Here is a 57671-nt window from a genome sequence, read left to right as displayed (position 1 = left end):
GCCGGACTGTCGCTGACCAAGCTGTTCGTCGGCAGCGAGGGCACGCTCGGCGTGATCACGGAACTGACCCTGCGACTGCTGCCCGCGCAACCGCCGCAGAGCACGGTCGTCGCGAGCTTCCCCACGCTCACCGCCGCCACCGAGGCGATCCTGACAATCACCGGCGAACTGCGGCCCTCGATGCTCGAGTTCATGGACTCGGTGTCGATCAACGCCGTGGAGGACGAGCTGCGGATGGGATTGGACCGGCAGGCGGCCGCGCTACTGGTCGCGCGCTCCGACGCACCCGGCGAATTCGCCCGGCGCGAGGCCGAGATCATGGCGGCGGCCTGCGAGAAAGCAGGCGCCACCGAGGTTTTCCACACCGAGGACCCCGCCGAGGGCGAGGCGTTCGCGGCCGCCCGGCGTCTGGCGATTCCCGCCGTGGAGAAGCTCGGCCCGCTGCTGCTCGAGGATGTCGGCGTGCCGCTGCCCCGGCTCGGCGACCTGGTGAGCGGCGTCGCCGAGATCGCCGAACGCAACGCGGTGACGGTGTCGGTGATCGCGCACGCGGGCGACGGCAACACCCACCCGTTGATCGTGCACGACCCCTCCGACGCGGATCTCACCGCGCGGGCGCATCGCGCCTTCGGCGAGATCATGGACCTGGCCATCGCCCTCGGCGGCACCATCACCGGTGAACACGGCGTCGGCCGATTGAAGAAGGCATGGCTGCCCGATCAGCTCGGCCCCGACGTGATGGCCCTGACCCGGCGCATCAAGGACGCCCTCGACCCGGACGGCATCCTCAATCCCGGCGCGATCCTGTGACCGCCGCGGCGGAACATTCCCAGCCGACAAGGAGTTCTACACCGACATGACGACCAGGCTCGAACACAACGTCGCCGATACCCGTTTCGAGATCTACATCGACGACACCCTCGCCGGGTACGCCGACTACGCCGAACGCGAAGACCCCAAGGTCCGCGACTTCCACCACACCATGACCTTCCCGGAGTTCCGGGGCCGCGGAGTAGCCGCCCAGGTCGTCGAATACGCCCTCGACGACTCCCGCAAGTCCGGATTCTCGGTCATCCCCACCTGCTGGTACGTGGAGAAGTACATCGCCGAACACCGCGAATACGCCGACTTGGTGAACTAACCACCCCCACGACGCACGCCCGGGAGTGGCGCACCAGCGAGAGGTCTACTCGCGTTTCGCCGCAGTCATGTGCCACTCGCGGAGCTACCGGGTGGGGCGCCAGCTTTGCCAGCGGGGCAGCGTCATCCACGACCGTGCAACACCTCTCGCCTGTGCACCGTGGATCCCACCACGAAAGCTCGACGTGCTCGGAGCGGGCACTCCGTGGCGGGCTCCTCAGCGCTCAAGAACGCTGGAACTTCCGCGCCGCTACTTCAGCGGTGAAGGCGTCCCACTCGCCGGGCGTGAACACCAGTGCCGGGCCGGACGGATTCTTCGAGTCTCGCACGCCGATGTGACCTCCCGCGAGGAAAGCGACCTCAACGCATGCCTTGTCTCCCCCGCTACGGCTGCTCTTGAACCACTTCGCCCCCGAAAGGTCGGTTTTCACGGTGCATACTCCCTTGCCATCTGCCGGAGCAGGTTTTTGCTCTGATCCGGGTCCAGCGCCGCGCGCTCGAACCGCTGGTAGGCATCGACATACCGGTTCACAGCGCTGAACTTCTCCAGGTACAAATCGCCCGTGAAGCTCTCGACGTAGACAACTGTAGGCTCCTTCGGCTGTCGCTTGCCGTCGCCCCCGGACTTCAAGATCACGAACGGACCGACAGCGACGCCCATCGGGAAGCCGGCCGAGAAGGGGAGCACCCGGATCGTGACGTTGGGCAAACCCATGAGATCTACCAGATGCCGGAGTTGGGCGGACATGACGCGATCGTCGCCAACGATCCCTCGTAGCGCCGACTCTCGAAGGATGGCGTTCACGGTTACGGGCTTCGTCTTACGTGTGATCAACGCTTGACGCTTGCGCCGGAGGTGTACCCGACGCTCATGTTCCAGGGGTGTGTCGTGCGGATATACGGCGCGAATCAGTCCACTCGCGTATGCGGGGGTCTGGAAGATACCTGGGATTAGTCCCGGTTCATACCAGGTCAGCGACCGTGCGGTGGCTTCCAGGTCCACGAAGACGTCGAAATTCTCCGGGATCAGGTCGCCGAACTCATGCCACCAGGACTTCACGCTGGCCTGCTTCGCCAGCCCGACCAAAGCGTTCGTGTACTCCTCGGTGAAGTCATAGATCTTGCACAGCGCCTCGACGTCGACTGTGCGGATCCGCTCGGTCTTGCCGACCTCCATCCGCTGAACGGTGCTGACGCTCCACTGCATCCGTTCGCCCACATCGGCCAGAGTTAATCCCGCCGCTTCGCGTCCGTTCCGCAGGTGCCTACCGAGCTGACGGCGAGGGAGGGTCGAGCCACCACTTTCGGCCATGCCGCGTTCCTGTCTACTCAGGCGGCCCAGGCTTCTCATCTCCGGGCCAATTCTCAATGCAGGATGAAAAACATGCTGGTGGAGCTGATGAGATTTCATCTTTACGTATTCCATCAGGCTAGTCCAGTGGTTCTCTGAGGCAGCGCCTGAGGGGGGCTGCGAAAACGTAGACCTCACAACCCCGTTCGCCGCCCTTCGTGGTTTCGTTCAAGAGCTGTTGGAGTTCGGGCGCGCCCATGAACCCTTCGATGAAGCAGAGGTCTCGTTGCGCCACATAGCGTTTGGAGACACGCCGTTGTCTCGCTGCCACTACTACCGACAGGTGTGCGGCCTCCCCGCGACGGTCGACCCTCCCCAGATCGGCCGGATCATCGTCCGAACCGGAATGGTCTGGGCCATAACCATGCCCGCCGTGCTGGGACAGCACGTTAAGGCGCGGATGCAGTATCACGGCCACGAGCTGGGACCGATCCTGTCGCATCCACGATCGAATCGGTGGACGTTCATCATCCGGCCGGACCTGCCGGACGACGTGCCGCTGTTCGCCGAGATGTTCCGCTTGAACGTGTCCATCATCCGCTACGGCGGGACGATCGCCTTGCCGAGCCCCACCGATCGAGGCACCCAGTTCCGCGCGTGGATAACGCGGCCCGACACGGCATTTCGCCCCTCCGGCCGGGTAGTCGTCGCGGCGATCCGTGGCTGCGTGGCCGACAAGCTCGCGCGACGCCGGCGATGGGCGGCATATGTCTGATCGCGCGGCATCATCCCCCATCCCCTCCGAGCCGGATGTTCACCTGTCGGTGTTCTGGCACGGCGTCCGCCTGGACTTCGTCGCCTGCGTCACGGCCGCGTGCCTGTTCGTTCAGGAGTGGCGCGCCCGCCACTGGCACGACGCAGTCGAAGTATCCACAGACGACACCGACGGCTACCCGAGACTGCCGTGCGAACGGCTGTATTTGCACCCCTGACACCCCCGACATCACCGCCCGCGAGACGTCGCGCGGGTCGGCAGCCCGACACGAGGAGTTGAAACGGAATGATCCGTTCTGTAAAGTTCAAACAGAACGAAGCATTCCATTCCAAAGGAGATCGCTATGAGCGCCATCAAGCCCTTCCAGGTCGACATTCCGCAGACCAAGCTCGATGATCTGGCCGAGCGTCTGCGCCGCTCCCTGTGGCCGAGCGAACTGCCCGGCGTGGGGGATTCCTATGGAGTCCCCCAGGATCGGGTGCGCGGCCTGGCTCAGTACTGGCTGGAGACCTTCGACTGGCGGGCGCTGGAGGCGAAGCTGAACGCCTACCCGCAGTTCACCAGTGAGATCGATGGCGAGAACATCTACTTCCTGCACATCCGGTCATCGCGCGCGGACGCGCTGCCAGTGGTCCTGACCCACGGCTGGCCCGGCTCGGTGCTCGAGTTCCTCGACGTCATCGAGTCGCTGACCGCGCCGGAGTCCGCTGAGCATCCCGCCTTCCACCTCGTGATTCCGGCGCTGCCCGGCATGGGCTTCTCCGGCCCGACGCACAGCACCGGCTGGACCATGCGGCGCGTCGCCAAGGCCTGGATCGAGCTGATGGATCGGCTCGGCTACCAGCGCTTCGGTGCGATCGGCAACGACGGCGGCTCGATGGTCTCCCCGGAGATCGGTCGCCTGGCGCCGGAGCGGGTAGTGGGTGTCCATGTGACACAGCTGTTTTCGTTCCCGTCCGGCGATCCGGCCGAGTTCGTCGGCCTCTCGCCGGAGGATCTGGCGGCACTCGAACACCTGAAGTGGTTCCAGGACAACAAGATGGCCTTCAACATCCTGTGCAGCCAGCAGCCGCAGACGCTGGCCTACGCGCTCTGCGATTCGCCGATCGGCCTGCTGGGTTGGAACGCACAGCTTTTCGGTGAGAGTCTGGACGCCGATTTCGTCATCGGCAACGTCGCCCTCTACTGGCTGACCGGCACCGCGGGCTCCTCGATCCGGTACTACTACGAGGAGGCGCACAGCACCGACCGCCCGACCGGCTCGACCACGACCCCCATCGCCCTCGCCATGTTCAAGGGCGATTTCCAGTCGATCCGCCGGTTCGCCGAGCGTGACCACAGCAATATCGTCAGCTGGAACTCCTACGACGCGGGCTCGGTGATCGGCGGTCCGAACGATGCCGCGGGCCACTTCGCCGCGCATGAGGCACCCGAACTGCTCGTCGGCGACATCCGGCGGTTCTTCGCCGAAGTCGGCTGAAGTCCGGCCACGCGAAACAGTCTCTCGGCAGCAGCATCACTGTCACTCGTTTCGACGACGAGGCAGCACGCGTGGAGACCGGTTGGTGTTCCGACCTGGCCGTGGACTATGCGAGTAGTGATCGAGGGTCCCGGCTCGACGCAGGCACGCACCCGTTTGGCGCCGTCGAGCCGCACACGGGCGGGGCGGGCGATCGGCGGATATTCGGGCGGCCTGGGCACCGACGGCCTGACGAGGGCCTGAGGTGCGTTCCAGGACCGCCCGAACGTCACGTGATCTACGGAAACATCACTTCAGCAGCGCGCGCGACATCACCAGGCGCTGGATCTGGTTGGTGCCCTCGTAGATCTGGGTGATCTTCGCGTCACGCATCATGCGCTCCACCGGGAAGTCTGTGGTGTAGCCCGCGCCGCCGAAGAGCTGGACGGCGTTCGTGGTGACCTCCATGGCGACGTCGGAGGCGAAGCACTTGGCGGCGGCGGAGATGAAGCCGAGGTTCTGCTCGCCGCGCTCGGCACGTGCGGCCGAGGTGTAGACCATGAGGCGGGCGGCCTCGATCTTCATCGCCATGTCGGCGAGCATGAACTGGGTGTTCTGGAAGTCGGCGATCGACTTGCCGAACTGCTTGCGGTCCTTGGTGTAGGCGATGGCCGCGTCCAGCGCGCCCTGGGCCAGGCCGACGGCCTGCGCGCCGATGGTGGGGCGGGTGTGGTCGAGGGTCTGCAGCGCGGTCTTGAAGCCGGTGCCCGGCTCGCCGACGATGCGGTCACCCGGCACCCGGCAGTTCTCGAAGTACAGCTCGGCGGTGGGCGAGCCCTTGATGCCCAGCTTGTGCTCCAGCGGGCCGACCACGAAGCCCTCGTCGTCCTTGTGCACCAGGAAGGCCGAGATGCCGTTGGCGCCCTTCTCCGCGTCGGTCACCGCCATCACGGTGTACCAGGAGGACTTGCCGCCGTTGGTGATCCAGCACTTGGAGCCGTTGATGATCCAGTCGTCACCCTCCCGCTTGGCCCGGGTGCGCATGCCTGCCGCGTCGGAGCCCGCCTCGCGCTCGGACAGCGCGTAGGAGGCCATCTCGCCGTTGACGATGTCCGGCAGCACCTTGTGCTTCAGCTCCTCGGAGCCGTTCAGGATCAGGCCCATGGTGCCGAGTTTGTTGACCGCGGGGATCAACGAGGACGAACCGCAGACGCGCGCGACCTCCTCGATCACGATGCAGGTGGCCACCGAGTCGGCCCCCTGGCCGCCGTAGGCCTCCGGCACGTGCACGGCGTTGAAGCCGGAGGCGTTCAGCGCGGTCAGCGCCTCCTCCGGGAAGCGGGAGTTGCCGTCGACGTCCTTGGCGTGCGGAGCGATCTCCTTCTCGGCGAGAGCGCGGATCGCGGCGCGCAGCTCATCGTGGAAGTCCTCGAGCTTGAACAGGTCGAAATCGGGGTTTCCCGCCATCGGGCTTCACTCCTGGTCGTCGGTGGTGATCGCCGCTTTCCGCCGAGAAAGCAACGCGTCGGCACTCAGTGCCATATATGAGTCGAGTATACCCACATGGACGCGTGTCACATGGGAAGATAACGTGGCACTCGGTGTCAGATTGGTCGCACTCATGGCCACGTCACAGGGTGCCGAGCTTGCGGACCAGCAGCTCCGCAATCTGCCTGGGCACGCCGTCGCGCGGGAACACGGCGACGACCAACTCGTCGGGGTTCACGGCACGCCCCGCGCCACGCGGGATCGCGGCCAGCTCCAACCGCAGGTCGGCGGCGCCCGCGTCCGACTCGCCGCGCACCATCCGCCGCAGCAGGTAGTTGTGCGTCGCCGTCACGGCGGCGGCGAACTGCACCCGCGCCAGATCGGGGACATCGGGCAGCCGCTCGCGCAGGTAGTCGGTGAACAACCGTTCGTAACGGAACACCGTGACGATCTCGCGCTCCCGCAGCGCGGGCACCCGGCGCACCACCTGATACCGCCGCGCCGCGATCTCCCGCCACTGCGTGAAGCGCTCGAACACCTGCACCACCGCCACGCACACCGCCTCCCACGGGTCCTCGCGCGACGCGGATAGGAACTGCTCGGCCTGCGCCAGCTGAGACTCGTGATCGGCGAAGATCACGTCCTCCTTGGACCGGAACTGCCGGAAGAACGTGCGCCGCGAGATCCCCGCCGCCTCGGCGATCTCATCGACCGTCGTCGCCTCGTACCCCTTCTCGGCGAACAACCGCAGCGCCTGATCCACCACCGTGAGCCGAAAATGCGCGGTGTCGTCGCCTCCCCGCATCCGAGCGATATCCCCTGTAGTCACGACCTCACACCGTAGTCAGCAACCGAAACCCCCAGTTCTCCGCGCCGGAGATTCCGCCATTTGCCGCTGCGCCCTCGCCCGTCGACTCACCACGCGACAGGCGGCAGACATGGCGAACGTGTCGCGGCCTGGCGCCCTCTGTCGTCCCGCCCGGTGACCGAGGCGCTCAACCCAAGAGCTTCGTGCGCAGTGCGTCGTCCTTTTCCAGCACCATCTGCTCGAGTCCGGCCTGGAACTGCTCCATCCGGGTGCGCAGGGCCGGGTCGTGGGCGGCGAGGATGCGGGCGGCGAGCAGGCCGGCGTTGCGGGCGCCACCGATGGAGACGGTGGCGACGGGCACGCCCGCGGGCATCTGCACGATGGACAGCAGCGAGTCCATGCCGTCGAGGTACTTCAGCGGGACCGGCACGCCGATCACCGGCAGCGGCGTGGCGGAGGCGACCATGCCGGGCAGGTGGGCCGCGCCGCCCGCACCGGCGATGATGACCTTCAACCCTCGACCGGCGGCGTCACGCGCGTAGTCGAGCATGCGCTGCGGAGTGCGGTGCGCCGAGACGACGCCCACCTCGAAGCGGATCCCGAATTCCGCCAACGCCTCCGCGGCGGCCTCCATCGTCGGCCAGTCGGAGTCGCTGCCCATGATCAGGCCGACAGCCGGGCCGATGGCCACTTCTTCACTCATGCGGATCCCATCCGTCGGTCCAGATCGCGTGCGACATCCAGTGCGCCGCCCGCTCGGCCTTCTCCCGAACCTCGGCCACGTCGTCGCCGAGGATGTTGACGTGCCCGATCTTGCGGTCGGGACGCTCGCCCTTCCCGTAAAGGTGCACCTTCGCCTCCGGGAGCCGGGCGAACAGGTGGTGCAGCCGCTCGTCCATCGACATCTCCGGGGCCTGCGGCGCGCCGAGGATGTTGGCCATCACGGTCACCGGCGCCAGCGGCGCGGTGTCGCCGAGCGGGTAGTCGAGCACAGCGCGCAGATGCTGTTCGAACTGCCCGGTGCGGGCGCCGTCCATCCCCCAGTGCCCGGAGTTGTGCGGACGCATGGCCAGCTCGTTCACCAGCAGGTCGCCGTCGGTGGTCTCGAACAGCTCCACCGCCATGACGCCGACGACGCCGAGTTCCTTCGCGAGGTTCAACGCCATCGTCTCCGCCGCGGCGGCCGTGTCCTCCGGCAGGTCGGGCGCGGGCGCGATGACGACCGCGCACTGACCCTTGCGCTGCACGGTCTCCACCACCGGCCAGGTCGCCGCCTGCCCGAACGGCGAACGGGCCACCATCGCCGACAGCTCGCGCTTCAGGTCGATCCTCGCCTCCGCCAGCAGTTGGGCGCCGTACGCGAGCTGGTCGGTGACGATCGCCGCGGCCTCGTCTGCGGACTCGGGCATCCACACGCCGCGTCCGTCGTAACCGCCGCGCACCGCCTTCAGCACGATCCGCCAGCCGTGCTCGTCGCCGAAGCGCACCGCGTCGGAGACCGAGGTCACCGGCGTGAACGCGGGCACGGGCAGCCCGAGCCCACTCAGCTTGGTGCGCATCGCCAGCTTGTCCTGCGCGTAGACCAGCGCCTGCGGCGGCGGCTGCACGTTGACGCCCTCGGCGACCAGCGCCTCCAGGTGCTCGGTCGGCACGTGCTCGTGGTCGAAGGTCAGCGCGTGCGACCCGACCGCCGCCTTGCGCAGTGCGCCCAGGTCGGTGTGGCTGCCGAGCACCACCTCGGGACTCACCTGGGCAGCCGGGTCCTCGGGGTTCTCGGCGAGTACGCGAAGCCGCTGGCCCAGCGCGATCGCCGCCTGATGCGTCATGCGCGCCAGCTGTCCGCCACCGATCATGGTGACGGTGGGCATTGCCGATGGATCGAAGGAACGTGCGCTCACGTCGGACAATATTGTCATGGCCGGCTCGAATGGTCGGTACCGGTACACTCCGGTCTTGTGTCATTCGTCGAAGACGTGGTCAGCGTCCTTCCCAAGCCGCTGCAAGATATCGCGTACCGGCATCGGGAGTTGATCAAATTCGCGATCGTCGGGGCGACCACGTTCGTGATCGACAGCGGCATCTTCTACGGACTCAAGTGGACGGTACTCGCGGAGAAACCGGTCACGGCCAAGATCATTTCCGGCGTCATCGCCGTGATCGCGTCCTACATCCTGAACCGGGAATGGTCGTTCAAGAATCGCGGCGGGCGCGAACGCCATCACGAGGCGCTGCTGTTCTTCGCCGTCAGCGGCGTCGGCGTGGTCCTGGCCTTCACCCCGCTGTGGATCTCGAGCTACGTCTTCGATCTGCGCCAGCCCAACGTGAGCTTCACGGTCGAGAACATCGCCGACTTCATCAGCGCCTTCATCATCGGCAATCTGCTGCAGATGGCCTTCCGCTTCTGGTCGATGCGCCGCTGGGTCTTCCCGGACGAGATGCAAGAGCTCGAAGCGGAGTTCGTCGACCTCGTGGAAGAGGAACTCGGCCGCGGCTGAGTCAGCGCGGCTCGGCCACCACCGCGTTCGCCGGACGGGCCTTCGAGGCCCCGAGGAACACCGCGAACAGCGCGGGCCTGCGCCGTTGCAATTCCAGGCGTCCGCCGTCCGCCTCGACCAACGCCCGCGCCAGCGCGAGGCCGACTCCGGTGGAACCGCCCGCGGAGAAGCCCCGGTCGAAGATGTGCGGCGCCAACTCGTCGCGAACGCCGTGCCCCTCGTCGGCGACCTCGACGCACACCAGCGGCTCACGGCCGACCCCCGGCCGCACCGAGCGCACCGACACCGTGCAGGTCCCACCGCCGTGCATGAGCGCGTTGTCCACCAGCACCGCGACCGCCTCGCGCAGCCGCGAACCCGTGATCGGGGCGCGCAGCGACTCGTCGCCGGTGAGCGTCAGCGTCCGGCCCGTCTCGGTGAACGGGTGGGTCCATTCGGCGACCACACCGCGCAACTCGTCCATCACCGGCACCGGATCGCGATCGGCCGCGTCCTCGTCCCTGGAGGCGCGGACCAGATCGTCGATCGCGTCGGTGAGGCGGTCGACCTGCGCCATCGCCTCCTCGGCCTCGTGCACCACTTCCGGATCGGGATGGGCGGACAGCTCGTCGAGGCGCAGCCGCACCGCGGTCAGCCTGCTGCGCAGCTGATGTGAGACATCCGCCACCAGGGCGTGTTCGCGCTGGAGCCGTCCGGCGATCTCCACCGTCGCCGAGTCGAGCACGTCGGAGACGCGGTCCAGTTCCGCGATGCCGTGCCTGCGCGGATCGGGGCGGAAATCGCCCATCGCCAGCCGCGCCGCGCGCGCCGCGACGTCCCGCAGCGGATCGGCGACCCGCCGCGCGGTGACCACCGCGACCGAGACCGCCGCGCCGAGCGAGGCGAGCACCGCCAGCGCGACCACCGCGACCGCCTGGCGCTGCATGGCGTGCATCGGCGCCGAGGGCACCTCCAGGCGCAGCGACGCGGACTTGCCCATGGACAGCGACTCGACCAGCGGGTCGGGCACCTGGGCCACCCCGATGTCGCGCCGCGAGGCGTTGTCCTGCTGCGACGGATAGACGATGGTGAGCTTCCCGTTCTCCGGCACCAGCGGCGCCACCGACCGGACGTCCAGCTCGCCGGGCACGGTGCCGTCGCGCTCCTGCGCGATGATCTCCGCGGCGATCCGGTCCAGCCGGTTCTGCAGGTCGTTGCGCGTGATGTCCTCCACCCACAACCACGCCGTGTAGATCAGCGGCACGCCGAGCACCACCGTGGTGAGGGTCAGCACGGTGAGCATGGAACGCAGGATCCGGCGGCGCACGTCAGTCGGTGTTCAGCCGGAAGCCGACCCCGCGCACGGTGACGATGCGCCGTTCGGCCATGGGGCCCTCGTCGCCGATCTTGCGGCGCAACCAGGACATGTGCATGTCCAACGTCTTGGAACCGCGCAGCTCCGCGTCGCCCCACACCTCGCGCAGGATGGTCTCGCGCGCCACCACCTGACCCGCCCGGTCGATCAGCACCTTGAGCAACTCGTATTCCTTGTTGGCCAAACCGATTTCCACTCCGTTGACCAGCACTCGCCGCGCCGCCGGCTCCAGGCGGATCCCCCCGACCTCGACCGTGTCGTCGCCGATTCCGCTGCGCCGCAACAACGCTCGCACCCGGGCCAGCAGCTCGGCGAGGCGGAACGGCTTGCCGACGTAGTCGTCGGCGCCCGCGTCCAGCCCCACCACGAAATCCACCTCGTCGGTGCGCGCGGTGAGCATCAGCACGGCCAGATCCGCGCCGCGAGCGCGCACCTGACGGCATACCTCCAACCCGTCCATACCCGGCAGGCCGAGATCGAGGATGAGCAGGTCATGGCCGCCTTCCAGGGCTCGTTGCAGCACGGCCGGGCCGAAACTCTCGACGGTCACCGAGTAGCCCTCGCGGCCGAGCGCGCGTGACAGCGGGGCCGCGATGGCGTCGTCGTCCTCGGCCAGCAGTACAGCGGTCATACGCCCAGGTTACGGGCTCACCGGTAGCTGCGACGGTCGTCGCGGCGCTCGTCGCGGCCGTCGCGATGGCGTTCGACCTCGAACACCTGGTGGTACAGCAGCGCGTGCACCTGCTGGACCGACGGGATGTCGTCGTATTCCAGCGGCTCCGAGGAAGACGACTCGATGATCAGCGTCCCGGTGCCGAGAAGCCGATCGAAGAGTCCGTGCCGGAATTGCACGCTGGAGATCCGGCTCATCGGGATGTCGATGCCGCTGTGGGTGAGCACGCCCTGCCGCACCAGCACCCGCCGGTCGGTGATGATGAAATGCGTCGACTTCCATCGGATAACCGGTGCGGCACAACGCCATAGCAGGATCGCCAGATACACCACGAGCACCGTGACGAGCAGGACCGAGGCGGTGGTGCCCGTGGCCTTCTGCGAGACGAGTCCCCCTGCGAAACCGGCGAGCGCGGTGGCCACGATGAGCGTCACGATCGGCCAGAAGAGCATTTTCCAATGCGGGTGGCGATGCAGCAGCAGCTGTTCCTCGGGCGCCAGCACATCCTCCGGATAACCCATGTCAGGAACACTACCGCCTGAAGATGCCGGAACGGCTGACACCGCAGCGCGTCATGCTGCACAATCGGCACCCTGCGTGTGACTATTCCGCGCAGTGGCTCTCTGTATCGCGCAACGCCCGGCTCACCATCATCGTCGATTCAGACCGTGGAGGAACGCGTGACCAAAGACCTGACCCCGCTGCAAATCCTGGCCGAACTCGAGCCCGTCGCCGAAGAGAATGTCAATCGGCACCTGTCCATGGCGAAAGACTGGAACCCCCACGATTACGTGCCGTGGAGCCAGGGCCGTAATTTCGCCGCACTGGGCGGCGTCGACTGGGAACCGGAGCAATCGCACCTCAGCGAGGTCGCCCGGGTCGCCATGATCACCAATCTGCTCACCGAGGACAATTTGCCCTCCTATCACCGGGAGATCGCGCAGAACTTCTCCGAGGACGGTCCGTGGGGAACCTGGGTCGACCGGTGGACCGCCGAGGAGAATCGCCATGGCATCGCCATGCGGGACTACTTGGTCGTCACCCGCGCGGTCGATCCGGTCGCCCTGGAAGAGTCCCGGATGATCCATATGAGCAACGGCGTCCAGTCACCAGAAGGGTGGGGCGGATTCCTGGCGAGCGTCGCGTACGTCACCTTCCAGGAACTGGCCACCCGTGTGTCCCACCGCAATACGGGCAAGGCGTGCAACGACGCCGTGGCCGACCGCCTGCTCCAGCGCATCTCCGCCGACGAGAACCTGCACATGATCTTCTACCGCTCGCTGTGCGGCGCGGCGCTGGACCTGGTCCCCGACCAAGCGCTGCCCGCGATCACCAGGATCGTGCGGAATTTCCTGATGCCCGGCGCCGGGATGCCCAACTTCCGCCGCTACGGCGTGCTGATGGCCAAGCACGGCATCTACGATCTGCGCCAGCATCTGGAGGAGGTGCTCCAGCCGGTGCTCAAGCAGTGGAACGTCTTCGAGCGCTCCGATTACGGGCCGCGCGGCGAGCAGGCCCGGGACGAACTCGGCACGTTCCTGGAGAAGCTGAGCAAGGACGTGATCAAGTTCGAGGAGCAGCGCGATCGCGCCCTCGCCCGGGATGCCTCGCGCGGCGTCGCCCAGCGCGTCTGAGGGCACGCCGCCGCGCGTTGCCGGCGGCGCGGGGGCCGCCGCGCCGCCGGGCGGTCCGGCGCTCAGTACTGGGCGCGCAGATGCGTGACGTCGCCGGCGGATACCGCTTGCCCGCCGATGAGCAGGCGGCCGTACTCGTCGACGCCCTCGGCGACGCCGGTCAGCGTCCGGTCCCCGGGCAGCTCGGCACGGACCTCGGCGCCGATCGTGGCGCACCGCTCGCGATAGGCGGCGGCCAGTTCGTCGATCGCCCAGTCCGCGTCGCGCCACGCGGTGAAGCGGCGGGCGAACTCGGTCAGCAGGGATCGCACGAGCACCGTGCGATCGGTCTGCCGCGCGCCGGCGATGGTGAGCGAGGTGGCGTGCGGCACCGGCAGTTCCTCTTCGGTCAGGCTCACGTTGAGTCCGAGCCCGATCACCACGGCGGGCGCGCCGCCCTCCGCGCTCGCCGCGACCTCGGCCAGGATGCCCGCCACCTTGCGGCCCTCGATCAGCACGTCGTTGGGCCATTTGAGTTCCGCGGGCACGTCCGCCGAGACCCGCAGCGCGTCGACCACGGCCACGCCGGTCAGCAGTGCCAGCCAGGCGAGCGAGGCCGGGCCGATCCCGGGCAACCGCACCAGCAGCGACATCGCCAGCTGCGCTCGCGGCGGGCTGACCCAGGTGCGCGCGTGCCTGCCGCGACCCTGCACCTGGGTCTCCGCCAGCAGCACCACGCGGTCGGCGGCCGGATCGGCCGCCCGCGCGATCAGATCCGCGTTCGTGGACCCGGTCGACTCGACCACATCGATCCGCGTGAAGAACGACAGCTCGGGCGACTCGACGGCACTGCGCCGCAACTGCTCTGCATCCAACGGTGGCCTCTGCACACCGGCAGGCTACTCGTCGTGCCAGGCGCTACCCGACCAGGTCATACGAGGAGACGATCGGGTCGCGCGCCGCCGCGCCCATCCCGTCGCCGTCCTCCCGCTCGCCTTCGGCCGCCTCGGCCCACACCTCGGGCTCGCCGTACTTCGGCGCCTCCTCGGTGGTCCGTGTCCACGCCGTCTCGGCCGCCTACTCCGCGCGAGCTCTACCCCATTCCCACATGACGCGCTCCTCCCCCGCTCGGAAATCCGTCGCCCTCAGGCTAGGGGGACAGGACCGGTCGGCGATACTCATTTTCCGCCTTCCGGACTCTGCTACCGACCAGGAAGTTTGCCTGGGAAAATTGATCTAGCTGCGGTTTTCTACTCACCGGTAGCCCGGTCTTGGTTAGAAAGTAAACGCTGGTACTGGTTACACTCCGATGCCATGACGAGTGTCCAGCAGCAGCCCGCATCAGGTCCGGCGGGCTCCCCCGATATCCACACCACCGCCGGGAAGCTGGCTGACCTGCGGAATCGGCTGGAAGAGGCCAAGCACCCGATGGGTGAGGCCGCGGTCGACAAGGTGCACGCGAAGGGCAAGATGACCGCCCGCGAGCGCATCCTCGCACTGCTGGACGAAGGGTCCTTCGTCGAGCTCGACGCCTTGGCCCGCCACCGCAGCGTGAACTTCGGCCTGGAGAACAACCGCCCGCTCGGCGACGGCGTGGTGACCGGTTACGGCACCATCGACGGCCGCGACGTCTGCATCTTCAGCCAGGACGTCACGGTGTTCGGCGGCAGCCTCGGCGAGGTCTACGGCGAGAAGATCGTCAAGGTGATGGATCTGGCGCTGAAGACCGGCCGCCCGCTGATCGGCATCAACGAGGGCGCGGGCGCCCGCATCCAGGAGGGCGTGGTCTCGCTCGGTCTCTACGGCGAGATCTTCCACCGCAACATCCAGGCCTCGGGCGTGATCCCGCAGATCTCGCTGATCATGGGCCCGGCCGCCGGTGGCCACGTGTACTCCCCGGCGCTGACCGACTTCGTCGTCATGGTCGACGGCACCAGCCAGATGTTCGTCACCGGCCCGGACGTCATCAAGACGGTCACCGGTGAGGACGTCACCATGGAGGACCTGGGCGGCGCGCACACGCACATGACCAAGTCCGGCGTCGCGCACTACGTCGCCTCCGGCGAACAGGACGCGCTGGACTACGTCAAGGACCTGCTGTCCTACCTGCCGAGCAACAACCGCGCCGAGGCGCCGCGGTTCCCGGCCACCGACCCGATCGACGGCGCGATCGAGGACTCGCTCACCGACGAGGACCTCGAGCTGGACACGATCATCCCGGACTCGCCGAACCAGCCCTACGACATGCACGAGGTGATCCGGCGTCTGCTCGACGACGACGAGTTCCTCGAGGTGCAGGCCGAGCGCGCGATGAACATCATCGTCGGCTTCGGCCGGATCGACGGCCGCAGCGTCGGCATCGTGGCCAACCAGCCCACCCAGTTCGCGGGCTGCCTGGACATCGACGCCTCGGAGAAGGCCGCGCGCTTCGTGCGCACCTGCGACGCGTTCAACATCCCGATCATCACCCTGGTCGACGTGCCCGGCTTCCTGCCCGGTACCGGACAGGAATACAACGGCATCATCCGGCGGGGCGCGAAGCTGCTCTACGCCTACGGCGAGGCCACTGTGGGCAAAATCACGATCATCACCCGCAAGGCCTACGGCGGCGCCTACGACGTCATGGGTTCCAAGCACATGGGCGCCGATGTGAACCTCGCCTGGCCGACCGCCCAGATCGCCGTCATGGGCGCGTCCGGCGCCGTCGGATTCGTCTACCGCAAGCAGCTGCAGCAGGCCGCCAAAGAGGGCGGAGACGTCGATGCGCTGCGGCTCGAGCTTCAGAACGAGTACGAGGACACGCTCGTGAACCCGTACGTCGCCGCCGAGCGCGGTTACGTGGACGCGGTGATCCCGCCGTCGCATACGCGCGGCCAGATCGTGTCCGCGCTGCGACTGCTCGAACGCAAGATGGTGACCCTTCCGCCGAAGAAACACGGCAACATCCCGCTGTGATCGAGCGATACGCTCGATAGGCCGCGCACAAAGGGTGGCATCGGCCTCGGTAACACTTACTCTGGCGTGTACCGGCTTGTTGCAGAGAGGCAATGAGTGCATCCGAGGACGAATGTTTCATCCGTAGCTAGTCGGAAAACGGGAATAGCCTGATCAGTCCGCTGATAGAGGCGAAGAGAGGACCTGGCACTGTGACGACCGTGGCAGAAGAAGATGTGTTGAGCGCCGTCGAACTGGATCTCACAGTCGACCCGATCGCAGACGAGACCGGTGCCTCCACCGGCTCCGACGCGGCAGCGCTATCCGCCGAGGCCACCGCTGAGCCGTTCTTCCGTGTCGTGAAGGGCTCGCCGAGCGACGAAGAACTCGCCGCGCTGGTGTGCGTGCTGTCCGCCGTGGCGAACAGCGCCGCGCCCACCGGCCCCGCCGGGCCGCCCGATATGTGGGGCCACCCGACGCTGATGCATCGCGGCTCTTCGCCGTTCTCCCCGTACGCCTTCCCGCAGCTGTCCCACTTGCGCGGGTGACGCGGCTGATCCTGGCTTCCGCGTCCCCGGCCCGCCGGGAGGTTCTCCGCTCGGCGGGTATCGACCCGATCGTCCGGGTCTCCGCCGTGGACGAGGACGCGGTCGCCGCCGCCCTCCCCGAGGACACGCCACCACGCGCGATCGTGGTGGAACTGGCGCGCGCCAAAGCGGCCGCCGTGGCCGCGGACATTCCGGAGCTGGCCGCCGACTGCGTTGTGGTGGCCTGCGATTCGATGCTGCTCGTCGACGGCGAGTTGCAGGGCAAGCCGCACACCGCTGAGGTCGCACGCGCGCGGTGGGGCGACATGGCCGGGCGCAGCGCGGACCTGGTCACCGGTCACTGCGTGGTGCGGATGCGGGATGGCCGGATCACCGCCGAGGCGGTCGATTGCAGCAGCACCACCGTGCACTTCGCCAAGCCGGAGCCGGACGAGCTGGACGCCTACATCGCGACCGGTGAGCCGCTCGAGGTAGCGGGCGCGTTCACCCTCGACGGGCTGGGCGGCTGGTTCGTCGATCGCATCGACGGCGACCCGTCCAGCGTCATCGGCATCGGGCTACCACTGCTGCGCCGACTGCTTGGCGATGTTGGGGTCAGCGTTACGCAGCTGTGGGGCCACACGGCCTGACGGCGCGGGGAACGCCTCGGCGTCCCCGCCCGGGGATACCGGCGGCGCCGCCTCCTTGGCCTCGGCGCGCTGTGCCGCGATGAGTTCGAGCCGGGCCACACACAGCTCCGGTTCCACGAACGGGTGCATCCGCACGTCGATCGTCCCGTGCGCGCCGCCCCGGTCGATCACCTCTTCGAGCAGGCCGAGGTGTACGCCGCACACCACCTCGGAGTGCGTCCGCGCCAGTTCGCGCAGCGGGCACGCCGTCAGACGGATCAGCACCTTGCCCTCGGTCTCCGAGGACGGGTCGCGCTCGGGCGCGAAGCCCAGTTCCGACATCAACGTCATCGTGAGGTCCTTGGCGTCCTCCAGCGACTCCACCCGATGGTCACCCACGTCGAGTCTGCTGCCCCAGGCGCGGCCCGCCGCGATCGCGGCCTCGGATCTGCGCCGCGCGTCCGGGCCGAGCTGATCGGCGAGCACCTGCGCCAGGTCCTGATAACCCACCGATCGCTGCACCGCGCTGTATCCGATACGCGGCCGCCCACGTCCGCGCGGCGGCTGCTGGAACTGCCGGACGAGGGATTCCCTGGTGAGCACATCGAGATGAAACCGGACCGTGGTGACGTGCTGTCCGGTGATTCTGGCCAGTTCCTGGGCGTCGAGAGGCTCGCTGGCGCCACGTAGGATCGCGAGCAGTCGCCGCCGCGGCCAAGAATCGGACATAGCTCACCCCTCCTCCCGGGAGACTTTATCGGATGTAGGTGCCCTTTATTCGGCCCTCATCCGATTTGTGATCTGAAACGAGAGTCACTGTCGCCTCACACCTACCATCGCTGTGAGGCCTCGAACCGCTGCCACCGCCGTCCACCCATGCCTGAAGGACCCAAACACCGTGCCCGTCGCTCCGGACCCTCATCCCTCACTCGGTTCCTACGCACACCCTCACCGACTAGTAACCACGGAGTGGCTGTCGGCAAACATAGGCGCGCGGGGACTCGAGATCATCGAGGCCAACGAGGACACGCTGCTGTACGACATCGGGCACGTTCCGGGCGCCACCAAACTGGATTGGCGAAGCGATCTGAACGATCCGGTCACGCGCGACTATATCGACGGAACCCGCTTCACCGAACTGATGCGCGCCAAAGGGATCGATCGTGACGACACAGTCGTGATCTACGGGGATCGTGGAAACACCCAAGCGGCGCACACGGCATGGGTGTTCACGCTGTTCGGGCACGAGGACGTGCGCCTGCTCGACGGCGGACGCGCGGCCTGGATCTCCGAGGGGCGCGACACGACGTTCGAACCCGGCTATCCGGTGCGCAGCGCCTACCCGGCCGCGCGCCGGGACGACAGCACCTTCCGCGCGTTCCGCGAGAACGTGCTCGCCCATCTCGGCAAACCGGTGATCGACGTGCGCTCGGCCGAGGAATACTCCGGCACGCGCGTGCTCGACGCGGCCGATCCCGAGGACGCGGCGATGCGCGGCGGCCACATTCCCAGCGCCTCGAACATCCCGTGGACCGAGGCGCTCGCCGCCGACGGGAGTTTCCGCTCGCGTGCCGAACTCGAGGAGGTCTACCGCGCGTCGGCCGACCAGGACGAGGTGATCGTCTACAGTCGAGTCGGCGCGCGATCCAGCCACAGCTGGTTCGTCCTGACCTACCTGCTCGGGCGCGACGGAGTACGCAACTACGACGGCTCCTGGACCGAGTGGGGGAACTCGGTGCGGATGCCGATCGCCAAGGGGGACGACCCGGGCGAAGTGCCAGTACGCGGCGGTTCTCGGCGCACCAGGAGCAGGTGAGTCGGGTGCGGTCCCAAACAGCGACAGCGTACGTTGTGATCCGCGACCTACTGTTGAGTAGGGCTAGCCGAGTTCGGCGTCTGTTGGCAGACTGCCTACACTCGCCCGAGACGTAAACAAGTCGATTATGGGAGCGGAGGCTGCACAGCGACCCCACCCCCGGCGAAGCGACCAGAAGAATGCACACAGGAGGCTCAGTGCCCAGCCATGCCAGCGCGCGGATCACAAAGGTACTCGTAGCTAACCGAGGCGAGATCGCCGTGCGCGTGATCCGGGCGGCCAAGGACGCCGGCATCGGCAGCGTCGCGGTCTACGCAGAGCCGGACGCGGATGCCCCGTTCGTCAAGCTCGCGGACGAGGCCTTCGCCCTGGGCGGCCAGACCTCGGCCGAGTCGTACCTCGTGTTCGACAAGATCCTCGACGCCGCCGCCAAGTCCGGCGCCGACGCCATCCACCCCGGTTACGGCTTCCTCTCCGAGAACGCCGACTTCGCCCAGGCCGTCATCGACGCCGGGTTGATCTGGATCGGCCCCTCCCCGCAGTCCATTCGCGACCTGGGCGACAAGGTCACCGCGCGGCACATCGCCGAGCGCGCGAAGGCGCCGATGGCCGCGGGCACCAAGGACCCGGTCAAGGACGCGACCGAGGTCGTCGAGTTCGCGAAGAAGTACGGTGTGCCGGTCGCGATCAAGGCGGCCTTCGGTGGTGGCGGCCGCGGCATGAAGGTCGCGCACTCCATCGAGGAGATCCCGGAACTGTACGACTCGGCCGTCCGCGAGGCCACCGCCGCCTTCGGCCGTGGTGAGTGCTTCGTCGAGCAGTACCTGGACAAGGCCCGCCACGTCGAGGCGCAGGTCATCGCCGACAAGCACGGCAACGTCATCGTCGCGGGCACCCGCGACTGCTCGCTGCAGCGGCGCTTCCAGAAGCTCGTCGAGGAGGCCCCGGCGCCGTTCCTGTCCGACGAGGTCCGCGCGAAGATCCACGCCTCGGCCAAGGCCATCTGCAAGGAAGCCGGCTACTACGGCGCGGGCACCGTCGAGTACCTGGTGCAGGGCGAGACCGTCTCCTTCCTCGAGGTGAACACCCGGCTGCAGGTCGAGCACCCGGTCACCGAGGAGACCGCGGGCATCGACCTGGTGCGCCAGCAGTTCCGCATCGCCAACGGCGAGAAGCTGGAGATCACCGAGGACCCGACGCCGCGCGGCCACGCCTTCGAGTTCCGCATCAACGGCGAGGACGCGGGCCGCGGCTTCCTGCCCGCTCCCGGCCCGGTGACCGTGTACTCCGAGCCGTCGGGCCCCGGCGTGCGCGTGGACTCCGGCGTGGTGGCCGGCAGCGTGATCGGCGGACAGTTCGACTCGATGCTGGCCAAGCTGATCGTCACCGGCGAGAACCGCACGCAGGCACTGGAGCGCGCGCGGCGCGCCCTGGCCGAGTTCGAGGTCGACGGCCTGGCCACGGTCATCCCGTTCCACCGGGCGATCGTCGAGGACCCGGCGTTCATCGGTGACGGCGAGAAGTTCGACGTCTACACCAAGTGGATCGAAAACGAGTGGGTCAACACCGTCGAGCCGTTCACCGGTGCGGGCGCCCCGGCCGACGAGGATGAGGACCAGCCGCGTCAGAAGGTCGTCGTCGAGGTCGGCGGCCGCCGGGTCGAGGTGTCGCTGCCGGGCAACTTCACCGTCGGCGCCGGTGCGGCCGGTGCGGCAGGCAACGGCGCCGGTGTGATCCGCAAGAAGCCCAAGCCGCGCAAGCGTGGCGGCGCGGGCGGCGGCGCGGCCTCCGGTGACGCGGTCACCGCTCCGATGCAGGGCACCGTCGTCAAGGTCGCGGTGGAAGAGGGCCAGTCGGTCGAGGCGGGCGATCTGATCGTGGTGCTCGAGGCCATGAAGATGGAGAACCCGGTCAACGCCCACAAGGCGGGTGTGGTCACCGGACTGTCCGTCGAGACGGGCGCGGCGATCACTCAGGGCACGGTTCTCGCAGAGATCAAGTAACAACGTCACGGAGCGGGCGCGGGACCACGAGGTTCCGCGCCCGCTTCGCTGTTCACGCGGCGGTCCTTCCGCCGTTACGCGAGCTGCCTCCGCTGGACCCGAAACGCACACCGAGGTGTCGTATCGTGTTGCGGTGACCAGCTCGACAAGCCTCTCCCCCGTCGCGGAGGTGATCCGCGCGCGGCGCGCCACGGCCGGCCGCGCCGACGGTCACCGCCTGGTGCTGGTGATAGAGGGCGGCGGCAGCCGGGGCGTGTACTCCAGCGGCATGGTGTCGGCGCTCGAGGAACTCGGGCTCGCCGGGGTATTCGACGCCGTGTACGGCACGTCGGCGGGCGCGATCAACGGTGCCTGGCTGCTGTGCGGGCGCGCGATCCCCGGCATGCGCTCCTGGACCGATCCGGAGATCATGCGCCGCGCCGTCGACCCGGCTCGGCTCCTGCGCGGACGTCCGGCGTTCGACCTGCGGTATCTCGTGCACCAGGTGTACGACGGCGTCGAACCGATGGATTTCGACGCGATCCTGGCCAACTCCACGACCTTCCATCCGATCGCCACCGATATCCGCACCGGGCAGGCGGTCGATCTGCATCCACAAATCACCGACAAACGGACGCTCATGCGTGCGCTGCGCGCGTCGGCGGGCCTGCCCATTCTGGCCGGGCCGCCGGTCGCCCTGGGCAGTTCGGCCTACTTCGACGGCGGCCTCTCCGAGACCGTGCCGATCCGCACCGCGGTCCGCGCGGGCGCCACCCATGCCTTGGTCCTGCGCACCAGGAGGGTGGACGAACGGCGCCCGCCCGCCTCGCGCCTGCACCAGATCATCGGCGGCGGCTATCTACGCGCCGTGGCCCCCGGCGCGTACCGGGCCTGGCTCGAACGCCCGCGGCAACAGGACCTCGAGGACCGGGCCCTCGCCGAGCTCGGCGACTCCGTGCTCCAGATTCACCCGCCCGTCGGCTCTCCGGACGTGGACAGCGCCGCCCGCGACACCACGCTGCTCGCCAGTGCCTTGCAAATCGGCCGCACAGCCGTGCTCGGCGCGCTCTCCGCCGTCATCCCGGCCGCCTGACCGACTTCGGCCCGCTTCCGCTCCGGCGGGCGCACGGTGACCATCCGGGATCGGTGGTTCACCGCGGGTCAGCTCAACGGCGCGGCGCGGTGGTGACGCGCGGGGGCGTTCAGGGGATGTGGACGCGCACGCCGCCGGAGAGGACGAAGTCGTGCAGCTCCAAGTGGTCGGGGGTCGCCGTCCGGGGCAAGTCGAAGACGAGCTGGGTGGTGGCGGACTGCCCGGGGCGCAGCTCGAAGGAGTAGCCGAGGCGCTGCTGGGTGTTCTGCCACATGGTGGCGGTGGCGTTGTGGTCGAAGGGCGTGTTCCGCGCGTCCAGCAGGCGTTGGCCCATCGGCAGGAACCACTTCGTCTCGTCGGAGATATTCCGCACGGCCAGCGTGACGATGAGGAACGAGCCCGTGGCCCGCTGCAATCCGACTCGTGCAACGCCCGTGTCGACGTTCGTCACGACGAACTCGAATTTGCCGTCGCGCACGGGACTGCCCGCCGGCGCCACGGCGGCCGGATCGGATGCGCGGTCGTCCCCGGGTGGCCCGGGGTTCTCCACCGCCACCGCCGAGGGCGGCAAGGTGGGCGCGGGCGCGCCGGAATCACCGGCCCTGGTTCCCGCCGCGATCAACGCGACGCAGCCCGCCGCGAACGCGAACGGCGCGAGGAACACCACGATCAGCGCGCCGATCATCTTCGACAGGAGACTCCGGCGACGACGCGGCCGACGACGCGGGACCGGGACGCCCGGACGACGCTGCGCGACCGGCGGGGCCGGACGCTGCACCGCCGGGAAGACCTTTCGCGCCGGCGCGCGATACGGCGATGCGACCGGGCCGTGCTTCGGGGGCAGCACGCGAGCGAGCAACCGTTCCTGCCACCCCGGCTGTGTGCCCCGGGCGGGTCCGGCGGGATACGACCCGCGTCCGGGGGCTGGATACGGCTGTCCTGCAACGGGATAACCGGCGGATGCGGGCGGACGCTGCGCACCGGCGTATCCGCGCAGTGCCGAGCCGGGAGTCGGAACATGCTGAACCGGTTCAGGATCGGGCGCGACTGTCGACCAGTCGAGTTTGGTGGCCACAAGGGTCGGTGGAGGGCCCGGGTTCGGCAGGACTTCGGTCGGGATAGGCGTTCGCCGTGGCCGCTCGGGATTCACGGATTCCGATGCGGCTGCTGCGGCTTTCGAGTCCGCGGCTACCGGCTCCGGAGCGGACGCGCCGATCGCGGCTCGCGCGGCCGCGGCGAATTCTCCTGCGGTCGGGAATCTCTCGCGCGGCTCCTTGGCCAGACCGCGAGCGATGACGGCGTCCAGCGCGGCGGGGACGGCGGCGCACATCGAACCGGCGCGTGGGGGCGGCGCCATCAGGTGGGCATGCATCTGCTGCGCGGGATCGGTATCGCCGTAGAGCCGCGCACCGGTGAGGCATTCGTAGAGCACGCAGGCCAGCGAGTAGACGTCGGCGCGTCCGTCCGCCTTTCCGCTGAACCGCTCCGGGGCCATGTACGCGAGGGTGCCGATCGCCATGCCGGTGGTGGTCACGGCCGTCTGTCCGAGCCCGTGCGCGATGCCGAAGTCGATCAGATAGGTGAAGCCACTGGGATGTACGACGATGTTCGACGGTTTGACGTCGCGGTGCACCAGCCCGGCCCGGTGCGCCACATCGAGCGCGGCGGCGACGTGGCCGATGACGCCGATCGCGACGGCCGGTGGCATCGGGCCCTCGGTTACCAGCTTGCCCGCCAGGTCGGCGCCCTCGACGAATTGCATGTCGATGTAGAGCCGGCCGTCGATCTCGCCGAATCGGTGGATCCGCGGCACGTGCGGGTCGCGCAACTGCGCCACGGCTTCGGCTTCACGCTCGAACCGCTTGCGGTATCCGGGCGCGGCCGCGAGGTCGGCGGGCAGGAGTTTCAACGCCACTCGTCGTGCCGCCACCATGTCGTACGCCAGCCAGACCTGACCCATGCCGCCCTTGCCGAGCGGTCGCTCCAGCCGGTAACCCCCGAATCGCACCTCCCCCATCGCGAACCTCCAGTCACCGTTGACAGCTGGTCGACCCGGCCTCCACCTGCGGCGCGAACAACGGAAATCAGCAGCTCACCGTGCCGATACCGAAGAAGTGGCCTCTTTCGGAGCGTAACCGCACCCCGCCGCACGCACCACTGTGTGCTCGACGACAGTCCGGCGACGGCCCGCCTACTTACCCGGCTTGGCCTTGGGCTTGCCGTTGCCGTTGCCGGGATTCGCGTGATCGGGCTTGCCCCGGCCGGGCTTGTCTTCCGAGGCGGGGTGTCCGGACTGGTTCGAGTCGTCGACGTTCTCCGCGGCGACACCGCCCGCGGCCGGCGCTGCCGGAAGCCAGCTCGACCGGCCCCCCGTCAACGGAGTGCAGGTCAGCACGAGGCCGTCCACGGTGACGCTGTGCACGTCCACCACCGGGTCACACGGCTGGCCCGGGCCGGGCAGGACCAGGATGGGCGCCGAAATGGGCACCGGCGCCCGCGTGGCCGGTACATGCGACGGCGGCGCGGACGGTTCCTGCTTCGGAGACTGGGCGGGAGCGGAGGCCGGTCCCGCGTCGGCCGCGTCCGGGCGCCCGAGCCACAGCGACCCGGCGACCAGCGCGACGAGCGCCGCGAAAGCCGCCAGCGCCAGACGCGATCCGGAAGACGTTCGCGCTTCGGGCGCGGCGCCGGTCCGGACGACCCCACGCGGCGGCGGGAGCACGAAGGTCGGCACCGACGACGCGAGTTCGACCGTGGTGGCGTCCTGGCCCGTCAGGGCCGCGTACCCGGCCGAGGCCAGTTCCCCGGCGCTGGACCAGCGCAGGGCGGGGTCTTTCGCCATGCCGCGTGCGATCACCGCGTCCAGTGCGGGCGGCAAGGCCGGATTCAGCTCGGAGGCGAGCGGAGGGGTTTGCATCAGGTGGGCGCGCAACATGCGCGGCGGGTCGCCGTCGTCGAACGGCCTTCGCCCGGTGAGGCACTCGTACAGCACGCAGGCCAGCGAATACTGATCGGACTGGGGTACCGCCGACCCGTCGAACCGCTCCGGCGCCATGTACGCCAGCGTGCCCACCACATTGCCGGTGGCGGTGATCGCGGGCTGGTCGCTGCGCTGCGCGGTGCCGAAGTCGATCAGGTAGGCGGTGCCGTCGGGCGTCACCATGATGTTGGACGGCTTCACGTCGCGGTGCACCAGGCCCGCACGATGCGCGATGTCGAGCGCGCGGGCCGTCTGCACGACGATCTCGATCGCGCGCTCGGGTTCCAGCCGCCCCGCCCGCCGCAGCAGCGCGGCCACGTCGGAGCCTTCGATGTACTCCATATCGATGTACAGGCGGCCGTCGAGTTCGCCGAACGAATGGATCGGCACCAGGTGCGGCCCGCGCACCTGGGCGGCGAGCCGAGCCTCCCTGGTGAATCGCTGCCGGAATTTGGGGTCGGCCGCGTAGGCGGCGGTCAGTACCTTCAACGCGACGGCACGGTCGGCGGTGGTGTCGTGCGCGAGCCAGACCTCGCCCATGCCGCCGCTGCCTAGCAGCCGATCGAGGCGGTAGTGGCCGAACCACAGCTCGCCCATGTCGTAGAACCTCCCGCTAGCCTCTTCCTCATGACCGAGCTACCCGAAATCCGACGGGATACCGCGAAACGCGCAAAAACGGCGGCGCGGCCATCCGATCATGTCGCAGCGAGGCCGGTCGGCGTCGCGGAATTCGGCGGAGTGGTGGCGGACGCGCTGGTCGCCTCGGCCGGCTACCGGCGCGGCGCAACGGGCGGACGCTGATGGAGCCGATCGAGATCAACGCGGGCGCCTGGTATCTGCGCGCCTTGCGCGCCGACGACCGCATCGATGACCGACCGGCCCTGGCCTCGGGTGGCATCACCGAACCGGACTACGTGGCCCGGCGCACTGCGGGCTGGGTGGAGCAGACACATTTCTCCTGGGCGGTCTGCGAACCGACCACGGCCGAGTTGGTGGCCGAGATCGGGGCGACGCCGGCAGGTGACGGCACCGCGGCGGTGACGGGGTGGGCACGCCCGGGCTACGAAGCGGCCCTGGATGCCGGACTGACGTCCGTCCGCCGTTTCGTCGAAGGAGGTTTGGGCCTGCGTCCGGTCATCTCCTGACCACTCGACGACCGGCGTGCTGGTGCCAGGTCAGCGCATCACGCGGGTGTGTCCGTCGGGATGACGGCCGGATGGCGAACCCGTGTTCGAGTGCCGCGCCTCTTCGGAGAGTGGTGACGGCATGGATGCCAAGTCCAGCAGGAGGATCCGGGATTCCGGCGCACCCACCTGGCGCGCCGAGATACCCGGAACCTCCTGTTCGCGGGCTATTCCAGGCCGGTAAGGACCCGGTCCATGGCATCGACGGCCTCGTCCAGCTCGGCCCCGGTGACCGTCAGCGGAGGACGGAACCGGATGCCCCGCTCGCCGGTTCCGAGGATCAGCACCCGCTCCCGCTCGCGCAGCGCGGTGAGCACCTCGTCGCGCAGCCGGGACGACGAGAGCGTGATCGCGCACATCAGGCCGCGCCCGCGCGGCTCGCTGACATCGGGGTGCCGGGCGGCGAGCGCGCCCAGCCGCTCGAGCAGGTGCGCCCCCAGCGGCCGGGACCGTTCGATCAGTTCGTCCCGCTCGAGCACCTCCAGGACGCGCCTGCTGCGCACCATGTCGGCGAGGTTGCCGCCCCAGGTCGAGTTGAGCCGGGAGCTGACCGCGAACACGTTGTCGGGCACCTCGTCCACGCGGCCACCCGCCATGACGCCGCACACCTGGGTCCGCTTACCGAAAGCGACCACGTCCGGCGCAAGGCCGAGTTGCTGGTAGGCCCAGGCCGTTCCGGTCATGCCGACGCCGGTCTGCACCTCGTCCAGCACGAACAGCGCGTCGTGCTCGTGACACAGCTGCTGCACGGCTTGCAGGAACTGCGGGCGCAGATGCCGGTCGCCGCCCTCGCCCTGGATCGGCTCGGCGATGAAACACGCTATGTCGTGTGGGTTTTCCTCGAATGCCCGACGCGCCTGCGCGAGCGCGCACGCCTCGGCCTCCTCGATGTCGAAGGCGTCGGTGAGGTAAGGGGACTTGATGCGCGGCCAGTCGAACTTCGGAAAGCGCGCGGTCTTCACCGGATCGGTGTTGGTGAGCGACATGGTGTACCCGCTGCGGCCGTGGAACGCGCCGGTCAGGTGCAGCACCTTGGCGCCGAGTTCCGCTGCGCGGCCCTGGGATTCGTTGTGCCTGCTCTTCCAGTCGAACGCGATCTTGAGGGCGTTCTCCACCGCGAGGGCGCCGCCGTCGATGAAGAACAGGTGCGGTAGCCGCGGATCGCCGAGCACCCGCACGAACGTCTCGACGAAGCGGGCCATCTCGACGGTGTAGATGTCGGAGTTGCTCGGCTTGTTCACCGCCGCGGCGGTGAGTTCGGCCAGGAACCGCGGGTCCTCGGCGAGGGCGGGGTGGTTCATGCCCAGCGCGTTGGAGGCGAAGAAACCGAACATGTCGAGGTAGGGGCTGCCGTCGCGTTCGTCGACGAGGCGGCAGCCACGGGAACGGTTGAGGTCGAGCACCAGGTCGAAGCCGTCGGCCAGGATGCTCGCCGACAAGATCTCATGGACCCGGGCGGCGGGGGTGACCGCCGGGCGGGTGCGTTCCAGTTCGATGGTCACGCCCTGAGGGTACGTAAAAATTTACGGAACCTCTATGACTATCCGTATTAATTACACAGAATCGCTACCTGTCATAGAATGTCTGCAAGATGATGGTGCTCCGGGTGCGCACGTTGGCAGTGGCTCTGATCTCTTGGAGCAATTGCTCGAGGTGCCGCGGTGACGCCACACGCACCAGCAGGATGTAGCTTTCCTCCCCGGCCACCGAGTGGCACGCCTCGATGCCGGGGATGTGCTGCAACACCGCGGGCGCGTCATCGGGTTGCGACGGGTCGAGAGGAGTGATCGCGACGAATGCCGACAGCAGTTGACCGAGCGCTTCGGGATCGACGTGTGCGGTATACCCGCGGATCACACCGCGCGCCTCTAATCGGCGAACCCGGGACTGCACCGCGGACACCGACAGACTCGCCTTCTCGGCCAGGTTGGACAGAGTGGCCCGTCCATCGGCCATCAGTTCACGAATCAGCAGGCGATCGATGTCATCGAGTACGGGTCTTGCCGGTGTATCCGCCATCAGCGAAGGCTAACTCAGGCGGCCCGCCTCGTGTCCGAAACCTGACCTCCATCCTCCCACTCGAGGGGACAGACACGCCGCGACGCGGCCGAAAGGTACGGCGGTACAACAGATGACCGAGGTATTGGACGTTCGGACCACCCGGCAACTCACCGCCCGCGCGGAGGCGGTACTGCGCCGATTCGGTGCGCTGCCAGCGGAACCCGGCGATCTGCCCGCGCGCACTCCGATCACCGGAGGGCAGCTGACCACCCTGCGGTCCACCTCGCCGAACGAGGTCGATGCCGCCATCGGCCGGGCCGCTACCGCCTTCCGGGGCTGGCGCGGCGTTCCCGCTCCCGTCCGGGCCGGTGTCGTGCGCAGGCTGGGGCAGCTGCTCACCACACACAAGAGCGACCTGGCCGAGCTGGTGACGCTGGAGGCGGGCAAGATCCCCGCCGAGGCCGCGGGCGAAGTGCAGGAGATGATCGACATCTGCGAATTCGCCGTCGGCCTGTCCCGCCAGCTGTACGGCCACACCATGCCCTCGGAACGTCCCGGCCACCGGTTGATGGAGACCTGGCATCCACTCGGCGTGGTCGGGGTGATCTCGGCGTTCAACTTCCCGGTCGCGGTCTGGGCGTGGAACACGGCGATCGCGCTGGTCTGCGGCGATACCGTGGTCTGGAAACCGTCGGAGACGACGCCGCTGACAGCGCTGGCCTGTCACGCCCTGCTCCGGCGCGCGACCGGCGAGGTCGGCGCGGATCCCGAGATCCATCAACTGATCCAGGGCGGGAGCGAGGCGGGCTCCCGGCTCGTCGACGACAGCCGGGTCGCGCTGGTGAGCGCCACCGGGTCGGTGCGGATGGGCCGGTTGGTGGCGCCGCGGGTGGCCGAGCGGCTCGGGCGCTGCCTGCTGGAGCTGGGCGGCAACAACGGCGCGATCGTCACCGCGTCCGCCGATCTCGACCTCGCGGCGCGGGCGATCGTGTTCGCGGCGGCGGGCACGGCCGGGCAGCGGTGCACCACGCTGCGGCGACTGATCGTGCACCGGGACGTGGCGGGCCCGCTGATGGACCGGCTGGAGCGGGCATACCGGCAACTGCCCGTCGGCAACCCCTTCGACGAGGGGGTGCTGGTCGGGCCGCTGATCGACGGCAAGGCCTACACCGGAATGCGCGCGGCGCTGGACAAGGCGGTGACCGACGGCGGCGAGCTGGTGTGCGGCGGCGAACGCGTCGATGGATTCGGCGAGGACGCCTACTACGCGCGGCCCGCCATCGTGCGCATGCCCGCCCAGACCGCGGTGGTGCGGGAGGAGACCTTCGCGCCGATCCTCTACGTGCTCACCTACGACGACTTCGATCGCGCGATCGCCCTGCACAACGAAGTGCCGCAGGGTCTTTCGTCCGCGATCTTCACCACCGACCAGCGCGAGGCCGAACGTTTCCTCGCCGCCGACGGATCCGATTGCGGCATCGCGAATGTCAACATCGGCACCTCCGGCGCAGAGATCGGCGGCGCCTTCGGCGGTGAGAAGCAGACCGGCGGCGGACGCGAATCCGGCTCGGACTCCTGGAAGGCCTACATGCGCCGAGCCACCAACACCGTCAACTACTCCACCGAACTGCCCCTCGCGCAGGGCATCGAGTTCGGCTGAACCGCTCGCCGCACCCGCTCCCACCAGGCGATTGGGTTGTTGGCACCACCCTGTGTAGTGTTGTCCTTACCCGACGCGGGGTGGAGCAGCTCGGTAGCTCGCTGGGCTCATAACCCAGAGGTCGCAGGTTCAAATCCTGTCCCCGCTACTACAGGCCCGGTTCGGACGGTTCACACCGTCCGAACCGGGTTTTTTCTTGCGGTGTTCTTCCTCCGGCAACGGAACCCAGGCCGGGCGAAGCACTGGTGGATTCGCGGGTGAACGCACCGACCGGCGAGCACCGCCGGAGGGCACCCGTCACCATCGCGGCGGCTCGATACCGAGTTCCCGCAAGCCTTCGGCGTAGCGCGCGACGCCGGCGAGCTTGATGTCCTCGTAGCCGCGCACCACATCGGCGAGCGCCGCCGCCCGCACGGCGCGGTCATAGCCCGATCCGTCCAGCATGCCGGCCAGGTTCGTCACCATCGCGGTGTAGTGCGTGCGCAGTTCGCGTTCCACGCGGCGCACGCGCGCGTAACCGAACGGGTCGAACGCCGTGCCGCGCAGCCGCTTTCCCTTGGCCAGCAAGCGCAGGGCGAAGTGACTGCCCGGCCGCATGCCGATCTTCTTCTTCCGTCCCAGCGCGCGCAGCACCGGTGGGTGCAGCCGGTAGGTGAGGTTCGCCCCCTCTGGCACCTGCGTGGCGACCTCCGCCAGGAAGGCCGGGTCGGTGAGCCGCCGCGCCACCTCGTACTCGTCTTTGTACGCGGTGAACTTGTACAGTCCGCGCGCCACCTGCTCGCTGAACTCGGTACGGTCGGTCACCCGGCGCTCGGCCGCCCAGATGCGTTGCACCGTGCGGACGTAGGCGCGTGCCACCGCCACGCTCTGGAAACCGATCAATTCCACAGCCCGCAGCTCGACCAGGCGCCGGGTCTCTCCCGTCGCGGTCAATCCCTCGAACAGGTCCGCCGGTACCGCCACCGGGGCCGGTTCGGCCGCGCGGCGGGTGGTCGCGGCGGCGAACTCCGCCGGCCGTGCGATCGCCACCCGCCCCCAGCGGAACGCCGCGAGATTCGCCGCCACGGCCACGCCGTTGATCTCGATGGCCTCCTCGATCGCGGAGCGCGGCAACCGCAGGCCGCCGAGCTGGTAGGCGGCGCCGATCAGCAGGAAGTTCGCGGCGGCGGTGTCACCGAAGAGGACCTCCGCGGCGGCCAGCGCGTCGAAGGACCGCACCGACCGCGAGACCTGCTCCAGCCGCCGCAACAGCGCCGCCTCGTCGGGATAGGCGACCGACTTGTCGTAGACCATGTCTCCGGTCGGCGTCTTGCTGGTGGAGGCGACCGACACGGTCGTCGTGGCGCACCCGTAGGCCAAATTCTTGGTGTCGGTGGCGGCCAGCAGGTCGAAGGCCACGACGCAATCGGCCGAAGCGGGGGCGAGCCGGTTGGCGGGCTCCAGCGCGTCCACGGCGAAGCGCAGGTGCGACACCACGGGTCCGGCCTTCTGGCTCATGCCGATCTGGTCCAGGCTCGCCACCTCGTACCCGGCTCGCATCGCGGCGGTCGCCAGCACCTGGTTCACGGTGACGATGCCGGTGCCGCCGATGCCGGCGAGAAAGACGTTCTGCGTGGTCGTCGGCGGTTCGTGCGGCAGATCCGGCAGCCGCGGCGGCTGTGGCCGCCTGCTCGTGCCGCGCTCCTTCCGTTTCGCCGGATCGGGCAGCTCGACTGTGACGAACGAAGGGCAATCGCCGTTCAAGCAGCTGTAGTCGGTGTTGCAGGAGGTCTGGTCGATTCGGGTCTTGCGCCCGAACTCGGTATCCACCGGCTGCACCGACAGACAATTGCTCTGGACGCCGCAATCACCGCAGCCTTCGCACACCGCTTCGTTGATCACCACCCGAGTGCGGCGCACCGGCAGGGCGCCGCGCTTGCGCTGCCTCCGCGCGTCGGCAGCGCAGTGCTGGTCGTAGATCAGCACCGTGACGCCGGGGATCTCGCGCAGCGCGCGCTGCGCCTCGTCGAGGCGGTCCCGGTGCCACAACAGGGTGCCGGGAGCCAGATCGCGCTTGCGGTAACGCCCGGGTTCGTCGGCGCAGACGATGATCTTTCGGACGCCTTCGACGGCGAGCTTGTGGGTGAGCATCGGCACCGTGAGCGCGCCCTCGGCGTGCTGCGCGCCGGTCATCGCGACCACGTCGTTGTGCAGCAGCTTGAAGGTGATGTTCACACCCGCGGCGACGCACGCCTGCACGGCGAGCTGGCCGGAGTGGAAATACGTGCCGTCACCGATGTTCTGGAACAGATGCGGCACGTCGGTGAACGGGGCTTGGCCGATCCATTGCGCGCCCTCGCCACCCATCTGGGTCAGCCCGGTGACCTTGCTGTCGGTCCGGGCGGACATGGTCACCAAGGTATGACACCCGATGCCGCCGCCCGCCAGCGAGCCTTCCGGGACGGCCGTTGAACGGTTGTGCGGGCAACCGCTACAGAAGTAGGCGGCGCGCTTGGCGGGCAGCACCGACAGCGACAGCGGCTGCGGCAGTGGACGTTTCAGGGAGAGGTGTCCGTCGAGCAGGCGGCGCAGCGGTGCGGCGATGCGCCCGGAGGTGAGTTCGCCGTCGGCGCCGAACAGCGGGCGACCCGCGTGGTCGCGCTTGCCGACGATCTCGGGCGCGCCCGCGATGCCGTACAGGATGTCGCGGATCTGGGTCTCGACGAAGGCCGTCTTGTCCTCGACGACGATCAGCCGGGTGAGCCCGGCGGCGAACTCCCGGACGCGATCGGGCGCGATCGGATACGGCATCCCGATGCGCAGCAGCCGGATTCCCGCGGCGTGCAGCGCGTCGTCGTCCGCGCCGAGGTCGAGCAACGCTTGACGGACCGCGTCGAAGGTGGTCCCGGTGGCGGCGATGCCGATCGTGGCGTGGGACGGGTGGACCTCGATCACGTCCAGTCCGTTGCGTGTGCTGTAGGCGCGTACCAGCTCCCAGCGGGGACCGTAGAGATCCGCCTCGGCCAGCAGACTGTCGGCCGGAGCGGCCATCGGACGCTGCCGGTAGTGGAAGGGCTTTCCCTCCCAGTCGATTTCGGGCACCACGAGGTCGATGTCGCCCACCGAACCGTCGACGGTCCAGGCGCCGTCGGCGACATCGGCGACGATTTTCAGCGCCACCAGGCAGCCCGAGGCGCGCGACAGCGCCACCCCGTGCAGGCCCATGGTGATGATCTCGCGGGCGTTGCGCGGGAACAGCACGGGGATGTTCATCGCCGCCAGCGAGCGCTCGCTCACCGCGGGCACGGTGGACGACTTGGCCGCCGGGTCGTCGCCGACCAGCAGCAAGACGCCGCCGCGCGGATTCGCGCCGTACATGTTGGCGTGCCGCAGAGCGTCGGTCGCGCGGTCCAGACCGGGACCTTTGCCGTACCAGACACCGACAACGCCGTCATGGGTCGCGGTGCCCGCGGGCAGATCGGCCTGGCTGCCCCACACGGAGGTGGCGGCCAGTTCCTCGTTCAATCCCGGGACGAACGAGATGTCGTGCTCGGCGAGGACGCCCGGCATGCCGGCCAGCATCTTGTCGACGCCGCCGAGCGGGCTGCCCTGATACCCGGAGACGAACGTCCCCACCCGCCGCCCGGCACGCAGATCACGCACGTGCTGCTCGACCAGCTGCCGCGCGATGGCCTGGACGCCGGTGAGGACAACGGTCCCGGAGCCGACGCGGTAACGGTCGGCAAGGTCGTAGGGAGCTGCGATCAGATCGCGGTCGGCGAGCTCGGTCATACAGATCCACCCGTCCGCTCGGCGCCGGTCCGGCGCCTCGCATCGTTGAGCACTTGTTGGCGATATCGTGTCCCTGAAGATCTGAACGCACAACCTCAACCGAAGCGACTGAGCATTCTGCTCAATTATGAGCCCATAAGATGGGCACATCCTCAGCACAGTGCCAGCTTCATGTGACGGTGAACACATCCACGCATCCGGGCATTCGATCGTCTTCGGCGAGCCGAGCCGGTGCCGCCCCGCGTTTCCTCCGCCGCCCCCACGCCCACCTGTGTGAAGGTGGAAAGATGGCAATACTGAGGAGGGGCGCGGCGATCGTCGCCGCCTCGATGTTCGGGATGCTGACCGCGTGCGGGCAGCATGTGGACCCGGCCGCCCCCTCCACGCCGGAGCGAACCGCGCAAGAGGCGGCGGGAACGCGCGCCGATCCGGGTCCCCGGAGAATCGCGGGCGGCACGATGATCGTCGTCCCGCATGCCGCGGACCTCGAGCCCACATCGGCGATGCCCTTCTCCGAGTACGACATCGAAGACGGGACGAACAAGCTCGCGATCCACATCCCGGGCCCGGTCGGCTGTCCGAGCATCGGATTCACCGCGCGCGTGGAAGAATCGGCCGACCGGGTGAGCGTGCGGCTGCTGCGCGGCCTGCATCGCGGCATGCCGCCGTGCCAGGGCGCGAACCCCGAGCAGAAGCGCGAATACGGCGTGGTCGTTGTCGACCTGCAACGCCCGCTGGGCGAACGGACGGTACTCAGCTTCGCATGAGCCGAACGAGAGGCCGATTCGATGTGCGGCCGGGCAGGCCGCCTCCTTTAGTGATCTTGCCGAATGGCGGGCCACGGGCTTTGTGACATGTCCGATTCACGCCTTCCGGTGCGACGGCTCGATCGGTGGGGCGCTATCTTTCGCACGGATGGTGCCGCCTTCGCGGCTACCGGCGGTCCCGGAGTCGAAGGAGGTGCGGCCGTCCGTCATGATCGACTCAGGGTCGCTCCGGCGGCGGTTCCTTCTGCTCTGTCCCGCAGCGAACGCTCGCTGCGGTTTTTCGCGTAGTGCCGGTCCGTCCGAAGCACCGCCGCCGCGGCGTGCCCGCGGGGCGGTGGGTCGGTGACGGCTGACTTTCGAAGGAAACCCGTGTTCAGAGTTCCGTCCAGGATTGCGGTCTTGCTGGTGAGCCTCGTCTCGCTCGGCCTGCTCGGCCTGCCCGCAACGGCTCAGCCTCTCTATCCCACCCCCGATCCCGATCCCTTCTACACCGCGCCGCCCGACCTGGAGGCGCTCGCCCCCGGTGACGTCGTGCGCAGCCGCAGGATCGACACCGGTCTCTATGTCGGGACCGAGGGCTGGCAGGTGGCATTCCGCTCCACCACGTCACAAGGCAAGCCCGTCATGGGCATCACTACGGTGCTGCTGCCCGCCGGGGTCAAGAATCCGCCGCTGGTCTCCTATCAGGCGCTGATCAATTCGCTCGGCACCCAGTGCAATCCGTCGCGCTCGCTGTTCAACGGCGAGCTGCAGGATGCGGTCGGCGCGATGCTGCCCATCGGACGCGGATGGGCGATCTCGCTGCCGGACTACCTGGGCCCCACCTCCGCCTACGGCGCCGCGCGCCTGGCGGGCATGATGACCCTCGACAGTGTGAAGGCCGTCCGCAAGGTCGCCGCTCTCGGTCTGTCCGACTCCCCCGTGGCCATCGCGGGTTACTCCGGCGGCGGCATGGCCACCTCGTGGGCCGCCGCGATGCAGCCCACCTACGCGCCGGAGCTCAAGCTCACCGCCGCCGTGGCCGGTGGCATCCCCGCCGACCTGGAGGAGATGGCGATGTCGCTCGGCTTCGCGCCGCACCCAGGATTCGGCCTCGCCTTCGCCGCCGCCATGGGACTGGAGCGGGAGTACCCGGACCGGCTGCCGATCTCCGACCAGCTCAACGAGAACGGTCTGTGGTTCCGGGAGTTCACGCATGACGCCTGCCGCCGGTTCCTGCTCTTCCACGGTGCCTTCCGCAGCGCGGAGCAGATGGCGGCGTCCAAGAGCCTCATGGACAGCCCCGAGGCGCACGCCGTCCTGCGGGAGAACAGCCTGCGGTACTTCGATGGTGTGCCCACCGCGCCTACCTACCTCTGGCAGGGCCGCTTCGACGAGATGACCTTCTACCAACCCGTCGCCGAGGTCGCCGACCGGTACTGCAAGGCGGGTGCGCCGGTGACGTTCCACACCGTCGACATCTCCGAGCACATGACCGCGGCCGCCGCCGGATTCGCCGACGCGTGGAACTACGTCGAAGCCAGGTTCCGCGGCGAACCCGCACCGACCAACTGCTGAACCCGGACGAGAAGCGGCCCGGGAGATGTTCTCCCGGGCCGTTTCTCGTCGGTCGGCCGATGGAGCGCCCATAGCCCCGGTGGTCCCGCATGCCACCCGGGTTCGGGCATCAGGCGGTGAAGTGCAGCGTCCATTCCCCGCGGTAGTGCAGGCGGGTGACGCTGCCGGGCGGGATATCGATGCGCCAGAACGATTTCGGCGGGGCATCCAGCGTCACCAGCAGCGCGGCCCGTACCACGGCGGGGTGGGTGACCGCGATCGTGGACACCGGCTGCGCGGCCACCTCGGCCATCCACAACCTGGTTCGTTCGATCACGTCCAGCACGGATTCGCCGCCGTGCCCGCGGAACGCCGGGTCGGTGAGCCAGGCGTACAGCTCGTCCTGGGGTACCGACATCAGTTCGCCGCCGCGCCAGGCGCCTGCGTCCAGGTCGCGCAGCCGGTTGTCCTCCTCGCCCGGCAAACCCAGCAGCGCGGCGGTCTCCACCGTCCGGCGCTCCGGGCCGGTGAACACCCGCGCGGCCGTGAGCGGTCCGCACTCGGCCATCGCCCGCCTGCCCGCCTCGGTGAGCGATTCGTCCACCGGGAAGCGTGCCTTGCGCATCGCCTCGGTCATTCCGTGGCTGACCAGGTCGAGTCTGAGCACTTTCTGCACCTGTGGAAGCGTACGGCCCGGCGTCGGCGGCCGTTGTTCGATTGCTCGCGCTTCGCTCGCGAAACGGTACGGGCGTGCTTGTCGGTGTCCGGGTGCACACTGAAGCCATGGCCCAGTTCTCCCGCGCGACCCAGGAGTGGTTCGACGGCGCGTTCCCCGCGCCGACCTCCGCGCAACTCGGGGCGTGGAAGGCGATCGCGGCGGGCGAGCACACGTTGGTCGTCGCGCCGACCGGGTCGGGGAAGACGCTCTCGGCGTTCCTCTGGGCGATAGACCAGCTGGCAACCCGGGAGCAGCGGCCCGAGCGGGCCGGCACCTCGGTGCTGTACGTGTCCCCGCTCAAGGCGCTCGCGGTGGACGTGGAACGCAATCTGCGGGCGCCGCTGGTCGGCGTCACGCAGACCGCCAAGCGCCTGGGACTGGAGCCGCCGGAGATCACCGTCGGCGTCCGTTCCGGCGACACCAGCGCCTCCGATCGGCGGTCCATGCTGCGCACCCCGCCGGACATCCTGATCACCACGCCGGAGTCGCTGTTCCTCATGCTGACCTCGGCGGCCCGCGACACGCTGCGCGACGTCGGCACGGTGATCGTGGACGAGGTGCACGCGATCGCCGGTTCCAAACGCGGTTCGCACCTGGCGCTGTCCCTGGCCCGGCTCGACCTGCTGACCGAGCGGCCCGCCCAGCGCATCGGGCTGTCGGCGACGGTGCGGCCACCGGAGGAAGTCGGGCGGTTCCTGGTCGGCAACGCGCCGATCACCCTGGTCGCGCCCCCGGCGCCGAAGACGTTCGACCTGTCGGTGCGGGTGCCGGTAGCGGACATGACCGAACCGGGCGACTCCGACCAGCCGGGCTCGATCTGGCCGCACGTGGACGAGGCGATCGTCGACCTGGTGCTGGAACACCGGTCCTCGATCGTCTTCGCGAACTCCCGCAGGCTCGCCGAGCGGCTCACCGCCCGGTTGAACGAGGCCTACGCGGCACGGCTCGGCGAACCGGTGGAGACCGAGCACGAGCCGCCCGCCCAGCTCGGCCCGTCCACCGAGGTGATCCACGGCGCCGGGCCCCTGCTGGCGCGAGCGCACCACGGGTCGGTCAGCAAGGAGCAGCGGGCGCTGATCGAAGACGATCTCAAGAGCGGGCGGCTGCGCTGCGTGGTCGCGACCAGCAGCCTGGAACTCGGCATCGACATGGGCGCGGTCGACCTGGTGGTCCAGGTGGAGGCGCCGCCTTCGGTGGCCAGCGGATTGCAGCGGATCGGGCGGGCCGGGCATCAGGTCGGCGAGATCTCGCGCGGGGTGATCTTCCCGAAACACCGCACCGACGTCATCCACTGCGCGGTGGCGTCGCAGCGGATGACATCCGGGCAGATCGAGGCGATCCAGATCCCGGCGCACCCGCTGGACATCCTGGCGCAGCAGACGGTGGCCGCGTGCGCGCTGGATTCGATCGACGTCGACGGGTGGTTCGACGTCGTGCGCAGCACCGGGAGTTACGCGGCGCTGCCGCGCTCGGCCTACGAGTCGGTACTGGACCTGCTCTCCGGGCGGTATCCATCCGACGAGTTCGCCGAGTTGCGGCCCCGTCTGGTCTGGGATCGCGACGCGGGCACGCTCACCGGGCGGCCCGGCGCGCAACGGCTGGCCGTGACCTCCGGCGGAGCGATCCCCGATCGCGGCATGTTCGCGGTGTACATGGTGGGTGAGAAGGCGTCCCGGGTCGGGGAACTCGACGAGGAGATGGTCTACGAGTCCCGGGTCGGCGACGTGTTCGCGCTCGGGGCGACGAGCTGGCGGATCGAGGAGATCACCTTCGATCGGGTACTGGTGACGCCCGCGTTCGGGCAGCCGGGGCGGTTGCCGTTCTGGCACGGTGACGGGCTCGGACGGCCCGCCGAACTCGGCGCGGCGCTCGGTGAGTTCGTCCGCACGGTGGCGCGGGAGCGCGTCGCCGAACCGGCCGGGCAGGCGAGCACGAGGAAAAGCGCGCGACGCGACGGCGGTGCGACGAAAACGCCTCGTGCGCAGGAGCAACCGCGCCACGACGGGGCCGAGCCCGCCGTTGGGCGCACGCGGGGCGAGTTCGCCGATCCGATGCCGGAGAGCGTCGCGCGGCTCATGGGCACCGCCGGTCTGGACGACAACGCGACCACGAATCTGCTCACTCTGCTGGACGAGCAGCGCACCGCGACCGGGCACCTGCCCACCGACCGCACGCTGGTGGTGGAACGGTTCCGCGACGAACTCGGCGACTGGCGGCTGGTGCTGCACTCGCCCTACGGCCTCCCGGTGCACGCGCCGTGGGCGCTGGCCATCGGAGCGCGACTGCGCGAACGGTTCGGCGTGGACGCCGCACCGAACGCTTCCGACGACGGCATCGTCGTGCGGCTGCCCGACACCACCGACGATCCGCCCGGCGCCGAACTGTTCGTCTTCGAGTCCGACGAGATCGACGACATCGTCACCGAGCAGGTAGGCGGATCGGCGCTGTTCGCCTCCCGGTTCCGCGAATGCGCCGCGCGCGCGTTGCTGCTGCCGCGCCGCGATCCGGGCAAGCGAGCGCCGCTGTGGCAGCAGCGGCAGCGCTCGGCCCAGCTGCTCGACGTGGCGCGCAAGTTTCCCGAGTTCCCGATCCTGTTGGAGACGGTGCGCGAATGCCTGCGCGACGTCTACGATCTGCCGTCGCTGCGCGACCTGCTCGGCCGGGTGGGGCGGCGCCAGATCCGGCTGGTCGAGGTGGAGACGGCGACGCCGTCCCCGTTCGCCAACGCCCTGCTGTTCGACTACATCGGGCAGTTCATGTACGACGGTGACAGCCCGCTGGCCGAACGGCGCGCCGCCGCGCTCTCGCTCGATTCCGGGCTGCTCGCCGAACTGCTCGGCCGGGTCGAGCTGCGCGAACTGCTCGACGCCGCGGTCATCGAGCAGACCGAGCGGGAACTGCAGCGGCTCACCCCGGAGCGGCACGCACGAGACGCCGAGGGCCTGGCGGATCTGCTGCGCCTGCTCGGACCCCTGACCGCGGCCGAGGCCGCCGAACGCTCCGACGAGGACCCCACCGCCTGGTTCGAGAGCCTGGTAGCCGCGCGCCGGGCCCTGGCTGTTACCTTCGCCGGTCGCAGCTGGTGGGTCGCGGTGGAGGACGCGGCCCGGCTGCGGGACGCGCTCGGGGTTCCGCTGCCGATCGGCACGCCTGCGGCGTTCATCGAGCCGGTGGCCGATCCGCTCGGCGACCTGGTGGGCCGCTACGCCCGCACGCACGGCCCGTTCGGCACGGAGGCGGTGGCCGCCCGGTTCGGGCTGGGCACCGCGGTCGCCGCCGGCGCGCTGCAACGCCTGGCCGCCGAAAAACGGCTGGTCGAGGGCGAATTCACCCCCGGAGCAGCCGGGGCCGAATGGTGTGACGCGCAGGTGTTGCGCCGGCTGCGCCGCCGGTCGCTGGCCGCGGCGCGGCACGAGGTCGAGCCGGTCTCGACCGCCGCGTTCGGGCGCTTCCTCCCGTCCTGGCAGCACATCGGCGGCGGCGAGCTGCGCGGCGTCGACGGCGTGGCCGCCGTGGTGGAACAGCTCGCCGGCGTGCCGATTCCGGCGTCCGCCTGGGAATCGCTCATCCTGCCCGCGCGGGTGCCCGGCTATACCCCCGCCATGCTCGACGAACTCATGGCGACCGGCGAGGTGATCTGGTCCGGGCACGGCGCCATCACCGCCAAGGACGGCTGGATCGCTCTGCATCTGGCCGAGCAGGCGCCGTTCACCCTCGCGCCGCCGGACGAACTCGATCCGACGGATGCCCAAGCGCGCCTGCTCAACGCCCTTGGCGCGACGTTCGTGCCGTGGACGCCGCCCGGCCCGGCGCAGGACGTCCCGGATCGAGCGCCGGTGTCGCTGGACGAGCCGGATGCGCCGTCCGCCACCGCGGGCGACGGTCGCGGCGCGGACGGGCGATCCGGCGACACGGACGGTCACACCGGCGGCGCCGCCGCACCGGTCGGATACGGGACAGACAACGGTCGGCCCGCGCCGGTCGACTCGGCATACGCGTCCGGTGCGGGGCACCCGACCTCCGGCGCCCCCGCGCAACGACTGATCCCGGTGCCGCAGGGCGGCGGCGCGTACTTCTTCCGGCAGCTCTCGGACGCCACCGGTCTGCTCGATGACGCCGCGGTGGCCTCCGCACTGTGGGAATTGGTCTGGGCGGGCGTGGTTTCCGGCGACACTTTCGCTCCGGTGCGGGCGCTGCTGTCCGGCACGACGCGGACCACGACGGCCCACCGCACGCCCCGGCGCGCGCCGCGGGGCCGGGCCTACCTGCCCCGCCCGAGCATGCCGACCCGTTCCGGTCCGCCCTCGGTCGCCGGACGATGGTCGCTGCTGCCGGAGCGGGTGTCGGACAACACCGTGCGCGCGCACGCTACGGCGGATCTGCTTCTGGAGCGATACGGCGTGCTGACCAGGGGCTCGGTGCAGAACGAGGGCGTACCGGGCGGGTTCGCGCTGATGTACCGCGTGCTCACCGAATTCGAGGATCGCGGCCGTTGCCGCCGCGGCTATTTCGTCGACTCGCTCGGCGGCGCCCAGTTCTCCACCACCGACGTGGTCGACCGGCTGCGTTCCTTCGACGCCGAACGCGCCCGTCCCGAATCCAGGCAACCGACCGGCACGGTGCTGGCGCTGGCCGCGTGCGACCCCGCGAATCCGTACGGTGCCGCGCTGGCCTGGCCGAAGAGCGACGTCGAGGGCGGGCATCGGCCCGGACGCAAAGCCGGGGCGCTGGTCGTGCTCGTCGACGGCGAACTGGTCCTGTATCTGGAGCGGGGCGGCAAGACCCTGCTCACCTTCACCGAGGATCCCGACGCGCGCCGTGGCGCCGCCGGAGCGCTCGCCGACCTGGTCCGGCGCCGCCGGGTGGACGCGCTGGTCATCGACCGCGTCAACGGCGACACCGTGCACGGCAACACGTTCGCCGAATTCCTCACCGAAGCGGGTTTCTCCGCCACCCCGCGCGGTCTACGTCTGCGGAGCCGCCCGTGAACGCGCTCCCGGGCACCGGCTCGGGGTTGCGGGAAGGCGCGCCCACACGAGTTCGCGGAGGCGAGCGAAAAGGGTTTCGCCCATCCAGCGGTGGGCGCGGCCCCGGGCCGGAGCTGCCCTATGCCTGAGGGTGACACCGTCTTCCTGGCCGCCAAACGGCTCCGCGCCGCATTGGCGGGAAAGGAATTGACCCGCAGCGATTTCCGGGTGCCGCGATACGCCACGGTCGATCTGCGCGGACAAGTGGTCGAGAGCGTCGGCAGTTACGGAAAACACCTGTTCATCCGCACGCCTACCGTGAGCATTCACACGCACCTGAAGATGGAGGGCAGCTGGCGCGTGTTCCACTGCGGACAGCGCTGGACCAAACCCAGGGTCGCCGCGCGGGTCGTGTTGAGCACCACGGATATCGAGGCCGTCGGCTTCTCGCTGGGCAAGGTCGAGGTGGTGCGCGTGCGCGACGAGCACCGCATCGTCGACCACCTGGGGCCCGACCTGCTCGGTCCCGAGTGGGATGCGGCCGAAGCCGTCCGGCGATTGGAGCGATATCCGGATCAACCGATCGGCGTCGCCCTGCTGGACCAGCGCAATCTGGCCGGTATCGGGAACGTGTTCCGCAGCGAGGTCTGCTTCCTGCGCCGCGTCCATCCCGCGACCAGGGTCGGGGATGTCCCGGACCTGCTGGCCGTGGTCAACGAGGCACACCGCATCCTGACCGAAGCGGTCCGAAAGCCTCCGCGACGGCCGCTGGCCTACGGCCGCACGCATCGCCCCTGTCAGCGCTGCGGCACACCGCTGGTCGCCGACCTGCTCGGTGACACCGCACCCGATTACGACCGCGTGGTGCAACGCGAACGGGGCATCTTCTTCTGCCCGCAATGCCAACCCGTCCCGAGTGAGCCCGGGGCAGCGTGAAAAACCGCTCCGCCCTTGACGAGTCACCGCCCGCGCACCTAACTTACAATTTGTAAGTTACGACGGGAGAGCACCATGAGCGACCCACGGCGATACGTGGTGATCGGCGGCGGCCTGGCGGGGCTCGCGTCAGCGGTCTGGCTGGCGGAGGCGGGCAAGCAGGTGACCCTCCTGGAGCGCAGAGGACAGCTCGGCGGACGCACCCACGCCATGCGGGCCGAGGCGGTGGACGACCCGCCGGACAACGGCCAGCACGTGATCGCCAGTGGATACGACCACCTGTTCCGCTATCTCACGAGCGTCGGCACCCGGCAATACATCGCCTTTCCGCACGGTGCCACGCTGCGATGGCCCGACGGCCGCAGCGTCACGATGCGCACCAAGGGAATCGGCGCTCTGCGCACGCTGTTCGGCGCGCATCCCGACGCTAATCCGCTGGAGCGCGCGCGGGCGGCGGTCGCCACCCTCCGCCTCGGCCTGCAGTGCCTCAACCAGCCCGCCGACCTGCCCGACCTCACCACCGAGCAATGGTTCGACCGGGTCGGCATGCCCGCGAAAGCGCGTGAGGCGCTGTGGGATTGGCTGGCGCTCGGCATCGCGGCCGAGCCGGTGCAGCAGGAGTCGGCGAAGGTGTTCGCCGATGTGATGGCCACCGGCATCCGGCTGGGCCTGCGGCACCGGCGAGCCGTCGGCATCGGTTACCCCACCACCGATCTGGACACGTTGTATGTCACCGGGGCGCTGCGCGTCTTCGAGAAGCACGGTGTGCAAGTGCGCTACCGAGCCGTGGCCCGCCGCATTCACATCTCGGACGGCGAAGTGACCGGCGTCGCATTGGCCGACGGCACCACGATCCCGGCGGACGCGTTGGTCTGCGCGGTGCCCAACTCGAACATCGGGGGCCTGCTCGACGAACTGCCCGAGCACGCCGAGATCTACGCGGCCGCGGACAAACTGGGATACACCCCGATCGTCAGCACCAACCTCTACCTCGATCGCCCGCTGGGCACCACGGCCGAGTTCGAGGCCCTGATCGGCGGCACCGGCGTCATCGACGAGGTCTTCGATCGGCAGCGGATGACCGGACGCAGTACCGCGAAAGCCTGGCTGTATTGCCTGACCACCAGTGGCGCCTACGAACAGATCCACAAGACCAGCGACGAGATCGTCGACGAGCAAATGGCGCTGCTGCGCCGCTACTACCCGGCGGCGCGCACGGCGAACGTCGTGCAGGCGCAGGTCGTACGCATGCCGAAAGCCACCTTCTCGCAGGTGGTCGGCACCCACGCGTTGCGTCCGAAGCAACGGACCTCGGTGCCCAGCCTGGTGCTCGCGGGCGACTGGACCGCCACCGACTGGTCGGCGACGATGGAGAGCGCGGTGCAGAGTGCGGCGCGGGCGGTCGATCTCCTACTCGAGCTACCGTCGACCGCGTGACCACGGATCGCTCGACCGCTGAGCGCGCGAGCACCGAGCCCGCGCGGCCGAAGCGCCGGATGTCCGCCGCCGACCGCCGTACCCAACTACTGGACGTGGCGCGTGACATCGTCGCCACCGATGGCTTCGGCGCGGTGAGCATCGATCGGGTGGCGCGCGAGGCGCGGGTGGCCCGTGCGCTGGTATACCAGCAGTTCACCGATTTGTCCGGGCTGACGGCGGCACTGCTGGATCGCGAGTCGGCCATCGCGTTCGCCGGTGTGCGCAGCGTGGACTGGGACCACGGCGACGTGGACCGTGTCGGCCGTGGCATCCTCGCCTACCTGCACGCGGCGCCGACCAGCTGGCGCATCATCCTCAGCCCATTCGACGGCGGTCCGCCCGAACTGCGTGAGCGCCTCGCGCTCGGCCGCGCCTACGCCAGGGCGATCGGCGCGCGCCACCTGTCCCGACATCTCGGGGTCACCGTGGATCCGAACGGCCCGACGGAGCGAATCCTGTTGGCCGCCATGGAGGAACTGGCCCGCCTGCACCTCATCGACCCGATGGAGTACCCGGACGAACTGGTGCTGCGCTATCTGCGCTCCCTGGTCGACTGGGCGATGCGGATGGAAGCGCCCGTCGGCGAGAACTGATCGCACTCCGGGGCGCGACCGTCCAACGAGTAGACCGGCCGGCTCACCCTTCGGATGGCACCGGCTCCAGAATCTCGGGGCGCGGCTCCGGAGCCGCGATCCGCAGGGCATCGGCGGAGGCGTCGTCCGGTTGGGTCTGCGAGTGGACTTCCGCGTCGACCCGCGCCTGATAGGTCTGGACCTCTCGGTCGATCTCCTCGTCGTCCCAGCCCAGGATGGGTGCGATCAGCTGGGCCACCTGCTCGGCACAATTGGCTCCGCGATGCGGATACTCGATCGAAATCCTGGTCCGCCGGGCCAGGACGTCGTCCAGGTGCAGGGCGCCCTCGGCCGCCGCCGCGTAGACCGCCTCCACCTGCAGATAGGATGGCGCGTCCGTAATCGGCTGCAGGAGTTCGGGTTTGTCGGCGGCGAAGGCCATGACCTCCTCGATGAGCGACCCGTACCGGTCCAGCAGGTGCTTGATCCGGTACGGATGCACGCCGAAGGTCTCGGCCAGCTGCACTGTCTGATTGACCAGCGCGAAATACCCGTCGGCCCCCAGCAGCGGCACCTTCGCGGTGACCGACGGCGAGACCCGGGCCGGAATGTCCTCAGCCACTTCGTCTACCGCGTCGTAGGCCATCACCCGATAGGTGGTGTACTTGCCACCCGCGATGCCGATCAGACCGGGTGCGACCCGGGCGACCGCGTGCTCGCGCGACAGCTTGGACGTCTCGTCGCTCTCCCCCGCCAGCAGCGGGCGCAGCCCGGCGTACACGCCGTCGATGTCGTCGGGGGTGAGCGGCGTGACCAGCACCTCGTTCACCCGCTCCAGCAGGTAGTCGATATCGGCCTTGGTCGCGGCCGGATGGGCCAAATCGAGATTCCAGTCCGTGTCGGTGGTGCCGATGATCCAGTGAGCGCCCCAGGGGATGACGAACAGCACCGAAGTCGCGGTGCGCAGGATGATCGCGGTGTCGCTGACGATCCGGTCTCTGGGCACCACGATGTGCACGCCTTTCGAAGCCCGCACGTGGAACCGGCCCCGCTGGTGCGACAGGGCTTGGACTTCGTCGGTCCACACGCCGGTCGCGTTGATCACCACATGCCCACGGACCTCGCCGGTACGCCCGTCCTCGGTGTCGCGCACCTTCACGCCGACCACCCGGTCCGCCTCCCGCAGGAACCCGACCACCTGGGTGGACGTGCGGATCACCGCGCCGTAGTGCGCGGCCGTGCGCGCCACCATCATGGTGTGGCGCGCGTCGTCGACGACCGTGTCGTAGTAGGCGACACCGCCGATCAGCGAGTCGCGCCGCAGCCCCGGCGCCAGCCGCAGAGCGCCCGCGCGGGTCAGATGCTGTTGACCCGGTACGGATTTGGCGCCGCCCATGGTGTCGTAGAGGGCCAGGCCGGCGGCCACATACGGCCGCTCCCAGACCCGGTGGGTCAGCGGGTACAGGAACCGCAGCGGCTTCACCAGGTGCGGCGCCAGGGTGGACAGCGTGAGCTCGCGTTCCCGCAGCGCCTCGCGTACCAATCCGAACTCCAGCTGTTCCAGATATCGCAGCCCGCCGTGGAACATCTTCGACGACCGGCTGGAGGTGCCCGACCCGAGATCGCGGGCCTCGACCAGGGCGACCTGCAACCCCCTCGTCGCCGCGTCCAACGCGATGCCGGCCCCCACCACGCCACCGCCGACGACGACCACATCGAAATGATCTTTGCCGAAGCGCTCCCAGGCCACCCTGCGCTGCTCCGGCCCGAGGGCCTGCGAATCCGGTTTCTTGGCCATGCTCGACTCCTCCAGCCGACGCGGATGTGTCCGATCGAGCGTTCAGGTCCAGGCTAGGCGAACCGCCACGGATCGAGCGCCCGCGCCCCGGTTCGTGTCGCCCCGGCCTACTCGCCGGTAACAAGATCCACCCTAGTCGAGCGGCGAGTTGTCCCCACCGGCCGGTGAGGCAGCCCACACCGCACCGCGCTCACCGCCTTCTCGAGTCAGCCACCGCAAGTCCCATGCACCATGCCTGAGCCGAGCACGCGCCGTTCGCGGCCCGGCTCGCGTTCCAGTGGCGGTCGTGTAGGCGCCGAAGAAACAAGCAGCGGTCACGCCCGGGACGACAACCGGGCCACTATCGACCGTGCTACGGGTAGTGAGCTCCGATACCCACCTGCCCAGCGCACCCCAACTCCCGGTTTCGAGCGAAGCGAGACCGAGCATGTTCCGTTCGCGGCCCGGCTCGCGTTTGCGCGACCGTCGCGTAGGCGACGAAGGAGCAAGCGGCGGTCGCGCAAACGCGAGCCACAAAGGGGCCGCGAACACGCCGCGACGCAGTCGCGGCCAATAAACTCAGCGCATGCGTCGCTATGTGGCCGCCATCGATCAGGGCACGACCTCGAGTCGGTGCATCGTCTTCGACCGTCATGGGCACGTCGTCGGCGTCGCCCAGCGTGAGCACGAGCAGATCTTCCCGCAACCGGGCTGGGTGGAGCATGATCCCGAAACCATCTGGCGCGATACCGAATTCGTCCTCGGCGACGTGCTGGAGCGCAGCGGGCTCGGCGCTGAGGACATCGCCGCGGTGGGAGTCACCAACCAGCGCGAGACGACGGTGGTGTGGGATCGCGCGACCGGGCGGCCGGTGTACAACGCGATCGTCTGGCAGGACACCCGCACCGACCGGCTGTGCGCCGAACTGGGCGGCGAGGCGGGACCGGCCCGCTACCAGGATCGCACCGGACTCCCGCTGTCCACCTATTTCGCGGGGCCGAAGCTGCGCTGGATCCTGGACAACGTGCCGGGTGCACGAGAGCGCGCGGAGGCGGGCGAGCTGTGCTTCGGCACCGTCGACAGCTGGGTGCTGTGGAATCTCACCGGCGAGCACATCACCGATGTGACCAACGCCTCCCGCACCATGCTGCTGGACCTGCGCTCCTTGCAGTGGGATTCGGAGATCTGCGCGGAGTTCGGCGTGCCGGAGTCGATGCTGCCGCAGGTGCGCAGTTCCTCGGAGGTTTACGCCCCGATCAGTTCCGGACCGCTGGCCGGGGTACCGGTCGCGGGTATCCTCGGCGACCAGCAGGCCGCCACCTTCGGCCAGGCCTGCTTGTCGCCGGGCGAGGCCAAGAACACTTACGGCACCGGCAATTTCATGCTGCTCAATACCGGCACCACACCGGTGTTCAGCAAGCATGGCCTGCTCACCACGGTGTGTTACCGCCTCGGTGACGCGGACGCGGTGTATGCCTTGGAGGGCTCGATCGCGGTCACCGGCTCACTCGTGCAGTGGTTCCGGGACAACCTGGGCATCATCTCCGCCGCCGACGAGATCGAGCCGCTGGCCCGCAGCGTCGACGACAACGGCGGCGCCTACATCGTTCCCGCCTTCTCGGGGCTGTTCGCTCCCCGCTGGCGTCCGGACGCGCGCGGCGTGATCGCCGGGCTCACCCGTTTCGTCACCAAAGCACACCTCGCGCGCGCGGTGCTGGAATCCACCGCGTTCCAGACCCGTGAGGTGGTCGACGCGATGCGCGCGGACGCCGAGTCCCAGCGGCTCGGCCTGGAACTGACCACATTGAAGGTGGACGGCGGCATGGTCGCCAACGACCTGCTCATGCAGTTCCAATCCGACATCCTCGACGTGCCCGTGGTGCGCCCGGTGGTCAACGAGACCACGGCGCTCGGCGCGGCGTACGCGGCCGGGCTCGCCGTCGGTTACTGGGCGGGCACCGATGACATCCGCGCCAACTGGACCGCCGACAAGACCTGGCACCCCGCGATGTCGGACGCCGACCGGGACGAGCACTACGCCGCGTGGAACAAGGCCGTCGAGCGCACCTACGGCTGGGTGGACTGACGACCGCACCGGGATGGTATTTCGCTCGCCGTACCGCCTCCCTTCGACCGGTCGGTCGGTCCACCCGGCCGAGAAGTGATCGGCGACCGCTGCGAGCCGAGTTCGCGCGGCGGCAGTGTCGCCGTTGACCCGGTCTCGCAGTAGACCCGCGAGACGAAGATCGGGCCGGTTCGAAGATCGAACCGGCCCGATCGAGATGGCCGAGACTCGGTTCCCGGCCGGCGACTCCGTCAGCCCGGATGGCACCACGTCGTCACCGGCTGGCAGTGGTGCGCCGAAGCGACACCCGGCACCAGCGAGACCATGCCGACGGCGATCACAGCGCTCGCAAGCAATTTCACGATCATCGAATTACTCCCCTCCTATTGGATGTGCGCAACCCTATCGGGTGAATCCATCCGGAAGCAATCGAAACTCGTTGCGCCCGAGCCTATTCACCTATCGCGTGCGCCAAGCGCGCGACCGCCTCCCGAAGCGTCGCCGCCTCCGAGGTGGTGAAGCACAGACGCATCGAATTCCGATGGGCGCCGGAGACCGCGAACGCCTCGCCGGGGACGTAGGCGACGCCGAGATCGACGGCGCGGGGCAACAAGTCCACGGTGTCGGTGCCATCGGTGAAATCGACCCATACGAACATGCCACCCGCGGCGTCGGTGCTCACCAGCCGGTCACCGAAGCGCATGCGCAGTTCGTCCACCAGCACACGCGCTCGCGCACCATAGACGCGCCGGACCTCCCGCACATGCGCTCCCAGCCACTCGGCATCGGCGAGCAGCTCGGCGGCGATCTGCTGGGTGAGAGCGGATCCGCACAGGTCCGCGCCCTGCTTCAGCAACTCCACACCCCTGCACACCGCGTCGGGCGCGGTCATCCAGCCCACCCGCAAGGTCGGAGCCAGCGTCTTCGACGCGCTCGACAGCCGGATCACGTGGGACGAATGCGCCGCGACCGGCTCCGGCGATGGGTTGTCGAACCACAGTTCGCCGTATGGATCGTCTTCGATCACCCAGAATCCATACCGCTCGGCGAGTTCGGCGAGTTCACGACGACGCCCCGGGCTCATGGTGACGCCGCGCGGATTGTGGAAATTGCTCACCGTGTGCACCAGCGCGGGCCGCTCGCCGCGGCCGAGCAGGTCCGCCAGCGCGTCGACCCGCATACCCTCGGCATCGAGCGGAACGGTGACGATGCGCGATCCGGCGGCACGGAACACCTGCAGCGCGCCGACGTACGCCGGATCCTCGACCACGACGAGCGCACCAGGGTCCAGCAGCACTTCGGCGAGCAGCGACAGCGCCTGCTGAGAACCGTGGGTGACGAACACCTCCTCGAGCGGCACCGGCCGCCCAAGCCGCGCGGTCTCGCGTGCCGCGAGCACCTCACGCAGCGGGCCCCAGCCCGCCGATTCGGTGTATTGCAGTCGTGCGCGGTCCGCCAGCGCCGACTCCGCGGCCTGCGCGATCCGGTCACGCGGCATCAACTGCTCGTCGGGCAGGCCGCCCGCCAGACTGACCACGTCGTCGCGCGCGGCCACCTTCAGCAGATCACGAATCGCCGAACTCTGCAGGCCGCCGAGACGCCGGGCCAACGGTGGAGTGATCGACGACATGGACACCTCCAAGGAATGCGCGATACCCCACTGTCGCACATTCGTACCAGACTCTGAAATCAGAATCTCACATTTTGAGAAAATGGAGTCAATCGATCAGATAGATGAGGGTCCGTCCGTCCAGGTTCACGGTGGTGATCACGGGGAAGTACTTGGCCTCGGTGCCGTCGGGGCGGCGCTCGGTGAGCTCGACGTTGAAGCGGTCGGGGGCCATCTCCGCGATCCGAAGGCAATAGGCCGTGCCCTGCGGGATGTGCTGGTCGATGGTCTTCTGCAGGTCGACAGGCGGTTCGACGTTCGCGCCCGGTGCCACGAAAGTGTGCGCGCGGGTAGCGCTGCGCTCGGAATAGTACGCATGCTCGAAGCCGAGAATCGCGCGGATCCCACTGCTCGTATCACCCGAGCCGTTGCCGAAGGTGACATTGCCCTCGGTGCGGGTCGGGCAGTTCATCGCCACGGCGCTGGTCGCGGCCGAAGCGGCCGTGCCGTCCTGGCCGTCGTCGCTGCCGCCGGCCATCACGATGGTCACCGTCAGCGCGACCAACGCCACCACCGCCGCGAGCGTCCCCAGCACGACCCAGCGCCGCGAGGGACTACGCCGCGCAGGCGGGGGCTTATCGGGAAGGCGCAGCGCAAGCCGCATGGCGACCGGGTCCTCGGCCCAGGACAGAGCCGACTCGGAGGGCGGCGGAGGCTTCGGAACGCCGCCTTCCAGCGTCGGCCGGTTCCACCACGAGTCCTGCTCGCCGTTTTTGGGCTGCGGGCGCGCGGCCTCCGCGGCAGGCGGGTGGGGCTGGGAAGCCGCGGGCGGCGCTACCGGCCGTTCGGAGTAGACCGTCGAATCCGGCGCGCGAAACTGCGGGGACAGTGCGGGCGTCGTCTCCGGCTGCCCTGCCGGACGCCAGGTGAGTTCGGGGTGGTCGGCCGACTGCTGCGGCACCTGCCAGCCCGGGCCGGTGTTCGCGCCCATCGGGGGACCGAATTCCGCGACGGGCGGCCCGAACTCGGAAACCGGCGGCCCGAACTCCCCCAACGACGGACCGAACTCCGAACCGGACTGGTCGGATTCGTTCTCCCTCGCATCACCCTCGGAGGTCACACCCAATCCTTTCCCAGGACACACAAGTGGGGCGGCCGCGAACGGCCGCCCCACCCGTCGAAAACAGCACGTGTCAGTACTGGAGTGAACCACCCCACTGCGTGGTGGCACCACCCACGTCGACGGTCTGCGGAGCGAAGTCGCCCGGCTGAAGCGGAAGCTTAACCTGTGCGGCGGCGTCCAGGGCGGCCGCGCCGCCCGGCTGCTCGCGGATCCAGTCCTCCACCGCGGCCTTGGCCTGGTTCAGCTGCGTGGTGTCGAACACCGACGTGGTGTTGTTCGACGCCAGGCCCTCGCCACCGGTGTAGGTGGTCAGCTTGACGGTGTTCTTGTCGACGAACTCCACCGAGACACCGGCTTCGCCCGCGCCGGTCGGCGTGCGGTAGCCGATGGTGCCGACGTACCCGGCCTCGTTACTGAAGTGGTGGGTGTTGGCCACGTGGCCCGGCAGCAAGGTGCCGCCGTCGATGTTCGCGCCGATCTCCGCGTGCGGACCGGTCATCTCCACGACCGGGGCGGCCGGGGCTGCCTCCATACGTGGCGCCTGCCAGCGCGGCTGCGCCTGCGGCTGCACCAGCGTGGAGCTCTCCGGCTGCCGTGCCGGGGCGTTGTCGCTCTGGGCGTCCGGCTGCGGCGCGGCCTGCTGGCCGGGCTGCGGAGCCGCCTGCTGCCCGGGCTGCGGCGCGGCCTGGTCCGGCGAGACCGCGGCCTGCGGGTCGCTCGGCTTCTGCTGGCCGGGGACCGGCAGCGGCGCGACACGCGGCGGGGTCACGCCCGGCTGGGTCGGCTTGGCGAGCTTCGGATCCTTCTGGTCGGGCGCGGCGTGGTCCGACTCCGGCGTGGTGACGCCCGGCTGACGCGGCGTCGGCTTGCTCTCCGGCTTCTCCGAATCCTGCTTGGACTCGGGCTTGTTCGGCTCCGGCTGCGTGGTCTCCGGGGTGCTCGGCGACTCGTTCACGCCCGGCTGCGTGGGAGCGGGCGTCGGCGGAGTGGTCGGATCGTTCGGAGCCGCCCCCGCGGGAGCAGCGAAGAGAGTGGCCACTGCAGCCGCTGTGGCCAGTGGCAACGAGGTGCTCGCCATCGCTCGCTGCGCCCGACTCGGCTTACGATGTTTCACTTTTCGCGCTTCCTTCCCGGGTGCGGCCGAATCGGCCGCATACAGTTGTCCCTGGGTGAGACGCCTGATCGTCGAACGACCCGGGCCGTTCGCCGTGCCGATTCGGAAAGGACCCTTCCCCCCACACCGAACTCCGCGACCGTCCTTCGATCGCATCTCTGCCGAGAGTGAACCACATGTGCGCACGATGGGCAACGCGGCGAATAGCCATGGCTGGCAAGAGCGCCCGCATCCCGTGCCTGCCCCGAGTTCACCGGGCACGATGTCCGGGATCGGACACGGCACCGGATGCGCCGGAAAGAGGTCAGTCGAGGTCGTCGTGCCGCATCAGCAACCGCGCCGCCTCGGTCACCGAACCGGTGAGCGACGGGTACACCGAGAAGGTCTGGGCCAGGTCGTTGACCGTCAGATTGTTCTGCACGGCAAGGGCGATCGGCAGGATCAGCTCCGAGGCGATCGGCGCGACGACGACGCCGCCGATCACCACGCCGGTCGCGGGACGGCAGAAGATCTTGACGAAACCACGCCGCAGACTCGACATCTTGGCGCGCGGGTTCGTGTTCAGCGGCAGCATCACCGTGCGCGCGGGAACCTCGCCGTTGTCGATCGCGGTCTGGCTGACGCCCACGGTCGCGATCTCCGGCCTGGTGAACACCGCGGAGGCAACGGTCTTCAGGCGAATCGGACTGACACCCTCGCCGAGCGCGTGGTACATCGCGATGCGTCCCTGCATCGCGGCCACCGAGGCCAGCGGCAGCAGGCCGGTGCAGTCGCCCGCTGCGTAGATGCCCGGCACCGAGGTGCGCGACACGCGGTCCACCCGCAGGTAACCACCGCGGTCGAGTTCGATGCCGACCCGCTCCAGCCCGAGGCCTCCCGTGTTGGGCGTCGAACCGACGGTCATCAGCGCGTGCGAGCCGGAAACGGTGCGCCCGTCGGAGAGCTTGACCACGATGCCGTCGGCGGTGCGCTCCACCGCGTCCGCGCGCGCGTGCTTGACCAGTTCGACGCCGCGCTCGGCGAGCGCGTCCTCCAGCACCAGCGCGGCGTCGGCGTCCTCGCCGGGCAGCACGCGGTCGCGGCTGGAGACCAGCTTCACCCGCACACCCATCTCGGTGTAGGCGGAGACGAACTCCGCGCCCGTCACACCGGAACCGACGACCACCAGGGTCTCCGGCAGTTCCTCCAGGTCGTAGAGCTGACGCCAGTTGAGGATGCGCTCACCGTCCGGTTCCGCGCCCGGCAGCACGCGCGGGCTCGCGCCGGTGGCGATCAGCACGACCTCGGCCTCGATGGTCTGCTGCGCGCCGTCGGCCAGCTTGGCCAGTACCCGGTGCGCGGCCAGGCCGCCGCCGCGTTCGATCAGCTCGCCGTAGCCCGCCAGCACGGTCACTCCGACGGTCTGCAACTTCGAGCGGATGTCGGAGGACTGCGCGAGCGCCAGCGCCTTCACGCGCGCGTTCACCTCGGTCAGCTGCACGTGTGCCTGGTTCGGGTCCAGGGTGATGCCGAGATCGCGAGCGCGGCGCAGGTCGGTGCGCACGCCGGTCGAGGCGATGAAGGTTTTCGAAGGGACGCAGTCCCACAGCACGCAGGCCCCGCCGATCCCGTCGGAATCGATCAGCGTCACCGACGCTCCGTGCTGGGCCGCCACCAGAGCCGCCTCATAGCCGGCCGGTCCGCCACCGATGATCGCGATGCGGGTCATTGATACCTCCGCTCGTGCTTCGCGCCGGGATCTCCGGCACGGGGTAAACGTTATCCGGCAACCACCTCGCACTACCGACCGCGTTACCGCTGCGCAGCGGGTCCCCGCCGCGCGCCGCGCCGCAGGTGCGGCAATCGAACGCGGTCTGTGAAGGTTATTGGCTACCCTTTGCTGGTGCCGATCTATGCCGCTTACGGGTCCAACATGGACTCGACGCAGATGCTCGAGCGCTGTCCGCACTCCCCCATGTCCGGGACGGGCTGGTTGGAGGGCTGGCGGCTGACCTTTGCCGGTGACGACATCGGCTGGGAAGGGCCTCTCGCGACGGTCGTCGAGGACCCCGGTTCCCGGGTCTTCGTCGTGCTCTACGACGTGTCCCCGGAGGACGAACAGCGGTTGGACCGGTGGGAGGGCTCGGACTTCGGTATCCACAGGAAGATCCGCCTGCGCGTCACCCGCAACGCCGACGGCGGGGAGCCCACGCTGGCCTGGCTCTACGTGCTGGACGCCTACGAGGGCGGCCTGCCCTCGGCACGCTATATCGGCGTGATCGCCGACGCCGCCGAAAAAGCGGGCGCGCCAGAGGATTACGTACACGCCCTACGCACTCGCAACAGCCGCAACGTCGGCCCGGGCAACTTCGGCTGACCCCCTGTCACACCGCAACGGCGGCTTGGCCGACCCTTCCGGGTCGGCCAAGCCGTCGGCGCACTCCCAGCCCCCTCCAGTGCGAGGCCGTCGAGCACCGTTCGCGGCCCGGCGCGCGTCCGAGTGGGCGAAGCGCATGCGCCGCAGGCGCGAGTCTCGCCCGCTCGGACGCGCGCCACAAAGGGGCCGCGAACACCCAGCGCCGCAGGCGCTGGAAATCAGATGGAGCCCGCGTCGAGCACGAGATTGCTCAGCACCCGGACGCCGACCTCGAGCGCCCGCTCATCGATGTCGAAGGTCGGCTGGTGCAGATCCAACTGTTCGCCCTCGCCGGACCAGACCCCCAGGCGTGCCATCGCGCCCGGCACCTTCTCCAGGTACCAGGAGAAGTCCTCGCCGCCGCCGGACTGCGGGGTGTCGGCCAGCGCGTCGGGGCCGAGCGCGCGGATCGCGTCCTCGAAGATGCGGGTGGAATGCTCGTCGTTGACCACAGGGGGCACGCCGCGCCGGTAGTTCAGCTGGTAGCGCACGCCCGTCGGGGCCAGCAGGCCGTCGACGATCTCGCGCACCATCGGCTCCAGCAACGACCAGGTGCCGTGATCTCCGGTGCGGATGGTGCCGGTGAGCATGCCGGTCTGCGGAATGGCGTTGGGCGCCTTCCCCGCGCTCACCGCGCCCCACACCATCACGGTGCTGGTGCGCGGATCGATGCGGCGGCTGAGCAGGCCGGGCAGGCCGGTGATGACCGAGCCGATCGCGTAGACCAAGTCACTGGTCAGGTGCGGACGGGAGGTGTGGCCGCCCGGCGAGTCGAGCACCAGCTCGATGGTGTCGGCGGCGGAGGTGATCGCGCCCACGCGGATACCGATCCGGCCCACCTCGAGGCGCGGGTCGCAGTGCAGCGCGAAGATCCGCTCCACGCCCGTCATCGCGCCGGCGGCGACCACGTCGATCGCGCCGCCCGGCATGATCTCCTCGGCGGGCTGGAAGACCAGCCGCACGCTGACCGGCAGTTCCGGCGCCTCGGCCAAGGCCAGTGCCGTGCCGAGCAGGATGGTGGTGTGCGCGTCGTGGCCGCACGCGTGCGACACGCCCGGCACCGTGGAGGCGAATGGCAGTCCGGTGAACTCCTGCAGTGGCAGCGCGTCCATGTCGGCGCGCAGGCCGATGCGCGGGCCGTCCGGTCCGATATCACAGATCAAGCCGGTGCCGCCGGGCAGAACCTGCGGCGTCAGACCCGCCTTGGTCAGCCACGCCGAGACGAACTCGGTCGTGCCGAACTCGGTACGGGACAGTTCCGGGTTGGCGTGGATGTGCCTGCGCCACTGGACGAGATCGACCGTGTGGTCGGCCAGCCACGACTCCACCGCTTCCCGCCCGGATCCCACGGTCTCCGGCGCCGCGGAGCTGCCGGGGCCCTCCGTGGCCACGCGGACGCCCGCTGCCGGGCCCGTCGCCTGCGCCGCCGAACGGCCGGTTGTGCTCACCGAATGTCCTCCTGTCGTTGAACTAGCCGTTGCAACAACCTGTCTCTATGGATGTCATCGCGGGCGACGGCGATAGCGGTACGCGCGAGCGCGAGCGCACCGTCGAGGACCGCACGATCCGCCGAGGCATTGACGCTGGCCGCGGCGAAGCCTGGCTGATGTGTCACCGCACCACCGGCATCGATGCCGATGACCGGGTGAATGCCCGGAATGACGTTGGTGACGTTCCCCATATCGGTGCTGCCCAGCGGCCGCTGCGCCTCGAACTCCGGAGCGAGCGGCACGCGTCCCAGTCCGGTGAGCTGCTCGCGATAGGCCAGCAGTAATTCCGGATCCGGGGTCAGCTCGGTATACGTCGGCGCGAGCGTCCGGATTTCGTGGTTGCAGCCGGTCGCAAGGGCGCCCGCCTCGAAGCAAGCCGACGCTCGTCGCGTCAGATCGTCGAGGGATGCGGAGTCGACTGCGCGTAGGTAATACAGCAGTTCCGCACGTCCGGGCACGATGTTGGGAGCTACGCCACCGTCGCCGACTATACCGTGCAGTTGCTGGCCAGGCAGGAGATGCTGCCGTAGCAACCCCAGAGCAACCTGCGCGACGGTCACGGCGTCGCCCGCGTTGCGACCCTGCTCCGGGGCCGCGCTGGCGTGCGCCTCCCGTCCGTGGAATACCACCGACACATCGGCCAGAGCCAGCGAGCGGGCGCCGACGATGTCGAGCGGACCCGGGTGCACCATCATCGCCATCGCGACGTCGTCGAACACTCCGCGCTCCAGCATGAGCACCTTGCCACCGCCGCTCTCCTCGGCGGGCGTGCCGAACACCAGCACGGTGAGATCCAGCGCGTCGGCGACCTCGGCGAGACCCAGCGCCGCGCCCACCGCGGCCGCGGCGATGATGTTGTGCCCGCAGGCGTGCCCGATCTCGGGTAGCGCGTCGTACTCCGCGCAGAGACCGACGGTCAGCGACCCGCTGCCATAGCGCGCGCGGAAGGCCGTCGGCAGGTCGGCGACCCCGCTCTCGATCTCGAAACCGCGCTCGGCCAGCGGTGCCATGGTCTTGGCGACGCTGCGGGTCTCCTCGAACGCCAGTTCGGGTTCGTCGTGAATCGAGTGCGAGAGCCCGATCAATTCGGCGGCGGCCGCCCGGATGGCGGCGTCACTGCGAGCGACAGCGTCGACCTCGCACACGGCGTTGCCGTCGTGCTGCGCTTCTCGGCGATCGCTGCGCGATGGTGGCATGCAACACAGTCTCGCACTGTATTTGTTTTCCAGCGCCTTCGGCGCTGGGTGTTCGCGGCCCTGTGTTGGTTTTGCCAGCGCCTGCGGCGCTGGGTGTTCGCGGCCCTCTTGTGGCTCGCGTTTGCGCGACCGCCGCTTGCTCCTTCGTCGCCTACGCGACGGCCGCGCAAACGCGAGCCGGGCCGCGAACGGAACATGCTCGGTCTCGCTTCGCTCGAAACCGGGAGTTGCGGTGCGCTGAGCGCGTAGGAGTG

The 57671-nt window shown here is 69.1% G+C and carries 47 protein-coding genes, 1 tRNA gene and 1 pseudogene (1 of these 49 running past the window's edge); 25 read left to right on the top strand and 24 right to left on the bottom strand.

Features of this window, described 5'->3' with window-relative positions:
- Both ACZ6DL_RS31855 and ACZ6DL_RS31850 read left to right on the top strand, forming a co-directional pair.
- Nucleotides 1-810 carry the 3' portion of an FAD-binding oxidoreductase gene (locus ACZ6DL_RS31855; RefSeq protein ID WP_466056668.1) on the top strand. 549 nt of this gene lie to the left of the window's left edge, so only the last 810 of its 1359 coding nucleotides appear in the window; its start codon lies beyond the left edge, outside the window; it ends in the stop codon at nucleotides 808-810.
- Between the two features lie 46 nt (nucleotides 811-856).
- Nucleotides 857-1141 (top strand): GNAT family N-acetyltransferase, encoded by a 285-nt coding sequence (locus tag ACZ6DL_RS31850; RefSeq protein WP_466056666.1) that lies wholly within the window; start codon nucleotides 857-859, stop codon nucleotides 1139-1141.
- 223 nt (nucleotides 1142-1364) lie between these two features.
- On the opposite strand, the gene ACZ6DL_RS31845 is transcribed toward ACZ6DL_RS31850, so the two are convergent.
- Both ACZ6DL_RS31845 and ACZ6DL_RS31840 read right to left on the bottom strand, forming a co-directional pair.
- Nucleotides 1365-1571, bottom strand: coding sequence for a DUF397 domain-containing protein (locus tag ACZ6DL_RS31845; RefSeq protein ID WP_466056665.1), 207 nt, complete (start codon nucleotides 1569-1571; stop codon nucleotides 1365-1367).
- Nucleotides 1568-2551: a helix-turn-helix domain-containing protein gene (locus ACZ6DL_RS31840; RefSeq protein WP_466056663.1), complete on the bottom strand. Its 984-nt coding sequence runs from the start codon at nucleotides 2549-2551 to the stop codon at nucleotides 1568-1570. The genes ACZ6DL_RS31845 and ACZ6DL_RS31840 overlap by 4 nt, the downstream gene beginning before the upstream one ends.
- Nucleotides 2552-2669: 118 nt before the next feature.
- Here ACZ6DL_RS31840 and ACZ6DL_RS31835 point away from each other — a divergent pair, with 118 nt between their 5' ends.
- Complete coding sequence (locus ACZ6DL_RS31835; protein WP_466056661.1) at nucleotides 2670-3206, top strand: DNA-directed RNA polymerase subunit beta; 537 nt, start codon at nucleotides 2670-2672, stop codon at nucleotides 3204-3206.
- A 343-nt stretch (nucleotides 3207-3549) separates the two neighbouring features.
- Nucleotides 3550-4686 (top strand): epoxide hydrolase family protein, encoded by a 1137-nt coding sequence (locus tag ACZ6DL_RS31830; RefSeq protein ID WP_466056659.1) that lies wholly within the window; start codon nucleotides 3550-3552, stop codon nucleotides 4684-4686.
- Between the two features lie 288 nt (nucleotides 4687-4974).
- Here ACZ6DL_RS31830 and ACZ6DL_RS31825 read toward each other — a convergent pair whose 3' ends face one another.
- The 4 genes from ACZ6DL_RS31825 to ACZ6DL_RS31810 form a co-directional block, all read right to left on the bottom strand.
- A complete protein-coding gene (locus ACZ6DL_RS31825) occupies nucleotides 4975-6132 on the bottom strand; it encodes an acyl-CoA dehydrogenase (protein ID WP_396987833.1) in 1158 nt (385 codons plus the stop codon).
- A gap of 163 nt (nucleotides 6133-6295) precedes the next feature.
- A complete protein-coding gene (locus ACZ6DL_RS31820) occupies nucleotides 6296-6958 on the bottom strand; it encodes a TetR family transcriptional regulator (RefSeq protein WP_466056772.1) in 663 nt (220 codons plus the stop codon).
- Nucleotides 6959-7148: 190 nt separating this feature from the next.
- Nucleotides 7149-7664, bottom strand: coding sequence for a 5-(carboxyamino)imidazole ribonucleotide mutase (gene purE, locus ACZ6DL_RS31815; protein WP_466056657.1), 516 nt, complete (start codon nucleotides 7662-7664; stop codon nucleotides 7149-7151).
- Nucleotides 7657-8877, bottom strand: a complete 1221-nt coding sequence (locus ACZ6DL_RS31810; RefSeq protein WP_466056655.1) for a 5-(carboxyamino)imidazole ribonucleotide synthase — start codon at nucleotides 8875-8877, stop codon at nucleotides 7657-7659. The genes purE and ACZ6DL_RS31810 overlap by 8 nt, the downstream gene beginning before the upstream one ends.
- Nucleotides 8878-8916: 39 nt before the next feature.
- On the opposite strand from ACZ6DL_RS31810, the gene ACZ6DL_RS31805 reads away from it, so the two are divergent.
- Nucleotides 8917-9456: a GtrA family protein gene (locus ACZ6DL_RS31805; protein WP_466056653.1), complete on the top strand. Its 540-nt coding sequence runs from the start codon at nucleotides 8917-8919 to the stop codon at nucleotides 9454-9456.
- Between the two features lies 1 nt (nucleotide 9457).
- On the opposite strand, the gene ACZ6DL_RS31800 is transcribed toward ACZ6DL_RS31805, so the two are convergent.
- Genes ACZ6DL_RS31800 through ACZ6DL_RS31790 form a run of 3 tightly spaced genes read right to left on the bottom strand, consistent with a single transcriptional unit; the run spans nucleotide 9458 to nucleotide 12004 of the window.
- Nucleotides 9458-10762 carry a sensor histidine kinase gene (locus tag ACZ6DL_RS31800; RefSeq protein WP_466056651.1) on the bottom strand — a complete coding sequence of 435 codons (1305 nt, stop codon included), beginning with the start codon at nucleotides 10760-10762 and terminating at the stop codon, nucleotides 9458-9460.
- 1 nt (nucleotide 10763) lies between these two features.
- Nucleotides 10764-11441, bottom strand: coding sequence for a response regulator transcription factor (locus ACZ6DL_RS31795; RefSeq protein WP_040865082.1), 678 nt, complete (start codon nucleotides 11439-11441; stop codon nucleotides 10764-10766).
- Nucleotides 11442-11458: 17 nt separating this feature from the next.
- Entirely contained in the window at nucleotides 11459-12004 is a 546-nt protein-coding gene (locus ACZ6DL_RS31790; RefSeq protein WP_466056649.1) for a PH domain-containing protein, read from the bottom strand.
- A 159-nt stretch (nucleotides 12005-12163) separates the two neighbouring features.
- Between ACZ6DL_RS31790 and ACZ6DL_RS31785 the strand changes: the two genes are divergently transcribed.
- A complete protein-coding gene (locus ACZ6DL_RS31785; RefSeq protein WP_466056647.1) occupies nucleotides 12164-13117 on the top strand; it encodes an acyl-ACP desaturase in 954 nt (317 codons plus the stop codon).
- Between the two features lie 62 nt (nucleotides 13118-13179).
- Here ACZ6DL_RS31785 and ACZ6DL_RS31780 read toward each other — a convergent pair whose 3' ends face one another.
- Nucleotides 13180-13986, bottom strand: coding sequence for a biotin--[acetyl-CoA-carboxylase] ligase (locus tag ACZ6DL_RS31780; protein WP_466056645.1), 807 nt, complete (start codon nucleotides 13984-13986; stop codon nucleotides 13180-13182).
- Nucleotides 13987-14410: 424 nt separating this feature from the next.
- Between ACZ6DL_RS31780 and ACZ6DL_RS31775 the strand changes: the two genes are divergently transcribed.
- The 3 genes from ACZ6DL_RS31775 to ACZ6DL_RS31765 all read left to right on the top strand — a co-directional run bounded on the left by ACZ6DL_RS31775 (nucleotide 14411) and on the right by ACZ6DL_RS31765 (nucleotide 17207).
- Nucleotides 14411-16051 carry an acyl-CoA carboxylase subunit beta gene (locus ACZ6DL_RS31775; protein ID WP_040865078.1) on the top strand — a complete coding sequence of 547 codons (1641 nt, stop codon included), beginning with the start codon at nucleotides 14411-14413 and terminating at the stop codon, nucleotides 16049-16051.
- Nucleotides 16052-16251: 200 nt separating this feature from the next.
- A complete protein-coding gene (locus ACZ6DL_RS31770; RefSeq protein ID WP_435825873.1) occupies nucleotides 16252-16578 on the top strand; it encodes an acyl-CoA carboxylase subunit epsilon in 327 nt (108 codons plus the stop codon).
- Nucleotides 16575-17207, top strand: a complete 633-nt coding sequence (locus ACZ6DL_RS31765) for a nucleoside triphosphate pyrophosphatase (RefSeq protein WP_466056643.1) — start codon at nucleotides 16575-16577, stop codon at nucleotides 17205-17207. Before ACZ6DL_RS31770 ends, ACZ6DL_RS31765 begins: the two co-directional genes overlap by 4 nt.
- Here ACZ6DL_RS31765 and ACZ6DL_RS31760 read toward each other — a convergent pair.
- Complete coding sequence (locus tag ACZ6DL_RS31760; RefSeq protein ID WP_466056641.1) at nucleotides 17136-17915, bottom strand: helix-turn-helix transcriptional regulator; 780 nt, start codon at nucleotides 17913-17915, stop codon at nucleotides 17136-17138. The two genes, ACZ6DL_RS31765 and ACZ6DL_RS31760, sit on opposite strands and share 72 nt — an antisense overlap.
- Before the next feature lie 169 nt (nucleotides 17916-18084).
- On the opposite strand from ACZ6DL_RS31760, the gene ACZ6DL_RS31755 reads away from it, so the two are divergent.
- The 3 genes from ACZ6DL_RS31755 to ACZ6DL_RS31745 all read left to right on the top strand — a co-directional run bounded on the left by ACZ6DL_RS31755 (nucleotide 18085) and on the right by ACZ6DL_RS31745 (nucleotide 22077).
- Nucleotides 18085-19002 (top strand): sulfurtransferase, encoded by a 918-nt coding sequence (locus ACZ6DL_RS31755; protein ID WP_466056639.1) that lies wholly within the window; start codon nucleotides 18085-18087, stop codon nucleotides 19000-19002.
- A 197-nt stretch (nucleotides 19003-19199) separates the two neighbouring features.
- Nucleotides 19200-21005 (top strand): acetyl/propionyl/methylcrotonyl-CoA carboxylase subunit alpha, encoded by a 1806-nt coding sequence (locus tag ACZ6DL_RS31750; RefSeq protein WP_466056637.1) that lies wholly within the window; start codon nucleotides 19200-19202, stop codon nucleotides 21003-21005.
- Between the two features lie 133 nt (nucleotides 21006-21138).
- Entirely contained in the window at nucleotides 21139-22077 is a 939-nt protein-coding gene (locus ACZ6DL_RS31745) for a patatin-like phospholipase family protein (RefSeq protein WP_466056635.1), read from the top strand.
- Between the two features lie 109 nt (nucleotides 22078-22186).
- Here the strand turns inward: ACZ6DL_RS31745 and ACZ6DL_RS31740 are convergent, their stop codons facing one another.
- Nucleotides 22187-24094, bottom strand: a complete 1908-nt coding sequence (locus ACZ6DL_RS31740; RefSeq protein ID WP_466056633.1) for a serine/threonine-protein kinase — start codon at nucleotides 24092-24094, stop codon at nucleotides 22187-22189.
- A 174-nt stretch (nucleotides 24095-24268) separates the two neighbouring features.
- Nucleotides 24269-25654 (bottom strand): serine/threonine-protein kinase, encoded by a 1386-nt coding sequence (locus ACZ6DL_RS31735; RefSeq protein ID WP_466056631.1) that lies wholly within the window; start codon nucleotides 25652-25654, stop codon nucleotides 24269-24271.
- A 30-nt stretch (nucleotides 25655-25684) separates the two neighbouring features.
- Between ACZ6DL_RS31735 and ACZ6DL_RS31730 the strand changes: the two genes are divergently transcribed.
- A complete protein-coding gene (locus ACZ6DL_RS31730; RefSeq protein ID WP_466056629.1) occupies nucleotides 25685-25858 on the top strand; it encodes a hypothetical protein in 174 nt (57 codons plus the stop codon).
- Nucleotides 25858-26202 carry a hypothetical protein gene (locus ACZ6DL_RS31725; protein WP_466056627.1) on the top strand — a complete coding sequence of 115 codons (345 nt, stop codon included), beginning with the start codon at nucleotides 25858-25860 and terminating at the stop codon, nucleotides 26200-26202. Before ACZ6DL_RS31730 ends, ACZ6DL_RS31725 begins: the two co-directional genes overlap by 1 nt.
- A gap of 206 nt (nucleotides 26203-26408) precedes the next feature.
- On the opposite strand, the gene lat is transcribed toward ACZ6DL_RS31725, so the two are convergent.
- Nucleotides 26409-27743: an L-lysine 6-transaminase gene (lat, locus tag ACZ6DL_RS31720; RefSeq protein ID WP_466056625.1), complete on the bottom strand. Its 1335-nt coding sequence runs from the start codon at nucleotides 27741-27743 to the stop codon at nucleotides 26409-26411.
- Between the two features lie 64 nt (nucleotides 27744-27807).
- Nucleotides 27808-28260 (bottom strand): Lrp/AsnC family transcriptional regulator, encoded by a 453-nt coding sequence (locus tag ACZ6DL_RS31715; RefSeq protein WP_039796222.1) that lies wholly within the window; start codon nucleotides 28258-28260, stop codon nucleotides 27808-27810.
- Between the two features lie 112 nt (nucleotides 28261-28372).
- On the opposite strand from ACZ6DL_RS31715, the gene amaB reads away from it, so the two are divergent.
- Both amaB and ACZ6DL_RS31705 read left to right on the top strand, forming a co-directional pair.
- Nucleotides 28373-29902 (top strand): L-piperidine-6-carboxylate dehydrogenase, encoded by a 1530-nt coding sequence (amaB, locus tag ACZ6DL_RS31710; protein WP_466056623.1) that lies wholly within the window; start codon nucleotides 28373-28375, stop codon nucleotides 29900-29902.
- Nucleotides 29903-29976: 74 nt separating this feature from the next.
- Nucleotides 29977-30050 (top strand) — tRNA-Met (locus ACZ6DL_RS31705).
- Between the two features lie 149 nt (nucleotides 30051-30199).
- On the opposite strand, the gene ACZ6DL_RS31700 is transcribed toward ACZ6DL_RS31705, so the two are convergent.
- The gene (locus tag ACZ6DL_RS31700) at nucleotides 30200-33673 is read right to left on the bottom strand and encodes an indolepyruvate ferredoxin oxidoreductase family protein (protein ID WP_466056621.1); all 3474 of its coding nucleotides are present in this window, start codon (nucleotides 33671-33673) and stop codon (nucleotides 30200-30202) included.
- Between the two features lie 287 nt (nucleotides 33674-33960).
- Here ACZ6DL_RS31700 and ACZ6DL_RS31695 point away from each other — a divergent pair, with 287 nt between their 5' ends.
- Nucleotides 33961-34440: a hypothetical protein gene (locus ACZ6DL_RS31695; RefSeq protein ID WP_466056619.1), complete on the top strand. Its 480-nt coding sequence runs from the start codon at nucleotides 33961-33963 to the stop codon at nucleotides 34438-34440.
- 390 nt (nucleotides 34441-34830) lie between these two features.
- Nucleotides 34831-35997: a lipase family protein gene (locus ACZ6DL_RS31690; RefSeq protein WP_435825876.1), complete on the top strand. Its 1167-nt coding sequence runs from the start codon at nucleotides 34831-34833 to the stop codon at nucleotides 35995-35997.
- Nucleotides 35998-36106: 109 nt separating this feature from the next.
- On the opposite strand, the gene ACZ6DL_RS31685 is transcribed toward ACZ6DL_RS31690, so the two are convergent.
- Entirely contained in the window at nucleotides 36107-36652 is a 546-nt protein-coding gene (locus tag ACZ6DL_RS31685) for a histidine phosphatase family protein (RefSeq protein ID WP_396987873.1), read from the bottom strand.
- A gap of 107 nt (nucleotides 36653-36759) precedes the next feature.
- Between ACZ6DL_RS31685 and ACZ6DL_RS31680 the strand changes: the two are divergent.
- The 5 genes and pseudogenes from ACZ6DL_RS31680 to ACZ6DL_RS31660 form a co-directional block, all read left to right on the top strand.
- Nucleotides 36760-40881 (top strand): annotated as a pseudogene (locus ACZ6DL_RS31680) (ATP-dependent helicase); the annotation flags it as partial.
- Nucleotides 40882-40974: 93 nt separating this feature from the next.
- Nucleotides 40975-41682 carry an Lhr family helicase gene (locus ACZ6DL_RS31675; RefSeq protein WP_466056770.1) on the top strand — a complete coding sequence of 236 codons (708 nt, stop codon included), beginning with the start codon at nucleotides 40975-40977 and terminating at the stop codon, nucleotides 41680-41682.
- A gap of 120 nt (nucleotides 41683-41802) precedes the next feature.
- Nucleotides 41803-42597, top strand: a complete 795-nt coding sequence (locus ACZ6DL_RS31670) for a DNA-formamidopyrimidine glycosylase family protein (protein WP_466056618.1) — start codon at nucleotides 41803-41805, stop codon at nucleotides 42595-42597.
- 75 nt (nucleotides 42598-42672) lie between these two features.
- Nucleotides 42673-44034, top strand: a complete 1362-nt coding sequence (gene hpnE, locus ACZ6DL_RS31665; RefSeq protein WP_466056616.1) for a hydroxysqualene dehydroxylase HpnE — start codon at nucleotides 42673-42675, stop codon at nucleotides 44032-44034.
- A gap of 59 nt (nucleotides 44035-44093) precedes the next feature.
- On the top strand, nucleotides 44094-44669 hold the full coding sequence (locus ACZ6DL_RS31660; protein WP_466056768.1) for a TetR/AcrR family transcriptional regulator: 576 nt from the start codon (nucleotides 44094-44096) through the stop codon (nucleotides 44667-44669).
- Nucleotides 44670-44712: 43 nt separating this feature from the next.
- Here ACZ6DL_RS31660 and ACZ6DL_RS31655 read toward each other — a convergent pair whose 3' ends face one another.
- Nucleotides 44713-46446: a glycerol-3-phosphate dehydrogenase/oxidase gene (locus ACZ6DL_RS31655; RefSeq protein WP_466056614.1), complete on the bottom strand. Its 1734-nt coding sequence runs from the start codon at nucleotides 46444-46446 to the stop codon at nucleotides 44713-44715.
- Between the two features lie 565 nt (nucleotides 46447-47011).
- Here ACZ6DL_RS31655 and glpK point away from each other — a divergent pair.
- The gene (glpK, locus tag ACZ6DL_RS31650; protein ID WP_466056612.1) at nucleotides 47012-48511 is read left to right on the top strand and encodes a glycerol kinase GlpK; all 1500 of its coding nucleotides are present in this window, start codon (nucleotides 47012-47014) and stop codon (nucleotides 48509-48511) included.
- A gap of 430 nt (nucleotides 48512-48941) precedes the next feature.
- Here glpK and ACZ6DL_RS31645 read toward each other — a convergent pair whose 3' ends face one another.
- The 4 genes from ACZ6DL_RS31645 to ACZ6DL_RS31630 form a co-directional block, all read right to left on the bottom strand.
- A complete protein-coding gene (locus ACZ6DL_RS31645; RefSeq protein ID WP_466056610.1) occupies nucleotides 48942-50120 on the bottom strand; it encodes an aminotransferase-like domain-containing protein in 1179 nt (392 codons plus the stop codon).
- An 88-nt stretch (nucleotides 50121-50208) separates the two neighbouring features.
- Complete coding sequence (locus ACZ6DL_RS31640) at nucleotides 50209-51219, bottom strand: DUF8176 domain-containing protein (protein ID WP_466056608.1); 1011 nt, start codon at nucleotides 51217-51219, stop codon at nucleotides 50209-50211.
- Between the two features lie 73 nt (nucleotides 51220-51292).
- On the bottom strand, nucleotides 51293-52261 hold the full coding sequence (locus tag ACZ6DL_RS31635) for a hypothetical protein (protein WP_393240310.1): 969 nt from the start codon (nucleotides 52259-52261) through the stop codon (nucleotides 51293-51295).
- A 379-nt stretch (nucleotides 52262-52640) separates the two neighbouring features.
- Complete coding sequence (locus tag ACZ6DL_RS31630; RefSeq protein WP_466056606.1) at nucleotides 52641-54044, bottom strand: NAD(P)H-quinone dehydrogenase; 1404 nt, start codon at nucleotides 54042-54044, stop codon at nucleotides 52641-52643.
- 174 nt (nucleotides 54045-54218) lie between these two features.
- On the opposite strand from ACZ6DL_RS31630, the gene ACZ6DL_RS31625 reads away from it, so the two are divergent.
- Nucleotides 54219-54692, top strand: a complete 474-nt coding sequence (locus ACZ6DL_RS31625) for a gamma-glutamylcyclotransferase family protein (protein ID WP_063051589.1) — start codon at nucleotides 54219-54221, stop codon at nucleotides 54690-54692.
- A gap of 218 nt (nucleotides 54693-54910) precedes the next feature.
- Here the strand turns inward: ACZ6DL_RS31625 and ACZ6DL_RS31620 are convergent, their stop codons facing one another.
- Both ACZ6DL_RS31620 and ACZ6DL_RS31615 read right to left on the bottom strand, forming a co-directional pair.
- Nucleotides 54911-56059, bottom strand: a complete 1149-nt coding sequence (locus tag ACZ6DL_RS31620; RefSeq protein WP_466056767.1) for a M20 family metallopeptidase — start codon at nucleotides 56057-56059, stop codon at nucleotides 54911-54913.
- A gap of 116 nt (nucleotides 56060-56175) precedes the next feature.
- Nucleotides 56176-57417, bottom strand: coding sequence for a M20 family metallopeptidase (locus ACZ6DL_RS31615; protein ID WP_466056603.1), 1242 nt, complete (start codon nucleotides 57415-57417; stop codon nucleotides 56176-56178).
- Nucleotides 57418-57671: the final 254 nt, after the last annotated feature.

It is taken from the genome of Nocardia sp. NPDC041819, assembly GCF_055590505.1.
This window is presented reverse-complemented; position numbering and strand designations above follow the sequence as displayed.

What these genes read in the sequence shown, in the direction of transcription:
- ACZ6DL_RS31760 (WP_466056641.1), bottom strand. Translation starts at nt 17,915, where the DNA reads ATGTCCGATTCTTGGCCGCGGCGGCGACTGCTCGCGATCCTACGTGGC.
- ACZ6DL_RS31655 (WP_466056614.1), bottom strand. Translation starts at nt 46,446, where the DNA reads ATGGCCAAGAAACCGGATTCGCAGGCCCTCGGGCCGGAGCAGCGCAGG.
- ACZ6DL_RS31725 (WP_466056627.1), top strand. Translation starts at nt 25,858, where the DNA reads ATGGAGCCGATCGAGATCAACGCGGGCGCCTGGTATCTGCGCGCCTTG.
- ACZ6DL_RS31810 (WP_466056655.1), bottom strand. Translation starts at nt 8,877, where the DNA reads ATGACAATATTGTCCGACGTGAGCGCACGTTCCTTCGATCCATCGGCA.
- ACZ6DL_RS31675 (WP_466056770.1), top strand. Translation starts at nt 40,975, where the DNA reads ATGCCGACCCGTTCCGGTCCGCCCTCGGTCGCCGGACGATGGTCGCTG.
- ACZ6DL_RS31790 (WP_466056649.1), bottom strand. Translation starts at nt 12,004, where the DNA reads ATGGGTTATCCGGAGGATGTGCTGGCGCCCGAGGAACAGCTGCTGCTG.
- hpnE (WP_466056616.1), top strand. Translation starts at nt 42,673, where the DNA reads ATGAGCGACCCACGGCGATACGTGGTGATCGGCGGCGGCCTGGCGGGG.
- ACZ6DL_RS31660 (WP_466056768.1), top strand. Translation starts at nt 44,094, where the DNA reads ATGTCCGCCGCCGACCGCCGTACCCAACTACTGGACGTGGCGCGTGAC.
- ACZ6DL_RS31700 (WP_466056621.1), bottom strand. Translation starts at nt 33,673, where the DNA reads ATGACCGAGCTCGCCGACCGCGATCTGATCGCAGCTCCCTACGACCTT.
- glpK (WP_466056612.1), top strand. Translation starts at nt 47,012, where the DNA reads ATGCGTCGCTATGTGGCCGCCATCGATCAGGGCACGACCTCGAGTCGG.
- ACZ6DL_RS31850 (WP_466056666.1), top strand. Translation starts at nt 857, where the DNA reads ATGACGACCAGGCTCGAACACAACGTCGCCGATACCCGTTTCGAGATC.
- ACZ6DL_RS31740 (WP_466056633.1), bottom strand. Translation starts at nt 24,094, where the DNA reads ATGGGGGAGGTGCGATTCGGGGGTTACCGGCTGGAGCGACCGCTCGGC.
- amaB (WP_466056623.1), top strand. Translation starts at nt 28,373, where the DNA reads ATGACCGAGGTATTGGACGTTCGGACCACCCGGCAACTCACCGCCCGC.
- ACZ6DL_RS31795 (WP_040865082.1), bottom strand. Translation starts at nt 11,441, where the DNA reads ATGACCGCTGTACTGCTGGCCGAGGACGACGACGCCATCGCGGCCCCG.
- ACZ6DL_RS31825 (WP_396987833.1), bottom strand. Translation starts at nt 6,132, where the DNA reads ATGGCGGGAAACCCCGATTTCGACCTGTTCAAGCTCGAGGACTTCCAC.
- ACZ6DL_RS31820 (WP_466056772.1), bottom strand. Translation starts at nt 6,958, where the DNA reads ATGCGGGGAGGCGACGACACCGCGCATTTTCGGCTCACGGTGGTGGAT.
- ACZ6DL_RS31830 (WP_466056659.1), top strand. Translation starts at nt 3,550, where the DNA reads ATGAGCGCCATCAAGCCCTTCCAGGTCGACATTCCGCAGACCAAGCTC.
- ACZ6DL_RS31840 (WP_466056663.1), bottom strand. Translation starts at nt 2,551, where the DNA reads ATGAAATCTCATCAGCTCCACCAGCATGTTTTTCATCCTGCATTGAGA.
- ACZ6DL_RS31615 (WP_466056603.1), bottom strand. Translation starts at nt 57,417, where the DNA reads ATGCCACCATCGCGCAGCGATCGCCGAGAAGCGCAGCACGACGGCAAC.
- purE (WP_466056657.1), bottom strand. Translation starts at nt 7,664, where the DNA reads ATGAGTGAAGAAGTGGCCATCGGCCCGGCTGTCGGCCTGATCATGGGC.
- ACZ6DL_RS31645 (WP_466056610.1), bottom strand. Translation starts at nt 50,120, where the DNA reads ATGTCGTCGATCACTCCACCGTTGGCCCGGCGTCTCGGCGGCCTGCAG.
- ACZ6DL_RS31630 (WP_466056606.1), bottom strand. Translation starts at nt 54,044, where the DNA reads ATGACCCGCATCGCGATCATCGGTGGCGGACCGGCCGGCTATGAGGCG.
- ACZ6DL_RS31715 (WP_039796222.1), bottom strand. Translation starts at nt 28,260, where the DNA reads ATGGCGGATACACCGGCAAGACCCGTACTCGATGACATCGATCGCCTG.
- ACZ6DL_RS31695 (WP_466056619.1), top strand. Translation starts at nt 33,961, where the DNA reads ATGGCAATACTGAGGAGGGGCGCGGCGATCGTCGCCGCCTCGATGTTC.
- ACZ6DL_RS31670 (WP_466056618.1), top strand. Translation starts at nt 41,803, where the DNA reads ATGCCTGAGGGTGACACCGTCTTCCTGGCCGCCAAACGGCTCCGCGCC.
- ACZ6DL_RS31735 (WP_466056631.1), bottom strand. Translation starts at nt 25,654, where the DNA reads ATGGGCGAGCTGTGGTTCGGCCACTACCGCCTCGATCGGCTGCTAGGC.
- ACZ6DL_RS31775 (WP_040865078.1), top strand. Translation starts at nt 14,411, where the DNA reads ATGACGAGTGTCCAGCAGCAGCCCGCATCAGGTCCGGCGGGCTCCCCC.
- ACZ6DL_RS31730 (WP_466056629.1), top strand. Translation starts at nt 25,685, where the DNA reads ATGACCGAGCTACCCGAAATCCGACGGGATACCGCGAAACGCGCAAAA.